The 42,435-nt window shown below is 35.6% G+C and carries 41 protein-coding genes and 1 pseudogene; 20 read left to right on the forward strand and 22 right to left on the reverse strand.

Annotated features, from left to right (window positions below; genetic code table 11):
- Positions 1-66 precede the first annotated feature (66 nt).
- On the reverse strand, positions 67-2,073 hold the full coding sequence (gene ftsH / locus RBU60_RS05045; RefSeq protein ID WP_308863605.1) for an ATP-dependent zinc metalloprotease FtsH: 2,007 nt from the start codon (positions 2,071-2,073) through the stop codon (positions 67-69).
- A gap of 20 nt (positions 2,074-2,093) precedes the next feature.
- Positions 2,094-2,465: a ribosome silencing factor gene (gene rsfS / locus RBU60_RS05050; RefSeq protein WP_308863606.1), complete on the reverse strand. Its 372-nt coding sequence runs from the start codon at positions 2,463-2,465 to the stop codon at positions 2,094-2,096.
- A 92-nt stretch (positions 2,466-2,557) separates the two neighbouring features.
- Here rsfS and RBU60_RS05055 point away from each other — a divergent pair, with 92 nt between their 5' ends.
- Complete coding sequence (locus tag RBU60_RS05055; protein ID WP_308863607.1) at positions 2,558-3,289, forward strand: biotin--[acetyl-CoA-carboxylase] ligase; 732 nt, start codon at positions 2,558-2,560, stop codon at positions 3,287-3,289.
- Here the strand turns inward: RBU60_RS05055 and RBU60_RS05060 are convergent.
- Positions 3,286-3,678, reverse strand: a complete 393-nt coding sequence (locus RBU60_RS05060) for an SRPBCC family protein (RefSeq protein WP_308863608.1) — start codon at positions 3,676-3,678, stop codon at positions 3,286-3,288. The genes RBU60_RS05055 and RBU60_RS05060 overlap by 4 nt on opposite strands.
- Positions 3,679-3,680: 2 nt before the next feature.
- A complete protein-coding gene (pyrE, locus tag RBU60_RS05065; RefSeq protein ID WP_308863609.1) occupies positions 3,681-4,328 on the reverse strand; it encodes an orotate phosphoribosyltransferase in 648 nt (215 codons plus the stop codon).
- Positions 4,329-4,335: 7 nt separating this feature from the next.
- On the opposite strand from pyrE, the gene RBU60_RS05070 reads away from it, so the two are divergent.
- Positions 4,336-4,959, forward strand: coding sequence for an NUDIX hydrolase (locus RBU60_RS05070; protein ID WP_308863610.1), 624 nt, complete (start codon positions 4,336-4,338; stop codon positions 4,957-4,959).
- On the opposite strand, the gene RBU60_RS05075 is transcribed toward RBU60_RS05070, so the two are convergent.
- Positions 4,927-6,678 carry a M14 family metallopeptidase gene (locus tag RBU60_RS05075; protein ID WP_308863612.1) on the reverse strand — a complete coding sequence of 584 codons (1,752 nt, stop codon included), beginning with the start codon at positions 6,676-6,678 and terminating at the stop codon, positions 4,927-4,929. The two genes, RBU60_RS05070 and RBU60_RS05075, sit on opposite strands and share 33 nt — an antisense overlap.
- A gap of 87 nt (positions 6,679-6,765) precedes the next feature.
- On the opposite strand from RBU60_RS05075, the gene RBU60_RS05080 reads away from it, so the two are divergent.
- On the forward strand, positions 6,766-7,578 hold the full coding sequence (locus RBU60_RS05080; protein ID WP_308863613.1) for a T9SS type A sorting domain-containing protein: 813 nt from the start codon (positions 6,766-6,768) through the stop codon (positions 7,576-7,578).
- Positions 7,579-7,655: 77 nt separating this feature from the next.
- On the opposite strand, the gene coaD is transcribed toward RBU60_RS05080, so the two are convergent.
- Positions 7,656-8,114, reverse strand: a complete 459-nt coding sequence (coaD, locus tag RBU60_RS05085) for a pantetheine-phosphate adenylyltransferase (protein ID WP_308863614.1) — start codon at positions 8,112-8,114, stop codon at positions 7,656-7,658.
- A gap of 218 nt (positions 8,115-8,332) precedes the next feature.
- Positions 8,333-9,316 carry a D-alanine--D-alanine ligase gene (locus RBU60_RS05090; protein ID WP_308863615.1) on the reverse strand — a complete coding sequence of 328 codons (984 nt, stop codon included), beginning with the start codon at positions 9,314-9,316 and terminating at the stop codon, positions 8,333-8,335.
- A gap of 184 nt (positions 9,317-9,500) precedes the next feature.
- Here RBU60_RS05090 and RBU60_RS05095 point away from each other — a divergent pair, with 184 nt between their 5' ends.
- From RBU60_RS05095 to yaaA, 3 genes are all read left to right on the forward strand, one after another.
- Positions 9,501-9,980, forward strand: coding sequence for a PASTA domain-containing protein (locus tag RBU60_RS05095; protein ID WP_407660192.1), 480 nt, complete (start codon positions 9,501-9,503; stop codon positions 9,978-9,980).
- An 11-nt stretch (positions 9,981-9,991) separates the two neighbouring features.
- The gene (locus tag RBU60_RS05100) at positions 9,992-11,038 is read left to right on the forward strand and encodes an RluA family pseudouridine synthase (protein WP_308863618.1); all 1,047 of its coding nucleotides are present in this window, start codon (positions 9,992-9,994) and stop codon (positions 11,036-11,038) included.
- 186 nt (positions 11,039-11,224) lie between these two features.
- The gene (yaaA, locus tag RBU60_RS05105) at positions 11,225-11,986 is read left to right on the forward strand and encodes a peroxide stress protein YaaA (RefSeq protein WP_308863619.1); all 762 of its coding nucleotides are present in this window, start codon (positions 11,225-11,227) and stop codon (positions 11,984-11,986) included.
- A 55-nt stretch (positions 11,987-12,041) separates the two neighbouring features.
- On the opposite strand, the gene RBU60_RS05110 is transcribed toward yaaA, so the two are convergent.
- From RBU60_RS05110 to RBU60_RS05120, 3 genes are all read right to left on the reverse strand, one after another.
- Positions 12,042-13,091, reverse strand: a complete 1,050-nt coding sequence (locus RBU60_RS05110; RefSeq protein ID WP_308863620.1) for an Omp28-related outer membrane protein — start codon at positions 13,089-13,091, stop codon at positions 12,042-12,044.
- A gap of 8 nt (positions 13,092-13,099) precedes the next feature.
- Entirely contained in the window at positions 13,100-13,822 is a 723-nt protein-coding gene (locus tag RBU60_RS05115; protein ID WP_308863621.1) for a T9SS type A sorting domain-containing protein, read from the reverse strand.
- 72 nt (positions 13,823-13,894) lie between these two features.
- Positions 13,895-15,370, reverse strand: a complete 1,476-nt coding sequence (locus tag RBU60_RS05120) for a peroxiredoxin family protein (protein WP_308863622.1) — start codon at positions 15,368-15,370, stop codon at positions 13,895-13,897.
- A gap of 147 nt (positions 15,371-15,517) precedes the next feature.
- On the opposite strand from RBU60_RS05120, the gene RBU60_RS05125 reads away from it, so the two are divergent.
- Together RBU60_RS05125 and RBU60_RS05130 are read left to right on the forward strand one after the other, a co-directional pair.
- A complete protein-coding gene (locus RBU60_RS05125) occupies positions 15,518-15,997 on the forward strand; it encodes a TlpA family protein disulfide reductase (RefSeq protein WP_308863623.1) in 480 nt (159 codons plus the stop codon).
- On the forward strand, positions 15,997-17,700 hold the full coding sequence (locus RBU60_RS05130) for a DUF6029 family protein (protein WP_308863624.1): 1,704 nt from the start codon (positions 15,997-15,999) through the stop codon (positions 17,698-17,700). Before RBU60_RS05125 ends, RBU60_RS05130 begins: the two co-directional genes overlap by 1 nt.
- A gap of 53 nt (positions 17,701-17,753) precedes the next feature.
- Here RBU60_RS05130 and RBU60_RS05135 read toward each other — a convergent pair whose 3' ends face one another.
- Entirely contained in the window at positions 17,754-18,356 is a 603-nt protein-coding gene (locus RBU60_RS05135) for a DUF6134 family protein (protein WP_308863625.1), read from the reverse strand.
- A 70-nt stretch (positions 18,357-18,426) separates the two neighbouring features.
- On the opposite strand from RBU60_RS05135, the gene RBU60_RS05140 reads away from it, so the two are divergent.
- Entirely contained in the window at positions 18,427-18,816 is a 390-nt protein-coding gene (locus RBU60_RS05140; RefSeq protein ID WP_308863626.1) for a group III truncated hemoglobin, read from the forward strand.
- A gap of 37 nt (positions 18,817-18,853) precedes the next feature.
- Here RBU60_RS05140 and RBU60_RS05145 read toward each other — a convergent pair whose 3' ends face one another.
- From RBU60_RS05145 to RBU60_RS05160, 4 genes are all read right to left on the reverse strand, one after another.
- Positions 18,854-19,060 (reverse strand): helix-turn-helix transcriptional regulator, encoded by a 207-nt coding sequence (locus RBU60_RS05145; RefSeq protein WP_308863627.1) that lies wholly within the window; start codon positions 19,058-19,060, stop codon positions 18,854-18,856.
- Positions 19,061-19,068: 8 nt separating this feature from the next.
- A complete protein-coding gene (locus RBU60_RS05150; RefSeq protein ID WP_308863628.1) occupies positions 19,069-19,524 on the reverse strand; it encodes a hypothetical protein in 456 nt (151 codons plus the stop codon).
- Between the two features lie 379 nt (positions 19,525-19,903).
- Positions 19,904-20,398: a DUF2231 domain-containing protein gene (locus RBU60_RS05155; protein WP_308863629.1), complete on the reverse strand. Its 495-nt coding sequence runs from the start codon at positions 20,396-20,398 to the stop codon at positions 19,904-19,906.
- A 5-nt stretch (positions 20,399-20,403) separates the two neighbouring features.
- Complete coding sequence (locus RBU60_RS05160; RefSeq protein WP_308863630.1) at positions 20,404-20,715, reverse strand: hypothetical protein; 312 nt, start codon at positions 20,713-20,715, stop codon at positions 20,404-20,406.
- 127 nt (positions 20,716-20,842) lie between these two features.
- On the opposite strand from RBU60_RS05160, the gene RBU60_RS05165 reads away from it, so the two are divergent.
- Entirely contained in the window at positions 20,843-21,373 is a 531-nt protein-coding gene (locus RBU60_RS05165) for an alpha-ketoglutarate decarboxylase (protein WP_308863632.1), read from the forward strand.
- Positions 21,374-21,390: 17 nt separating this feature from the next.
- On the forward strand, positions 21,391-22,191 hold the full coding sequence (locus RBU60_RS05170; protein WP_308863633.1) for a TIGR00266 family protein: 801 nt from the start codon (positions 21,391-21,393) through the stop codon (positions 22,189-22,191).
- A gap of 272 nt (positions 22,192-22,463) precedes the next feature.
- Here the strand turns inward: RBU60_RS05170 and RBU60_RS05175 are convergent, their stop codons facing one another.
- Positions 22,464-23,867, reverse strand: a complete 1,404-nt coding sequence (locus RBU60_RS05175; RefSeq protein WP_308863634.1) for a hypothetical protein — start codon at positions 23,865-23,867, stop codon at positions 22,464-22,466.
- Positions 23,868-24,052: 185 nt separating this feature from the next.
- Between RBU60_RS05175 and RBU60_RS05180 the strand changes: the two genes are divergently transcribed.
- Together RBU60_RS05180 and RBU60_RS05185 are read left to right on the forward strand one after the other, a co-directional pair.
- Positions 24,053-27,505 (forward strand): pyruvate carboxylase, encoded by a 3,453-nt coding sequence (locus RBU60_RS05180; RefSeq protein WP_308863635.1) that lies wholly within the window; start codon positions 24,053-24,055, stop codon positions 27,503-27,505.
- A 273-nt stretch (positions 27,506-27,778) separates the two neighbouring features.
- Positions 27,779-28,441: a uracil-DNA glycosylase family protein gene (locus RBU60_RS05185; protein WP_308863636.1), complete on the forward strand. Its 663-nt coding sequence runs from the start codon at positions 27,779-27,781 to the stop codon at positions 28,439-28,441.
- Positions 28,442-28,498: 57 nt separating this feature from the next.
- Here the strand turns inward: RBU60_RS05185 and RBU60_RS05190 are convergent, their stop codons facing one another.
- From RBU60_RS05190 to RBU60_RS05200, 3 genes are all read right to left on the reverse strand, one after another.
- Entirely contained in the window at positions 28,499-29,344 is an 846-nt protein-coding gene (locus RBU60_RS05190) for an OmpA/MotB family protein (RefSeq protein ID WP_308863637.1), read from the reverse strand.
- Between the two features lie 81 nt (positions 29,345-29,425).
- On the reverse strand, positions 29,426-30,421 hold the full coding sequence (locus RBU60_RS05195; protein ID WP_308863638.1) for a glycosyltransferase family 2 protein: 996 nt from the start codon (positions 30,419-30,421) through the stop codon (positions 29,426-29,428).
- Between the two features lie 9 nt (positions 30,422-30,430).
- Entirely contained in the window at positions 30,431-30,877 is a 447-nt protein-coding gene (locus tag RBU60_RS05200) for a type I restriction enzyme HsdR N-terminal domain-containing protein (protein WP_308863639.1), read from the reverse strand.
- Between the two features lie 237 nt (positions 30,878-31,114).
- On the opposite strand from RBU60_RS05200, the gene holA reads away from it, so the two are divergent.
- The 6 genes from holA to RBU60_RS05230 all read left to right on the forward strand — a co-directional run bounded on the left by holA (position 31,115) and on the right by RBU60_RS05230 (position 37,151).
- Positions 31,115-32,140: a DNA polymerase III subunit delta gene (gene holA / locus RBU60_RS05205; RefSeq protein ID WP_308863640.1), complete on the forward strand. Its 1,026-nt coding sequence runs from the start codon at positions 31,115-31,117 to the stop codon at positions 32,138-32,140.
- The gene (menA, locus tag RBU60_RS05210) at positions 32,141-33,040 is read left to right on the forward strand and encodes a 1,4-dihydroxy-2-naphthoate octaprenyltransferase (RefSeq protein ID WP_308863641.1); all 900 of its coding nucleotides are present in this window, start codon (positions 32,141-32,143) and stop codon (positions 33,038-33,040) included. It begins immediately after the preceding gene.
- A gap of 89 nt (positions 33,041-33,129) precedes the next feature.
- Entirely contained in the window at positions 33,130-33,810 is a 681-nt protein-coding gene (locus RBU60_RS05215) for a metal-dependent hydrolase (protein ID WP_308863642.1), read from the forward strand.
- Complete coding sequence (locus RBU60_RS05220) at positions 33,810-34,853, forward strand: o-succinylbenzoate synthase (protein WP_308863643.1); 1,044 nt, start codon at positions 33,810-33,812, stop codon at positions 34,851-34,853. Before RBU60_RS05215 ends, RBU60_RS05220 begins: the two co-directional genes overlap by 1 nt.
- Positions 34,853-35,995 (forward strand): CPBP family glutamic-type intramembrane protease, encoded by a 1,143-nt coding sequence (locus RBU60_RS05225; protein WP_308863644.1) that lies wholly within the window; start codon positions 34,853-34,855, stop codon positions 35,993-35,995. The genes RBU60_RS05220 and RBU60_RS05225 overlap by 1 nt, the downstream gene beginning before the upstream one ends.
- A gap of 55 nt (positions 35,996-36,050) precedes the next feature.
- Entirely contained in the window at positions 36,051-37,151 is a 1,101-nt protein-coding gene (locus tag RBU60_RS05230) for an AMP-binding protein (protein ID WP_308863645.1), read from the forward strand.
- A gap of 359 nt (positions 37,152-37,510) precedes the next feature.
- Here the strand turns inward: RBU60_RS05230 and fabV are convergent, their stop codons facing one another.
- The 3 genes from fabV to RBU60_RS05245 all read right to left on the reverse strand — a co-directional run bounded on the left by fabV (position 37,511) and on the right by RBU60_RS05245 (position 41,776).
- Entirely contained in the window at positions 37,511-38,698 is a 1,188-nt protein-coding gene (gene fabV, locus RBU60_RS05235; protein ID WP_308863646.1) for an enoyl-ACP reductase FabV, read from the reverse strand.
- Between the two features lie 171 nt (positions 38,699-38,869).
- Positions 38,870-40,714 (reverse strand): PLP-dependent aminotransferase family protein, encoded by a 1,845-nt coding sequence (locus tag RBU60_RS05240; protein ID WP_308863647.1) that lies wholly within the window; start codon positions 40,712-40,714, stop codon positions 38,870-38,872.
- 882 nt (positions 40,715-41,596) lie between these two features.
- Positions 41,597-41,776, reverse strand: a complete 180-nt coding sequence (locus RBU60_RS05245; RefSeq protein ID WP_308863648.1) for a hypothetical protein — start codon at positions 41,774-41,776, stop codon at positions 41,597-41,599.
- Positions 41,777-42,126: 350 nt separating this feature from the next.
- On the opposite strand from RBU60_RS05245, the pseudogene RBU60_RS14175 reads away from it, so the two are divergent.
- Positions 42,127-42,312: pseudogene (locus tag RBU60_RS14175) on the forward strand (IS1182 family transposase); the annotation flags it as partial.
- Between the last annotated feature and the right edge of the window lie 123 nt (positions 42,313-42,435).

Here is a 42,435-nt window from a genome sequence, read left to right on the forward strand (position 1 = left end):
AATTAATGATGCTATCAATCAAAGATAAAAAATATAGATTTAGTCACGTGACTAAATCTATATTTTTTAAGATTCGGGATTATTGTTTTCTTCAATGCTATCTTCCTTAGCGGAAAATACTTCAGGAGAAGGAGTTTCTTTCCCATCTTTCTTGTCATAGGGACGGTCTCCAAAGATACGTTGTAAATCGTCTTTAAAAATCACTTCCTTATCTAATAAGATTTCAGCCAACTGCGTAAGCTTATCTTTATGTAATGTCAATAAATCTATCGCTCTCTTATATTGTTCTTCAATAATGTTAGAGATTTCTTTGTCGATCAACTCAGAGGTCTTCTCACTATAAGGCTTGGTGAAGTTATATTCATTTTGTCCAGAAGAATCATAATAGGTAAGGTTACCTACATTTTCATTAAGACCATAGATTGTCACCATGGCTTTTGCTTGCTTAGTTACTTTTTCTAGATCACTTAATGCTCCTGTAGAAATCTTATTAAAAATCACTTTTTCTGCAGCTCTACCCCCCATAGTGGCACACATTTCGTCCAACATTTGCTCTGTACGAACAATAAGTCTTTCTTCAGGTAAATACCAAGCCGCTCCTAAAGATTGTCCTCTAGGTACGATAGTCACTTTTACTAGGGGAGCCGCATGCTCTAACATCCAACTTACCGTAGCGTGACCCGCTTCGTGAAAAGCAATAGCTTTCTTCTCGTCTGGCGTAATAATTTTATTCTTTTTCTCTAGTCCACCTACAATTCTATCTACAGCATCTAAGAAATCTTGTTTTCCTACGGCCTTATTTCCTTTTCTAGCTGCAATTAAAGCTGCTTCATTACAAACATTGGCAATATCTGCTCCAGAGAAACCGGGAGTTTGCTTAGCTAAGAATTCAGTATCTAATTCATCAGCTACTTTCTTAAGAGGTCTTAAGTGCACTTCAAAAATCTCTTTACGTTCTCTAATGTCTGGTAAATCAACATAAATTTGTCTGTCAAAACGCCCTGCTCTCATTAAGGCCTTATCCAAAACGTCAGCACGGTTGGTCGCCCCAATAACAATTACATTGGTATTGGTACCAAAACCATCCATTTCTGTCAGTAATTGGTTAAGTGTATTTTCTCTTTCATCGTTAGACCCACCTAAATTTGATTTCCCTCTTGCTCTACCAATGGCATCGATCTCATCAATAAAGATAATAGAAGGTGATTTTTCTTTCGCTTGCTTAAATAAATCTCTTACTCGAGAAGCTCCAACACCTACAAACATCTCTACGAAATCTGATCCTGAAAGCGAGTAGAAAGGCACTTTTGCTTCTCCTGCAACTGCTTTTGCTAATAAAGTTTTTCCTGTTCCTGGAGGACCAACTAATAAGGCTCCTTTAGGGATTTTTCCGCCTAGAGCGGTATATTTTTCGGGTGTTTTTAAGAAATCTACAATTTCTTGTACTTCTTCTTTTGCCCCTTGTAAACCGGCTACATCTTTAAATGAAGCTTTAACATCGGTGTTTTTATCAAAGAGTTTGGCTTTAGATTTTCCTATGTTGAAAATTTGTCCGCCAGGACCGCCGCCGCCGCCGCCGCTCATTTTTCGCATAATAAAAATCCAAACTCCAATAATTAGAATAAAAGGAAGTAGCGACCAAATAAGGTCTCCCCATACATCAGAGTGGGTCTCGTTTACTCTTATGGTATCTAGGTTGTACTCGTTTTTAATTTCGTCAAAATCATTTTCAAAATTTTGGAGATCTCCAAGTTCAAACGTATAATGTGGAGTTTCTCCACCAGGGAGAAGTTCCTTTTCCTTATTTTTCTTGTGTTTAGGTAGCTGCTCTGCTTTTTCAGTTAAGTAAACGTTGGCGGTTCTTTTATTAATCACCACTACTTTTTTCACTTCTCCTTCTTTAAGGAAAGATTCAAATTCGGCAATGTTAGTTTTGGCAGGTTCGTTAAAACCGCTTCCGCTGAAAAAATTGATTCCTAAAAAAATAAGTATAATTCCCGCATAAATCCAATAGGAATTGAATTTAGGCTTTTTACCGCCTTCGGGCTTTTTGTTTTCTTGTTGCTTAGCCATTATGTGTGGGTGCTAGTAATTTAGTAATTTGTTTCTATAGTGGTCGATTTGGCATCTCCCCAAAGTCCTTCGATATCGTAAAATTCTCTAATGTGTTTTTGAAAAACGTGAACTACAACATTAACATAGTCAATAAGGACCCATTCGGCATTTTCAGTACCCTCTACGTGCCAAGGCTTGTCTTTTAGAGACTTGCTTACTCCTTTTTGAACAGAGTTAACAATAGCGTTTACTTGGGTGTTGGAAGTACCATTACAAATTACAAAATAGTCACAAACCGTATTTTCAATCTCGCGAAGATCTAGTATTTGAATGTCATTACCCTTAACATCTTCCATACCTTTTATGATTTGAGTTAGGAGTAGGTCTGTGTTATTTTCAGTTTTTATCATTAAATTTATTTATTTTGTGCAAAGTTATTATTTTTTGCTCTTTTTTTGCATTGTTAACAAAAACTTATCGTTCTATTATCAACACTTTTTTTATGAAGAGTATCAAAGTCCGTACCACCCCATCTACTAATGTTTACTTACGAGAGTTATATCGCGCTAATCCCAGTATAAAAAACTGTTATGTAGTAGCCGAAAATCAAACTCAAGGTAGAGGGCAAATGGGGGCGAATTGGAACTCAGAAAAAGGCAAGAACCTAACCTTTAGCGTGCTCTTAGATGGTTTAAATCTTAAAATAGAAAACCAGTTTAAGCTAAGTGCCATAACTTCTTTGGCGGTCTTAAAAGTGCTAAAGAGGTTAGGGATTCCTAATTTAAAGGTAAAATGGCCTAACGACATATTGGCAGACAGTTTTAAGATTTGTGGGATACTCATCGAAAACATATTTAGCAATCAAAAAATTAACACTGTGATTATAGGAGTTGGGCTCAATGTGAACCAAGTAAATTTTGATTCTTTGTACCGGGCTTCTTCCTTAAAAGAGCTTACGGGCGTTCATTATGATTTAGACAACGTGCTTAGGCAATTGGTGCAACAGATAGAAAAAGATATGTATGAGTTTTTACCTTTTTCTCATGAAACGATTTTAGACAAGTACCACAAGCATTTGTTTAGAATCGAGAAAGCTTCTACCTTTCAATTTCCCGACGGAGAGCGAACTACGGGGATTATAAAAAAAGTCTCCAAACAAGGTTTGTTAGAAATCTTGTTTGAAGACGAGAAGCTAAGCTCTTTTGAAATCAAAGAAATTAGGCTGCTTTATTAAAGCTTGGCCATATTCTCACTCAGTGCATTGATAAAGTTTTTTAAAGGAATTTTAATCATCATCGCCATCATGCTATTAAATTCACCGTCAAAAACAAGTTGTACTTCGCTTTCCGCGGAAGCGATTTCAGCAATATTGGCGGTAAGCGTAAACGGAAGCTTTTCACTTTTAGCTCCCAAAACCACTTGCTCGAAAGGAGTAGTCTCCTTGATGAGAAGTTTAATTTCTGGCATTCCTTTTAATTGAAATAAAAAACTATCCTCGCCCTTTACCTCAAATTTCTGTATAGAATCTGGCATAATGCTTTCGTAATTCTTTACTTCGGTAAGAAAGTTGAATAATTCTTCCTGACTTTTATTTACCTTATTTTTTTCACTTTCTAAATGCATGTTTATAATTTTGGACTCCAGGTGGAAGGATTATTTCTCCAGTTTTGAAGTGTTTCTAGTTCTTTTTTGTTTAAATAATTGGTTTCGAAAGCTTGCTCTATAAGGGCAGAGTAGTCGCTTAGCGTATGCAATTGGATGTGTTCTTTTTCAAAATTTTCTTTTGCCACATCAAAGCCATAAGAGAAAATAGCCAGCATTCCTTTTACATTACAGTTGGCTTCTTTTAATGCTTTTACCGCATTAAGACTACTTTTCCCTGTGCTAATTAAATCTTCGATAACCACTACATTTTGTCCGCCTTCTAAGTGACCTTCAATTTGGTTTTGTCTTCCGTGCTTTTTAGCTTCCGGTCTAACGTACACAAATGGAACCCCTAAATATTCGGCAACTAGCATTCCAATTCCTATGGCTCCTGTTGCTACACCAGCGATTACATCGGCTTTGCCGTAAATTTTTTCTACCTGTTTAGCCATATGGTCTCTTACGAAGTTACGAATGGGCGGGTAGGATAATATAATTCGGTTATCACAATAAATAGGTGACTTCCATCCACTAGACCATGTAAATGGTTCTTGCGGGTTTAATTTAATTGCCTTAATTTGCAAGAGTAATTCGGCTGTTTTTTTTGCGGCTTCTTTATCTAAAATCATTCTGTAAATGTATAAAGTTTTTGTAAATGATATTCCATTAATTCTTTCAACAGAGAAAGATATAGGAAATCAATATACGTCTATCCCAATTAAAACGGCGAAGATAAAACGTATTATTAAAAAAGTAAGTAAAGGTGAACTTTTTTATGTAAATCTTTATCACGAAAATGAAGAACAGCTTCTTAAAACGCTAAAAAAGAAATTAAAGACCATTGTTGCAGGTGGCGGATTGGTGTACAACCAAAAAGGAGAAATTCTATTTATTAAGCGTAATGGAAGATGGGATTTGCCTAAAGGTAAAGCCGAAGACGGCGAAAGTATTGAGGAAACCTCCATACGCGAAGTAGAGGAGGAGACCCAAGTGGAAGGCTTAGAGATTATCAAATTGCTGCAAGTGACTTATCATATTTTAAAACGAAATGGAGAATATAAGTTAAAAGAAACCCATTGGTTTGAAATGAAAACTAGTTTTGAAGGGGAGCTAGTGCCTCAAAAAGAAGAAGGAATTAAAAAAGCGAAATGGAAAAACTTTGAAAAAAGTCAAAAAGCACTTCAGAAGTCTTATGAAAATATAAAGCTTCTTTTTCCTAAAGAATATTTAATTCAGCATCCTAAAAACCGGATAAAGTAAATGAGCTTTTTCGTAATGGGGACTTTTCTTATGAATCCAATCCAATTGCGCATACCAGCTATTTCTAAACGCTTTATCTTTAGTTTTTTTCGCTTCAAAAGCTTTCTTTACGGAAGGGTTTTCTTGTAAAAATCTTAAGGCCACCTCTTCAAATACATACGGAGAGAAGCCTTCTTTTTGCTGAAGAATAGAATCGAAAAAATTCCAATTAAAAAATGAATCTACTGCGGAAGGCTCTAAAGTCTCTAGTAAATACCGCATTCCAGCTTGGTGCGTAGGAACAATCAAATCTCCTTTTCTAAACTTTATGTTGTTAACTGAAGCTGTGACGCTCGTATTTTTGTGAAGGTAATGTCCTTCATAAGGATTGGACAGAGTTTCAAAATCTTTGATTCTATACGTCTCTACTTCTATGAGGCTGTCTTTTTCTAAGATTTGAAATTCAATCTGGTTGGCTAAAAGTCGGTCTTTAATAGGCCACCAGCCTTGCGGAATCACATAAGCTTTGGGAATAGAAATACTGTCTTGGGCCTGGAAGTAATCATAATAAGAGACCTCTTTATTAAAAGGCTTGTTCTTATTGTATTTAAGTCGGGGGAGTTGGGTTACTTCACTTTTAAGATTTTCGGCTTCATAGCCTTTAAAATCGATGGTAGTAAGCGTATCTTTATTCACCGTATAATTAATAGGATAGAAGTTGGAGTCTTCAACGTATTTTTGATTTTCTGTGCGGAGTTTTTTAATGCGGCCTTCGCTATTTTCTATGATATCTATACAGGTAATCATCAACTCATACGTGCTTTCTACTCGTTGGGAGTAGGGTTTCAGCATATGAGTTTCTATCATCAACCCCAGTGTGTTCCATAAAGTCGTATATCCTGTAGAGTATCTTGGGTTATCTAAAAACTGAGAAAAACCTTTTTCAGGAACTTCATTAAACACGTTGACATAAGGCGTAATGGGAAGTCCTTTTACAGCCAAGCTATCTTCCAGTTGAATCATAAAATCTTCTTTCAGGTATTTCCCTAAAGGACCTCCTAATTTATCGTGCTGGGTAAGCAAATGGGTAAGGGTGTATTGATAATCGGCGCCATTGCTTACATGATTGTCGATAAAAACATCTGGATTTATTTGATGAAATACTTCCGCGAAAGCGAACGCATTTTTAGAATCCATTTTAATAAAGTCACGATTAAGGTCGTAATTTCTAGCATTTCCTCTAAAACCGTATTCTTTGGGTCCGTTTTGATTGGTACGAGAAGTGCTGTTTCTAGTTAAGGAGCCTCCTACATTATAGATAGGTATCGTAGCGATGACTGTATTTTTTGGCGCTTTTAAAGAATCTTGAGCAAAATCTCGTAACATCATCATGGTGGCGTCTATCCCGTCACTCTCCCCAGGATGAATCCCATTGTTGATGAGTAAGACGGTTTTGTCTTTATGAATACTGTTCCAATCGAAATTACTTTCTGGGTTATATATGACTAGATGTAAAGGTTTGCCGCTATCGGTGGTTCCTACCTCTTTCATTTCGATACTGGTATAGGCATCGTCTAATTGAGTGTAGAAATCTATCACTTCTTGGTAAGTTCCCGTTTCTTGACCATTTGATTTTTCGAAGGTGGTAGATAAGTCATACTCTTTGCTTATTTTGTATTTTGATAGGTCACAGCTAGTTAAGATGACTATAGTAAGGGTTAAGATGCTTATATTTTTCATAAAGGATAAAATTTCAGGTAAAAGATGTTGAATTATGAAACTAAATTAGTAATTTAGGCGCTTACAAACTTATAAACCCAAATTAAAATGAAAAAAATTACTTTATTGGCAGCTGCTTTTGTAGCAAGCTTATCAATTCAAGCGCAAACAGTTATTACTCATTCAGTAGAGCAAACAGTAACGGAAAATAATACTGTTGCTTGTCCCACAGAGCCAACTGTTTACCAGCGTGTATTTGATTTTGAGAATGAATTTAACATTACAGATGGTTTTGAACTTACAGCTGTAGAGTTTGGAGTAGAAACTATTGATGCTTCACCAGTTACTTTAAACATTTATTTATCTGATGGAACTAATCCAACTACTTCAGATTTAACAAATATAGTTTCTGAAGAAGTTACTTTAACAGCAGCGGATGCTGGAACTGTTGTTTCTTATACTTTAGCTGCTCCTTTAACTGTTCCTGCAAGCTCAATTTTGGTTGTTGAATTAGCTGAAGCTGCGGATGGAACTGTATTTAGAATTGGATCAAACCAAGCAGGGCAAACTGCGCCATCTTGGATAATTAGTGATACTTGTGGAGCTGACACTGTTGAGGCATTAGGTTTTACAAATCATTATGTAATGAACCTTGTAACAGATGCTACCTTAGCTGTAGATAGCGCAATCGCTTCTCAAATTTCTATGTACCCTAACCCAGTAAACAATGTATTAAATATTAGTGTTCCTTCTTCTATTCAAATTGAAGGTGCAACGATGTATGATATCTTAGGAAAAGGTACTCAAGTAGAAGTTTCTGCTAACAATACAATTAATACTTCTTCTTTAGCTTCTGGTGTTTACTTATTAACCATCAACACTAACGAAGGAAACATTACTAAAAAAGTAGTGAAGCAATAAGCTTTAAAACTTTTAGATAAATTAAAAGCTCCCAATTGGGAGCTTTTTTTATGACTTCATTTAATCGATTAAATGAATTAAGACTTCACTCTTACCGAGTCTGGCACCAGCATGGTATAATCTCCATGGTTTCTAATCACATCTCTTACAATAGAAGAAGAGATGTAACTTTTACCACTAGAGGTTAAAAGAAATACAGTCTCTATTTGTTCTAATTTTCTATTGGTATGCGCAATTGCTTTTTCAAACTCAAAATCGGCAGGGTTTCTAAGTCCTCTCAAAATAAATGGAGCGTTTTCTTTAATACAAAAATCTACCGTTAGGCCTTCATAGGTTTTTACTACGATTTTAGGCTCATCTTTAAAAGCTTCTGTTATAAACCGCATTCTCTCTTCTAGAGAAAACATATATTTCTTGTCGGCATTAACACCTATGGCTAGGATCACTTCATCAAAAAGTTGAAGACTGCGTTCTATAATGTCATAATGTCCCAAGGTAATAGGATCAAATGATCCTGGAAAAACTGCTTTTTTCATTGAACTATTATTTTCTTGAAGTTACTAAATTATTAACTAATAGGGTCCCTTTATCTAATACCAAATTAACATGTAGTGTCACATTTTAACTCGTTCATTTTCCTCCGTCCGTTCCGGTCGAACGAGTTGCTCATAACTTTCATAGCTACAGCTATGCCAACTAATCGCAACGTCATAGAACAAAAAAGCAACTTCGTTTTCTCTACGACATTATAAAATTAAATTGGTATAAGAGCATTTTCTATCACGTTAGTGAACAAATCTTTCAAGGTGATCCCTGCTGCTTTGGCTTGTTGTGGTAAGATACTAGCTTCACTTAAACCAGGGCACGTATTTACTTCTAAGAAATGAGGTTCGTTATTGTGAAAAATAAATTCCGCTCTCGTTAAGCCTTTTAGCTTTAAAGTTTTAAAAATTTTAATGGCTTGACGTTTAACTTCTTCCGTTTGTTCTTTTGTAATATTTGCCGGTGTAATTTCTTGAGACTGTCCTAAATACTTTGCTTTATAATCGAAAAATTCATTTTCAGAAATGATTTCAGTAACAGGTAAAGCTAATACTTCTCCATTGTAATTAATCACTCCTACAGAAACCTCTGTGCCGTCTAAAAAGGATTCAATAATCACTTCTTCATCTTCTTTATAAGAAAATTCAATGGCCTCCAATAAATCCTCTTTCTTTTTTACTTTAGAAATCCCAAAGCTGCTTCCTGCTTTATTGGCTTTTACAAAACAAGGTAAGCCTACGGTTTCTATAATTTCATCCTCAAAAATTTCATCTCCTTTATTGACAAAGTAATTGGTGGCGGTTTTAATGCTATAGGCTTTTAAGATGCTAATGCAATCTCGTTTGTTGAAGGTTAACGCCGATGAATAATAATCGCAAGAAGTTTGTTTCATATGAACCGTCTCTAGATAAGCGGCAAATAAACCATCTTCTCCAGGAGTACCGTGAATAATATTAAACACACAGTCAAAGTTTATTTTTTCACCTTCTACAGTCGTTGAAAAATCTGATTTGTCTATTTGGTATTTCTTGCCGTCATTGGTAAGGACAAACCATTCGTTTTGTAGAATATGAACCTTAAAAGCCTGGTACTTTTCTTTGTCCATATGATCATAAACCAGTTGGCCACTCTTTATAGAAATTTCGGCTTCGTTGGAATATCCACCCATAGCGATGGCTATCGTTTTCTTTTTCATAAAATCACTATTTGATAATATAATAATATCGCTTGTTAAATCGCTACAAAAATAAGGGTGTTTTTATATCTTTGCTCCATAATTTGTCATAATAATGAGCTTCATAAAATTTTTATTCAGTAAAGCGTTTTTAATACAATTAGGTATAGCGCTCGTAGTTATTGTTTTGCTAGTATTTGGGACCATGAAATGGTTGGATTATTCGACAAACCATGACCAACGCATTGAGGTTCCTAACCTTTCTAAGCTTTCGTTGGATGTGGTTGATCAAAAACTCGAAGAAATGGATCTAAGAAGAGAAATCTTAGATTCTGCGAATTACAATCCAGATTATCCTAAATATTCTGTGATAGAGCAAGTACCTAAACCAGGGGATTTTGTAAAAGAGAATCGAAAGATTTACTTAAACCTAAATCCTTCAGGATATAACAAGATAGAGATCCCCAATCTTTTAGGAAGAACTCAGCGACAAGTAGAACCTACTTTAAGATCATTAGGGTTTGAGATTGGGGATATTACCCATAAACCCAATATTGCTAAAAATGCAGTATTAGAAATGAGACACAAAGGAAAGTCTGTAAAGCCGGGTGATAAATTGATGAAAACTTCTGTAATCGATTTGGTTTTAGGAGATGGAACTCGTAACTATAATAGCGAAAATTAATATTTATTTTAATGAGTGAGCAGGAAGAGAACAGCAATGATGGAAATGATGAGCTTTACGAACATTATCATTTTGTAGCCTCCAAGGGACAAGAACCTTTAAGAGTAGATAAATTTTTAATGAATTTTGTAGAGAATGCTACTCGAAATAAAATTCAGAAGGCAGCAAAAGATGGAAATGTTTTTGTCAATGGAGTTGCCGTAAAACAAAATTATAAGGTAAAAGCCGAAGACGAGGTTAAAGTAATGTTTGAGCATCCTCCATACGAGTCTTTGCTTACGCCAGAAAATATTCCTTTAGATATTGTCTATGAAGATGATACCCTTTTAGTGGTCAATAAACCCGCTGGAATGGTGGTGCATCCCGGTCATGGGAATTATTCTGGTACGCTGATTAATGCGTTAATCTATCACTTTGATAACTTACCCAATAATAGCAGTGATAGACCAGGATTGGTTCATCGAATAGATAAAGACACTAGCGGTTTGTTGGTGGTCGCAAAAACCGAGCAGGCGATGGCTCATCTTTCTAAGCAGTTTTTTAATAAAACCAGTGAAAGAGAATATGTTGCTTTAGTTTGGGGACATGTAAACGATGAAGAAGGTACCATAGAAGGAAATATAGGAAGACACCCCAAAAATAGATTGCAAAATACGGTCTATTATGGAGACGATGCCGACAACGGAAAACCTGCCGTGACTCATTATGAGGTAATTGAAAGATTTGGTTATGTTACGCTAGTTAAATGTAAGTTAGAAACCGGTAGAACCCACCAAATTAGAGTCCATATGAAACATATAGGACATACGCTTTTTAATGATGAGCGTTATGGCGGAGAACGAATTTTGAAAGGAACTTCGTTCACCAAGTACAAACAATTTGTAGATAATTGCTTTAAAGTATTGCCAAGACAAGCTTTACACGCCAAGACTTTAGGTTTTGAACATCCTGCTACCAAAGAGTGGATGAGTTTTAATTCTCCGGTGCCAGAAGATATCGAAGCCTGTATAGAACGCTGGAGAAACTATGCTAAAAATCAAAAAGAGGTGTTGGAGTAGGGCAATCTTTTTTTGGAAAAAAAAAGCCGGGCTATCCGCTATATCTTTTGTTTCGCTAAGCTTCACAAAAGGATGCCGCTGCTATCCCTATTGCAAATCAATTTTATAAATGCCTCTATATAAATTCCAAATTAGGAAGTCTATTCTATTACCTGCATAAGTCTTATCTTTAGCTTAAAAACACCTATGAAAATTCTTGTTTCTCCCGCTAAGTCTCTTAATCTAGAAAGCGATCTACCCACCAAAAGACATACACAACCTCAATTTTTAGAAGAAGCCATTCAAATTAATAAAAAGTTGGCAAGGCTTACCAAAAAAGAGATTGCAGAATTGATGAACATCAGTCAAAAGTTAACCGATTTAAATTATGATCGCTATCAAGAGTTTGAAGAAAAACATCTGGTTAAAAACGCTCGTCCTGCGATTTATACGTTTGACGGAGATGTATATGCAGGCTTAGATGCGTACAGTATTCCCGAAGCTAAAATAGATCGACTTCAAAATGATTTGCGTATACTTTCTGGTTTGTATGGAATGTTGAGGCCTTTAGATCTTATGCAGCCTTACCGATTAGAAATGGGAACCAAATTACCTATTCAGCAGCATAAGGATCTCTATGAATTCTGGAAAGAAAAACTAACCGAAGCCTTAAATAAAGAAATGGCTAAAGAGGAGTTACTCATCAATTTAGCGAGCAACGAATATTTTAAAGCAATTAATAAAAAAGAACTTAAAGGGAAGTTAGTGAGTCCTGTCTTTAAAGACTTTAAAAACGGAAAACTAAAGATTATTAGTTTCTATGCGAAAAAGGCTAGGGGGAGTATGGTAAGGTATATTATAGACAAAGATGTACATACGCTAGACGATCTTAGGGGCTTTAACTATGATGATTATCGTTTTAGTGAAAAGGAAACTGAGAAGGAGCTGGAACCTGTATTTATAAGATAAAAAAAAGGCTAAAACTTAATGTTTTAGCCTTTTTAGATTTTAATTCATCTGCCACTTAAATTTGTTCAAAATCTTGAGTAGTGTTTTTATCTGCTTTTCTAACGTTAATGGCATTACCATCCTCATCAATTACAAAGGCAACAAACTCTAATTCTTCTGCATTCTCCACATTGGCAGGAACGGATATTGAATAGCTTTTGGTGTATACATCATTTTCAAACTCAGCTTCAGGAATAAGGTCTCCCATTAAGCTAGTGAGCGTTTCTCTTAAAACGTGATTATGTTCAAAATCTGGTACAGGGTTTACTGCATCATAATAATTGGTATAATTTTGCTGAGGATAAATCAATCCATTTTCTAAGACATAAACGACTAATTTAAGCTGATTAAAATTCTTAGCTTTTTTAACACTTACGTCTATCGTAATGTTGCCACCAGAGATCTCATTATCTATAGCTAAACCTAATTTAGGATTTTCTCCTTGACTAAGGTTAAGTACTTGATCAACGTTTTCTGGTTCTGGGCTAGTCCACAAGGTTTTTCTGTTTAAAAATCCTTTTGGATATCCTGCAGCATCTAAGGTGCTCTCTAGTTCTGAAGCGTCATAATTAAAAGGATCATACGTACCACTATTAGGATTAGAGCTATCTCTATGTATCGCTACAGCAACCGCATTATCTGTATTAGAAAACACTTCTTCAATCGCATGGGCTACACGCGTGCAGTAACCACACCAAGTACCAGTATAATCTTCAATAAGAACTCTCTTCTTGAAGTTTATTTCAGAACCATCATGATAGGTTATGATTAAAGCTTCCGAGAAAAAATTATCATATTCTGCTTTAGCGACATATTCACCAGGAATAGAAGAGGTGTAAGCATTTCCTTCTATTAACTCATCGTTAATGTAGAAAGAGGTCTGCGCTGTTACATCTTCTCCTTGTTGAGTTGCTTTTAAAATAACCGTATTGTCTATAAGACTCGTCGTATTATTTGCTGTAATAAGAATAGGCTGCTCTGAAGGTAGAATATCATAACTCTCAGAACAACTGTAAATCAAAGTTATAGAGAGTAATAAAAATAAAATGGATTTGAAAATCTTCATAGAATGAATTACTTCTTAATAATTTTAGTGGATGCTTGTTTTCCGTTAAGCGTTTGGAATTTAACTAAATACACACCAGCAGTTAATTGTGATGCATTTAATTGATTTGCTCCTTGCTCAAAGCTTTGGTTGTCAACTCTCTTTCCGTTAAGGTCATAAACAGCAACGTTAATTCTTTCGTTCGTATTAAAAGAAATGTTGTCGGCAATGATTGAAGAGTTTAAGGTTACTCCTAAGCTTTCCATAGAGAAGTTTGAAGTACTTAAACTAGAATCATATAAGTACGTGAATGTAACCAAATCTCCTAATTCATTTCCGTTTTCATCTACTTCGTAGAATCTAAAGGTGTAATCAACGGGAGCTTCTGTATTGTCTCCTGGATAACTACTAAAAAAATGATCAAATTGTCCATTGTCACCACCAGGTTGTAAAATTAAAGGGCCATTAAGTGGGTAGGTGTTTCCTATTGCAATATTTGCATAACACGTTCCTCCTACACAAAACTGTAAATTACTTCCTGAAGCATTATTCATATTAACCACTTCGGCTAGAATACGAACGGCTTCATCCCCTTGGTTTGTGATAAAAATAGGTAACTCTATTCCTAATTCTGAGTAAGAGTAGGTTTCATTATTTACAATTGGAGTATCGTTTTCTTCCGTAATAATGATTTGAGCGTTACTGTAAGTAAATGCGCAAAGCGCAAGAATAAATAGGTTTAATTTTTTCATAGTATTTGGGTTTTTGAAAAACACAAGGGTCTAAACAGCAATACTGTGTAAACCCTTATGGTTAATTATAATTTATTTTAAGATAAGCTTCGTTGTTTTTTGCATGTCGTTAGATTCCACTTTAACAAAGTAAATTCCAGTTTCTAAAGAAGATAGGTTTACTTCCTCATTAGCCTTAAGATCATTTTTGGTAAAGACTTGCTTTCCTGTAAGATCAAATACATTCATAGTGTAATTATCTAACTGACTAACAAAAATACTTCCGTTAGAAGGGTTTGGATAAATAGAAATTTGAATGTCATCAAAATTCTCTGTCGCTAAGGTAGTTACATTAAAGGCCGATCCTCTTACAAATTCTGATGTAAAACTTGGTGCATCTTCATTATATACAGTTACGCCGTTAGAAACAATTTCAATACCGGCATTAGGGTTACTTCCCCAACCGTCTCCCCAGTTGTCTAAGAATACTACATCGTAACAATCAGTTGATGGAAGGTTTACTTCGTGAATTTTTGTGGTGTTTGCATTAGATCCACCTCCGTTAGGACTTCCAGAATATGGTCCATAACTTTCAACAACATTACCAGCACTATTTCTAATTTCCCACGAAATTTCTGTAGGATAATTATCAGTTCTTACTTTAACAGTGATGTTATTTGAAGCCTCCTCAGAAACAATAAAATCGTACGCTCTTGTAGTCATTTCTGTTGTAGTATTGTGAGGAGTTTGACCGTTAATTCCAGTTAATTCAGCAGTGTATGTAGCATTTAAATCTATACTTACATCTTCAAAAAAAGCAGAGTCGTGCTCAAATTGGTTTACATTTCCTGAAAAGCTTGAAGTAGCTATTACTGTACCGTTTTCTTTTAAAACTACAGTAGCATCGGTAATATTGTTATTTCCATAGTTTGTAATGCTGAAAGGAATATTTGCTGTAGTACTACAAACATAAACCTCATCGCTTATTAATTCTAACATACCGTGGTTTGGAACACCAGTTACATTGTTACCTCCACAAAAATTTCCAACTCTAGTTAATACTTCGCTTGGTGTAAGGTAAGCAGTTTGAGAGCTATTTACAGTTCCAACTTCATACACTGTTTGATCTGTAGAACAAATACCAAATAGAGTAGGGTAGTAGGCAATTTGATAACTACTTGCAATACTGGCGTCATCTATAATTGGATATGGAGTATTTGCTAACCAATCACCTTGCGATGAACCTGTTTGTCCCATTAAATCTGCCATCGTAGTTTGAGCGTCTCCTTCAATAAAAAGAACAACTATCTCGTCAGATCCGGGTGCAGCATAAGCATAATGTAATTTTTTTAAAGTTTCAGCTTGATGAAAACCCCAACAAGGACCACACCAAGTAGCAGAAACATCCATAACAATATTTTTACCTTCACTTAAGTAAGTAGATAAAGAATGAGAATTTCCATCAACATCTGTTGCCGTAAAATCTGGAGCAGTAGAGCCGTTAGCTATTTGAGCTTGCGCAAATAAGCCTGTGGCTAAAAAGGCTAAGCTAAGTAATAATTTTTTCATAAGTTTTAAGTTAAATTTTTAACATTTACAAATATATAGTATTTATTAATTAGATGAATAAAAAAAGACCTTGAACTTTGTGATTTTCTTTATAATATTGACTTATTATTATATATTTGCTCGCTATTAACAAAAATTTAATACCCCATGAAAAATGTATTTTTCCTTATTTGCTGTTTGGTTGCTACCGTTTCTCAAGCGCAATCTCAAATGCCAAATGTTCAACTAAAGAATTTAGATAATAATTATCAAAATGTATATAAAGATTATGCAGCCAAAGATAAAGTTTATGTGTTTTCATTTTGGGCTACGTGGTGTGCACCCTGCATTAGTGAGTTAGAAGCAATTAAAGAAAATTATGCAGCTTGGCAAGAAGAAGTAGATTTTGAAGTAGTAGCCATTTCTATTGATGATTCTCGAACTATGAGAAGAATTAAGCCCATGATAAACGGAAAAGGATGGGAATATGAAGTTTTATTGGATACCAACCAAGAACTTAAGAGAGCCCTTCAAATTAACAATATTCCTCATGTAATTGTAGTTAAGAATCAAAAAGTAGAGTATGTTCATAATGGATATGCAGAAGGTGGAGAAGAAGAATTATTCGAAAAGATAAAATCTCTTTAATGGTTAAGAAAATTATTTTTTTATTGGGCGGAGTGATAGCTTTATCTACTTCTGCCACGGCTCAAGATACTATTAATGAACCCAATAAAATACAAGGAAGATTCTTTGGTGGAGTAGAGTCCAATTCGCAATACTATGTAGATGATCCAAAATTGGGAGACTTTTTGTACGAAGACCGCTTTAGATCTAACAATTATATCAATGTAAATTATAACTACGGAAGGTTTACTGCAGGAATTCAAGTGGAAGCCTATGAGAAAAATGCGCTTTTAAATTATAATCCTAAATTTAAAGGAACAGATTTAGCTACTTTTTATCTAGATTATAAATCAGAAAAACTAGACATTACTGTTGGTCATTTCTACGAGCAATTTGGGAGTGGATTAATCTTGAGAACTTGGGAAGACAGAGCTTTAGGAATAAACAATGCGCTTCGCGGAGGACGCATTGAGTTTAGACCTAATAACAATATAAGTTTAAAAGCACTTTACGGAAGACAACGCAGTGGGTTTACCGTGTCTGACGGTCATATTTTTGGATTCGATTCTGAATTTTACCTAACCGATTACCTTAACTTCGAAAAATCAGACTTGTCTGTAGGAGCTTCTTACGTGGGGAGATATGAAAAAACCGATATCGTAGATCCGCAATTTTCTGAATTGACCAATGCCATGGCATTTCGTTTCAATTATTATAAAGGTTCTTTCTACGCCAGTGGAGAAGCCAACTATAAAACGGAAGATGCTGTGCTAAGTGCTCAAAATGATATTAATGGCGATTATGTAAAGCCAGGAAGCGCTTATTTACTCAACTTCGGTTATACTAAAAGTGGATTAGGAGTAGACCTTACCTTAAGACGTGTAGAGAATATGGGATTTTATTCAGAACGGATACCAGAAAACTTGGGTGATAACAATTCAAGCCTTAACTATAACGATAGAATTCTTAACTATTTACCCGGTTTAACCAAGCAACATCACTCTAACTTGGCAAATATTTATGTTTACCAAGCTCAAGCAAGCGTGAGTTACTTAGATGTAGATAAAATGAAAGCTGGGGAAACTGGCGGACAAATAGATGTCTTTTATAACTTCAAAAAGGGAACTACGCTTGGTGGAAAATACGGAACTAAAGTTGCCGCAAACGTTGCAACTTGGTATAATTTGCCAGGAGAATACAGATTTTTTCCGCAGGAATATGACACCGAATTTTTTGGGGTTGCTCAAAAATATTTCTCCGATTATAACCTAGAGGTGAAGAAGAAACTGACAGAGAACTGGAGATCTGCTTTTTATTATGTGCACCAATATTATGATAAAAGCTTAATTGAAGGTGGAGATGTGGTTAAGGCAGATGTTTTAGCGCTAGAAAATACATGGGCTTTTGGCGAAAAGCAATCGGTGAGATTAGAGTTAGAGCACCTTTGGGCTGATACCGATAGAAAAAATTGGGCAGGAGGAACTTTGGAATATAACCTGAATAGAAATCTTTCTTTTTATGTTTGGGATATTTATAATTACGGAACCGATAAAGAAGCAGAAAAAAATCACTACTACAATGTTGGTGGAGCCTATCGTTTTGGAGCTTGGAGAATAGCTGCAAACTATGGTCGCCAGCGCGGAGGTTTGGTTTGTGTAGGAGGCGTGTGTAGATTCGTGCCAGAAAATACAGGCTTCACTTTAAACGTTTCTACTTCGTTTTAAGAGAAAATATATGAGAATTATATATTCAAACCCAGCAAGACTCTTGCTGGGTTTTATTCTTCTATCAATTCAAGCCTAAACTTTATAATTCCGGCGTCGATAGTTCCGCTTTCTAACACTCCGTTTTTATAAACGTATTTGTTCACGTTGTTTTTGTCATTTGTTTTTTCATATGCACGTTCACCTACTTTTTTTAAAGAATGAAAAGTCCCATTCTCTTCAGAATAAACTTGGCGAATACCAATCGGCTCTTCTAACATCAGCATTACGGCAGAATAGGTGATATCGTCTTCTATTTTGCTTTTTAGCTTTTGGTCTTCATAATAATGATAGATTCCGTTCTCTAAAATCGTTTGGGTGTCGTTTCTCTTATCACCTTTAACTTCTATAAGCACTTTTGCTTTACTAAGTTTAGTTTTGTTAAAGGCCACGAAATAACTATAATCTACCTTTATTTTGGAAAAAAGGATTTTGGTGTTGATGTTTGTTTGGTTTTGATATATGGTCCTTTGGTCTTTTACCTTTTTAATGGCTTGTAATGTGCCTACTTTTTTGTTACGATAAAATAAGTTGTAGGTTAAACTTTGAGTTTGGCTAACAACAGAAAAGGAAAAGAATAGAAAAAGTAAGATTAGGAGGAGTATTTTGCGCGGCATATATTAATTTTGATAACTTTGAGTTGATAACTACTAATAGTAGGTAAAAAAAATAAAGAATAAAAATAAAATGGAAAATTTAAAAGCAATTGAAGGAAGGGAAGACGTAAGTCTCTTAGTGCATAAATTTTATGAAAAAGTAAGACTCAACGAAGAAATAAGTCATTTTTTTAATGAAACTATACAAGATTGGGATGAGCATTTAGAGAAACTAACCGATTTCTGGGAGAGTAATTTGTTTAGAGTGAATAAGTTTTCGGGAAGACCAGGTTATGCGCATATTAAAGTAGATCAAAAATTTAATCATAGCATTGAGGCGAAGCATTTTGGGGTATGGCTTAACCTTTGGTTTGAAACCATCGACACCTATTTTGAGGGAGAGCTAGCCGATAAAGCTAAATATTTTGCCAGAAACCTAGGGAGTAATTTTCACATGAAAATCTTTGCAGCTAGAGGTTAGATCAATTTAATTGCGATACTATCTGTTTAATTTGCTACTAGCTCCAATCTTTTTCTTCCAATTGAAATAATTTGTCCGTTTCAACTTCCAATACCGAGGCTATTTTTAGAGCCAGTACGGCAGAGGGAGAGTATTTTTCTAACTCAATCGCATTGATGGTTTGTCTAGTTACTTCTACTTTTTCCGCTAAGGCCGCTTGCGTTAAGCCTTTGATAGTTCGTTGAATTTTGATTGCATTTTTCATGAATTTCTTCACTTTACGGAAATTAATTCTCTTTGAAAGAAAAGAATGAACAGGATTAATGTGCTTAACATATTTAATACTAAAACATTAAAGAATGCTAAGTTATAAATAAAAAATATGGCTAGAATAAGAATGGCATAATTACAGTAGACCGCCTTTACCAAAGCTTTTAATCTTAGGTTAGAAATATATTCGTCTTCTATTTTTTCTTTAGAGAAAGCGAATAAAATTCCACTTATAATGACTACAATCGTTAATACATCATACCAAATGTTAGTTTCAATCCAACTAAAATAGGTAGTATCTTTTAAAAATTCACTAGAAACGATAGCAAACATCGGTACATCCAAAATAAAAGGAACCCAATCTAGAAGTACCGTTGTTAGCAATGCACAAAAACAAATGATAAAAATAAAACCGCTGAGTTTTTTTATCCGATAGGGAAATAAATACGTCAAATTCATCCCTTCAGAGGGTTTAACTCCCCGAGACTTGTCTCTAATTTTTAAAAGATATTTTCGAGTTCATATGTCGTGGGCTTGCGCCGAGGTTCTTGATTAAGAATAGGAGTTTAGTTTTCATAAAAGTGATGTAAATTTTACAGAATGTAAAATATTTTATACATTTTATATTAAATTATTAGGTAGAAAAGTGATATCCATTTATAACTGGAATATAAAAAAGGAGGGTTTATGAGAGGTGGTTGATTGACTAATAAATGCTGGTCTAGCTTAAAGAGAACTATTCTTATGTTAGGGAATTAGACAAAAAACTCTCTTTATAAACTGGGTCTATTTCCGCGAAAGCGAAATAAAATAAAATAATTGGCCTCCTAAGGAATAGCTATTCAAACTCTTGGCAATCTTCTGTAGGAACGTAGACTCCGGCTGCTTGTTGATAGACTAAGGTAGCGCCCAAGTGGCCTACATACATTAAAAACCCGTTTCCAATGAGGAGAAGAATAAGAGTAAGTCTTTTTATCCAAAGAACTAAGGAGCCAAGTTGAAGAGAAAAAAAATAGGAGATAAAATCTAAGATCGCGGCTGCGGTAAAGATCCAAGCGGTAGTATAAGCATAGTTTTCGTGATCTTTAAGAATGGTAGGGTCACAAAGTGTTCTAGCTACAACGCCATCGGCGAGATCGCCGGTATAGATCGCAACCCAAGAGCCCATTACGCCTAAAACCAATAAGATGCTTCCGCCTAAAGAAAAGGTTTCTTTCTTAGAGAAAAGAGCCATACTTTTAAAGAGTAGCGCTATAAAAAATAAAGCGATAGGAAAATGAACGGACAGAGGATGAAAAACCTCTGTCCGCCAAAAATCTGGTAAAGTTTCCATTAGGATTACTCCATAATTTTTACTGAAATAGGATCTAGCCTATTTCCAGTTTTTTCTACCGTAACTTCTACTTTTTGATTTTCTTTCAGCATAGAAAAGTCGACCATTTCACCGTTTTTGGTTAATTTGGTCGCATCGTTAAAATAAAGTTCGAGCGTTTTATTGTCATCTGTCGTGACATAGATTTCAGTCTTCTCGGCTTCCACCTCTTTTACTGTTCCTTGGTAAGTTCCAGACTCTACCACATCTGTTCCTTCGCCACAAGCTACCATAAATAGCACACTAAACGTAAATAAAATAGTTTTGAAAAATTTCATAATAATGAATTTTGATTTACTCAAAGATACATACTGAACATCAAATATCATAATCTAGAAAAAAATATTGGGATGAAATTTTTTTATATGTAAATTGGGGTGAAATTATACCGATTAGCTTTAACCTATGAATTGTGTAAAAAATCTATTTATTCTTGTCTTCTTTTTAGGATTCTCAAGTACAACTGTAGCTCAAACCCTGTCCCGTTCACAATCTGGAGGAAATGATTTTTGGAGAAAAGTTCGTTTTGGAGGAAGTATAGGCTTAAACTTTGGCAATGGTTATTTTGCTGGAAGTATTGCCCCAAGTGCTATTTACCCCATTAATGAATATTTTTCTGCAGGCGCCGGACTTAATTTTAGCTACATAAAGGATAACCGTTATAAAGCGACCGTTTATGGAGGAAGTGTCTTGGGAATTGTAACTCCTATTCCTCAAGTTCAACTCTCGGCAGAGTTTGAGCAGTTGCGTGTCAATAGAGAAATAGAATATTATGACGCTACCGTCAATGATGATTTTTGGCATCCCGCTTTATTTTTAGGTGCTGGGTATAATACGGGGCCGGTAACTATTGGGGTTCGCTATAACGTATTGTACAATGACGACAAGTCCATTTACGGAAGTGCTTTTATGCCTTTTGTACGTATATACTTTTAATTAAAACAACTCATCTTATGAATGCACACGAGATAGATTACCAGATTTTTGGAGAAGAAATGCAATATGTAGAAATAGAATTAGATCCACAAGAAGCGGTCGTAGCAGAAGCTGGATCCTTTATGATGATGGATCAAGGCATTGAGATGGAAACCATTTTTGGAGATGGCTCTGCTAAAGATCAGGGTTTTTTAGGAAAACTAATGGGAGCAGGGAAACGAGTTCTTACGGGAGAAAGTTTATTTATGACTCTTTTTTATAACAACATTCCTGGCAAGAAAAAAGTCAGTTTTGCTTCGCCTTACCCAGGTAAAATTATCCCGATAGATTTGGATCGTTTTAATGGAAAATTTATTTGTCAGAAGGATGCATTTTTATGTGCGGCAAAAGGAGTTTCCGTAGGAATTGAATTTTCTAAACGTTTTGGGAGAGGTTTCTTTGGCGGGGAAGGCTTTATCATGCAAAAACTAGAAGGTGACGGAATGGCTTTTGTCCATGCCGGTGGAACCACCGCAGTAAAAGAATTAATGGTAGGAGAAAAACTGCGCGTAGATACGGGTTGTATTATTGGGTTTGATGCTAGTATAGATTATGACATCGAAATGGTTCGCGGAATTAAAAATGCGCTCTTTGGGGGAGAGGGAATGGTGTTCGCGACCTTAACCGGGCCTGGAACAGTTTATATACAATCGCTACCTTTTAGCAGGTTGGCTAGCAGAGTTTTTGCCGCTGCCCCACAAGGAGGCGGAAAAGATAAAGGCGAAGGAAGCATTTTGGGCGGCTTGGGGAATCTTTTGGACGGAGATAATCGTTTTTAAAACCATCAATTGCAATTTGATAAGTGTTTCATCATAAGCCTTAAAAATAAATCCTGAACTCGCTATTTCTTCAGAAACATCGAATTCAGGTTAAAATTATATGGTGCAGTTTAGCTATAACTCTTCTAGAAAGCTTATTTCAGGATAACTATGATCGTTTTGCACTTATTTTAATCCGGCGGAAAGTATTCTCTTTTTAATAAAAAAACGAACGTTTTTCGTATAAAAGTGACGTCTAAAAATTATTTTTGTCTTACGTCTTACATTTAATTCTAAGGCCTAGCATCTAAACCCTCTATTTTAATAAAAATATAATCTTCTTTTTTATCGGTGTAGATATAATGGTATTCGTCATTTAGAAAAGCCAAACTTTCATTTCTAACTTCTTTATCGTCGCTTAATTCTTCGATATACTTTTCGGCGTCCACTTCTCTATACTTGGTTTCTAAAGATGCTTCTTTCAAAAGCTCTAAATCTTTACTGATTACAAATGAAATGGAAGTAGATTCTTTCTTTTTAGTATAAAGCGCATCTATATCTAAAGAAGAAATATTAGGTCCCATCATCATTTGCATCTGTTGGTGCTGCTGTATATGCAATTGATGCATCATCATATGATGATGAAACCACCACATATTATGATAAGAATAATTTTGAATATTTACATAATCCATACGTACCGCAAGATTACCTTCTTCAGTTTCATTTACGGTAAGGGTGGGTTTGTTTTTGGCTCTTCTAGATTGCTTAATAAAATCTTCTCTTTTTTCTAAATCATTTTGGGCAAAAGCCATTTCTTGCTGTAGAGAAAGACGCTTTTCTTTTTCCCCAGATTCGATATCAAAAACATTCATTTCAATATCTTCTTTGCCAGAATTGATTACAAAAAGCTTATCGTCTTTCACGTAAGAATTAGACTTTTTTAATTTCTCTAAAGCGGTAGCCTTGTAGTTTTTAAGTTCAAATATATCTTCTGCATTGGGATTTATCTGTAAGGTTTCTATCTCGTCATCTTCTTTTTGATCATAGACGAGAAGCAGTTTTTCATCTTCAAAATAAGCTTGTGCCTTAGCGATAGATCCATTCTTTACAAACTCACGGGTATTGATTACATCTACATTTTTTCTAAAAATATGCTTTACTTTGTCTTCTAACTCTTTAGGAGTTTCGATTTTTTTGGTAGAAGAAGAAGTAGCATTTTCAATATATGTAAAAGTTAGATCCTTTCCTTTTTTATCTACTTCAAAGAAGATGCTTTTATTTTTTTGTTTAAAAACGTAGGCTGGTTTCTCTACATCTTTAGTTTGTTTGCGGTTGAGGTGTTTTCCCGTACTTAAATCAATATCATCTATAGATAGATTTCCGTCTTCAAAGTTAATCAGTGTTAACGTATTGCCGTTCGTGTGAAAAGAAATTAATTCGGGTTCCTCCTCAAAAGATAAGGTGCCTAATTCTGTAATATTTTTTTGCTCATCTATATAAAAGGGAATTACATCTTGCTTTTTAGTATTTTTATTTTTCACAAAAAGCATGTGCACACTAGCCAATTTATTGATATCAAAAGACATGGTGCGGCTAAACTTTTGGTGTTCTTTTAAGGAGTATTTAAATCCGTCAGCAGCAAAAGCGCTTATACTTATTAGAAAGACTAGGGAAAGTAGTATTTTTTTAATCATAAGAATTTGTAGGTTTTAATAGTAAAAACATCTAATTAGAGGTTAATAATAACAAAAAATTCACTTAACATTAAGGACTTGCTTAAAAATTTCAAGGTTTTATAAAAAAAAGTTGGGTGTCCTATTATTATTATAGATATTTAAAGAATTCACGCATTGTTTTACTTTATACTCAAAAAAAACCAATGAAAATAAATAAAGTTTTAGTCGCTAACCGAGGCGAAATCGCCATTCGTATATTTAGATCTTGTACAGAAATTGGCCTGCGAACCGTAGGTATTTACACGTTCGAAGATCGCTATTCCTTACACCGTTATAAGGCAGATGAAGCCTATCAAATAGGAGAAGATTCTGAGCCTTTAAAACCGTATTTGGATATAGCTAAGATTATTGCCGTCGCCAAAGAAAATGGGATTGATGCCATTCATCCTGGATACGGGTTCCTATCTGAAAACGCTGACTTTGCTGAGGCTTGCGAAGATAACGGGATCATTTTTATAGGGCCTAAAGTTTCTATCTTAAAAGCTTTGGGCGATAAGATTATGGCCAAAAAAGTGGCGATAGAGAATGATATTCCTATTATTAAAAGCAATCAAAAAGAGTTAGCCACAGTTGATATCGCTTCCGCGGAAGCAAAAGAAATAGGATATCCTATCATGTTAAAAGCCGCTTCTGGAGGAGGAGGTAGAGGAATGCGCGTGATTAGAACCGAAGAAGAATTGCGCAAAGCCTATCCCGAATCTAAACGAGAAGCCGCCAATGCCTTTGGAGACGATACTGTATTTATAGAAAAATTTGTAGAAAACCCTAAGCATATTGAAATTCAATTGCTAGGAGATAACCACGGAAATCTAGTGCACTTATTTGAGCGAGACTGCTCGGTGCAGCGTCGTTATCAAAAAGTGATTGAAATAGCGCCATCTTTCGGATTAAAAGAAGAAACCAAGCAAAAGCTATATGATTATGCCTTAAAAATAGGTAAGGCCGTAGACTATAACAATGCGGGAACGGTAGAGTTTTTGGTAGACGATGATGGCAGTATTTACTTTATAGAAGTCAATCCAAGAATACAGGTAGAACATACCGTAACCGAGGTGGTGACGGGAATCGACATTGTAAAAGCTCAGTTATTTATTGCGGGTGGATACCACCTAGAAGATGAACAAATAAAAATAGCTTCCCAAGACAAAGTAGAGGTAAAAGGCTTTGCAGTACAATGTAGAATCACGACCGAAGATCCTAAAAATGATTTTAAACCCGATTACGGAACCATAACTACCTATAGAAGTGCCAACGGATTTGGAATTCGTCTAGATGCAGGGAGTGTGTATCAAGGGGTGAGCGTTTCTCCGTTTTTTGATTCCATGTTGGTGAAATTAACCGCCAGCAGTAGAACTTTAGATGGTGCTTGTAGAAAAATGCGTAGAGCTTTAGCCGAATTTAGAGTGCGTGGTGTAAAAACCAACATGGCATTTTTAGATAATATTCTCAACGACGCTACTTTTAGAAAAGGAGAAGTGACCGTGAACTACATTCAAAATACACCTGAACTTTTCAAATTTAAAGAACCTAGAAATAGAGCCACTAAAATGGTGAATTTCTTGGGGAATGTGATTGTCAATGGGAACCCAGATGTAAAAATCATAGATCCTACCAAAAAGTTAGTAATTCCGGAAGTACCAAAATTTGATGAACAACGAGCGTATCCTAAAGGAACTAAAGATTTGTTAACTGAAATGGGACCAGAGAAATTTTCTCAATGGCTTAAAGCCGAAAAGAAAATCCATTTTACTGATACGACTATGCGTGATGCGCACCAAAGTTTATTGGCCACGCGTATGCGAACCACCGATATGTTAAGTGTGGCGGAAGGTTTTGCCAAGAACCATCCCGAAGTGTTTAGTATGGAAGTTTGGGGAGGCGCTACCTTTGATGTGTGTATGCGTTTTCTTAAGGAAAATCCTTGGGAACGCTTGCGATTATTGCGAGAAGCGATGCCTAACGTCTTGTTTCAAATGTTGATTAGAGGTTCTAACGGAGTAGGTTATACCGCTTACCCCGATAATCTTATTGAAAAATTTGTAGAAGAAGCTTGGGAAAATGGAGTCGATATTTTTAGAATTTTCGATTCCCTCAACTGGATGGAATCGATTGCGCCTTGTATAGAATATGTACGGACTAAAACCAACGGAATTGCTGAAGGAGCCATGTGTTATACGGGAGATATTCTAGATCCTAAACGCAGCAAATACAACTTAGATTATTACTTGCGTTTGGCAAAAGATATTGAAAATGCAGGAGCACATATTTTAGCGATTAAAGATATGGCAGGTTTGTTAAAACCTTACGCTGCCGCGGAATTGGTCTCAGCATTAAAAGCAGAGATCAACATTCCTATTCATTTACATACGCATGATACCTCATCGGTACAATCTGCTACCTATATCAAAGCGATTGAAGCTGGGGTAGATGTGGTAGATGTTGCTTTGGGTGGTTTATCTGGATTAACCTCTCAGCCTAACTTTAATGCGATGGCAGAAGCTATGCGTCACCAAGAGCGCGAAAATAAGATGGATATGCAAAGCTTAAATGCCTATTCTAATTATTGGACGAGTATGCGAGAATATTATTATCCGTTTGAATCTGGTTTAAAATCTGGAACGGGAGAAGTGTATAAACATGAAATTCCTGGCGGACAATATTCCAACTTAGTGCCACAGGCAGAATCTCTTGGTTTAAAAGATCGTTTTAACGAGATTACGCGCATGTACGGCGATGTGAACCAATTGTTTGGAGACATTGTTAAAGTAACGCCTAGTAGTAAAGTAGTAGGGGATATGGCTCAATATTTAGTGAGTAATAACTTAACGATTAAAGATGTACTCGAAAAAGGGGAGAGCATCAGCTTTCCAGAATCGGTTAAAAGTTTCTTTAGAGGAGATTTGGGGCAACCAGTTGGTGGATTTCCAAAAGACATTCAAAAAATAATTTTACGAGATGAATCTCCTTATACCAATCGGCCTAATGCTCATTTAGAGCCAGTAGATTTTGAGAAAGAGTTTAAAGAATTTCAAGAGAAGTTCACCAATGGGATGGATCGCGAGTGGGAAATCACCGATTTCTTATCCTATAAACTCTATCCAAAAGTATTTGAAGACTTGTACGATCATTATGTGAAGTATGGGAAAGTCATGCATATTCCTACCAAGAATTTCTTTTACGGAATGCAACCCGGAGAAGAGATTATTGTAGAACTCGACAAAGGAAAAACATTGTTGATTACTTTAGTTTCTGTGGGCGAAGCTAATGATGACGGTGAAGTGACCGTTTTCTTTAAAATTAACGGACAAACGAGAAATGTAGAAATAAAAGATACTTCCATTAAAGTGGAAAAAGTAAGCCATGTCAGAGCCGAAAAAGACAACGACAAACATATCGCAGCGCCTTTACAAGGTTCCCTTTCTGAAATCATGGTGGAAGAAGGACAGCAAGTGAAGAAAAACGAGCCTTTGTTTGTGATTGAAGCCATGAAAATGGGAACAACGATTACGGCTAATACCGATGGGAAGATTAAAAAAATCTACTTAAAAGAAGGTACGATGGTCTTTAGTGAAGACCTTATTGTAGAATTGAAATAATACTAATGTCACGTCGAGCGGAGTCGAGACGCTTTTGTTTAACCTTTCGACTTCCCGCCAGAATGAATTCTTTCGGGCTGGCGCTCAAGTTGGCAAAAGCTTATTTTAGGAATGAAAGCGAATATCTAGTAATTGATTTTCAAAACCACCATGAAAAGATCTTTGATTGATTTTATGGTGGTTTTAATGATTGTATTTATAACTTCTAGTCTCTAGTTTATTAGCGCAGCGTCTAGCATCTAATAACGAAGTGGTCTAATATCTAACAAACCTATGTTCAAACACCAGCATCCTTACCCGCCTTTTATTCCTAAAAATACAACCAAGCTCATCGTTGGGACTTTGCCGCCGCCAAGATTCACGACCGGCGACTTTAAACCGGATGATGTAAATTTCTGCTACGGAAGTAGAGATGGTCAATTGTGGAAAATTATATCGAAAATCTTTAAGCTTGATTTGACTTATAACAATTCCGCGGAAGCGATACAAGAACGAAAAGAAGTCTTAATCAAGAACCATATAGGCGTCTGCGATATGGTAGAATATGCCTATCGAGAGAAAATAGACGCTTCAGATATTGGGATGCAAAAGCCTAGGTTGCGTGATATGATTGGGATTTTAAAAGAGCATCCAAAAGTAGATACGTTATTGTTTACCGGAGGAAATAGCAAGAATGGCCCCGAATATTTTTTTAGAAGGCATATTAAAGGTTTTAGAGATATTCAACTAAAGAAAGTGAGCTTGGAAGTGCCAAGAATCCATCAGTTTTTGCTGGAGGGGCGATTAATCAAAACGGTTTCTTTAACGGCGCCCTCTGGAGCTGCCAATCGCGCTGTGGGAAGTATGGGGCTTTATAAGCAAATGAAACTCAAGAATCCAGAATTAGATACCATAGATTTTAGGGTGTTACAATACGAACCTTTCTTTAGGGAATAAAAAAAGTCCTCGATGATCATCGAGGACTTTTTTATACATATTTTAAACTTTAAAAGCTTACTTCGCTTTTTTCATTCCTTCTTCAATCATTCCATAAAACTGGTCTAACTTAGGAAGAACAATAATTTTTGTTCTACGATTAGCTGCTTTTCCAGCAGAGGTTTCGTTACTATCTACGGGAACATATTGACTTCTACCCGCTGCGGTCATTCTTGCAGGATCTACATCAAAGTCATGTTGTAAGATACGAACAATAGAAGTAGCTCTCTTAGTACTTAAATCCCAGTTGTCTTCCATACAAGAATTTTTAATTGGCACAGAATCTGTATGTCCTTCTACCATAAATTCGAAATCTTTCTTGTCTTTCACTACTTTCGCAACTTTACCTAGCACTTCTTTTGCTCGGTTAGAAACTTGGTAGCTTCCGCTACGGAATAATAATTTATCTGAAATAGATACGAAAACGACTCCTTTCTCTACATTAATCTCAATATCATCATCATTAATATTACTTAAAGCACCTTTTAAACTGGTAACTAGAGCTAAAGTAACCGAGTCTTTTTTATTGATGGCATCCCGCATAGTTTTAATCTGCAAGTCCTTTTCTTTCATACTCTCTAAAGAACGCTCCAAGTTTTCTGCACCTTTTTTAGATAAAGTAGATAAATCCCCTTGAGCATTTAAAAGCGCAGAATTGGTGTTTTTAAGTAAGTTGATTTGATCTTTTAGACTATTTACACGATATTCCTTATCTTCTAGACAAGTATTAAGTTTAATCGTAGCTGTATTTAATAAATCTTGAGTGTCTTGTTGCTTGGTTTCCATCGCTTTGTATTTCTTAGAAGAAACACAAGAAGAAAATAAAAAAACAGCAGATGCTGTCAATAAAAATATACGTTTCATAACTTTATAGTTTATACTATTTGAAGATTCAAAGCTATTAAAATTGCAGTACGCCTTATAACAGATTAACATTTTTATAACTTATGAGAGCTCATGGAACTTTTTTTGTCCTTTTATAAAGTACTTCCAAACGATTGAGAACAAGAAATCACCGCTTTCAGAAGGTTTTATAAATTTTCTTTTTTTCTGAATACGGAGAAAATTTTTGTAGAAACTCCCATGTGCTTTTAGGATGGCTAAGAAGTGTTTCGGCTTTCCTTGAACTAAAAATTGAATTCCGGCAACCGCATCTAATAGCATTCTAATAAATATAAGCAAGTAGGCTTTGAATCCAGGAACATTCTTTAATATGTTGTAAAGCGAGTTTCTAAAATTATAGAAGGTTTTCTTGGGATTCATTACGTTGAGCGTGGCTCCGCCTAAATGATAAATGCTAGAAGCTGAGGTATACCAACATTGGTAACCTCTATTTTTAATGCGCCAACACAAATCAATTTCTTCTTGATGCGCAAAATAATCTTCATCTAGAGCTTCTACTTCCTCAAAAATACTTCTTCTAATCGCTAAGCAAGCACCACTGGCCCAAAAAATCTCTTTGTCATCATCAAATTGACCTTTGTCTTCTTCTAACGTATCAAATATTCTTCCTCTGCAATAAGGATAAGCTAGTTGGTCTATAAATCCACCTGCAGCTCCGGCATATTCAAAATGCGTTTTCTTTTTATAATCCAGAATTTTGGGTTGGATCACGGCAATTTTTGGAGAAGAAGCAAACATCTCTTGTATAGGGACAAGCCAATTTGCGGTTACTTCTACATCGCTGTTTAGTAAGATGAAAACATCTTCTTTTACTTCCGCTAAGGCATCATTATAGCCTTTTGCATAACCACCATTTTCTTTATTCTGAATTATTTTTACCTGCGGATAATATTCTTCCACAAAAGAAACAGAATCATCTGTAGAGGCATTATCGGCTACATAAACCGTCGCTTGCGCAGAATGCTTCACCACCGAAGGTAAAAACTGCTCTAAAAGCGATTTTCCGTTCCAATTTAAAATTACTACTGCTGTGGTCATAAATTCATCTTAACTAGAGAAATCTGGAATGTCTTGCAAAAATTCATACCGCTCCTCTTCATAATTCAATTGGCAAAAGTAATGATTCAATCCGTTAGTGACCATTAAATAGCGTGCTTTTAAAGCCATATTGTAGCGCGCAATTTGATCGAAGGTGTCTTGGGTAATCTTTACGGAAGGTGCTTTACATTCTACAATGAGCTGTAAACTACCATCTTTATAAAAGCCTACCACATCGTAGCGTTTAATCAATCCGTTAAGCCGAAGCTGTTTTTCTACATTAATAAGCTGTAGCGGATATTTTTTTTCGTGATGCAAAAAATGAACGCTGTGTTGCCTTACCCATTCTTCTGGCGTAAGAATGATAAACTTTTTACGGATAACATCAAAAATAGACACTTTATTTTCGTTATTTTTGAAGCGAAATTGATAAGACGGAAAATTGAGCTTGTTCATAAGCTCCAAAGAAAACAAATTTCTAGCTTTTCCGCTTTAGCGAAGTACATTTTTTTGTAAATCCGTTTAAGGTCCAGTTTGATTTAATAAAAGTGACGATGTTACATCGAGCGCCAGCCCGAAAAGAATTCATTCTGGCGGGGAGTCGAGATGCATCTTATCTTTTTCTTTCTAACTTGAAAAAGACAAAAATCAATTTTAAGAGTTAAAACGAAAATACATTACAATTTTTTATCTATGGAATTAAAATCTCTTTTACAGGATATAAAGCAGCGAAAATTAAAGCCTATTTATTTTTTGATGGGAGAGGAGCCGTATTATATCGACAAAATATCAGAATTTTTAGGAGACAACATCTTAACGGAAGATGAGAAAGCCTTTAACCAAACCACGCTTTACGGAAAAGATGTCAGTTTAGATGAGGTATTGAGTACCGCAAAACGTTTCCCCATGATGGCCGAATATCAAGTGGTGATGGTGAAGGAAGCTCAAGATCTGTCTCGAGAAATTTTAGCGCAAGTGGATAAGAAAAAAAATCAGTTAGAGGCTTATGCCGAAAATCCGCAAGCGACCAGCATATTAATCTTTTGCTATAAATATAAAAAACTAGACAAGCGTAAGAAGGTATATAAAGCCATCGCAAAAAGCGGAGTTATTTTTGAAAGTAAAAAACTCTATGACAACCAAATTCCTACTTGGATTAGGGATGAGGTAAAACGACGAGGCTATTCGATTTCACCAAAAGCAACTCACTTGCTCACAGAATTTCTAGGGAGTGATTTGGGGAAAATTACCAACGAAATTGATAAACTGGAACTTATCTTAAACGGAAGGAAAGAAATTACGCCAGAGATTATTGAAGAGAATATAGGAATTAGTAAAGATTTTAATAATTTTGAACTGCAAAAAGCATTTGGAACCAAAGACTTTACTAAAGCTTACCGCATTATTGATTACTTTTCTCAGAATCAGAAAAATCATCCTATCGTTCTTACGATTCCCATATTATATAATTTTTTCTCTAAAGTATTGTTGTATCACGGCTTAAAAGATAAGTCTAAAGCAAACGTAGCATCCAATCTCAAGGTGAGTCCTTATTTTGTAAGCGATTATATTGTTGCTGCCAATAACTATCCCATGCGACAAGTAAGTGGAATTATCGCCACTTTAAGAGAAATTGATATGAAAGGAAAAGGGGTTGATGCCGCCTCAGCCACGCCCACCGATTTGTACAAAGAACTTCTTTTTAAAATACGCTCTTAGATGACAAAATTAAAAACCTGGGTGTCTGCAGCACGCTTAAGAACCTTACCGCTTTCTATTGCAGGAATATTGGTAGGAACCGCTTTAGCTCGATTAGAAGGTCATTTTTCTCTAAGCATATTCATTTTGGCCTTGTTAACCACGTTGGGCTTACAAGTACTTTCTAATTTTGCCAATGATTATGGAGACGGCGTAAAAGGCACCGATAATGAAGATAGAATTGGTCCTATGCGAGCCATCCAAAGTGGAATCATTTCTCATCAAGAAATGAAAATAGGAATGATTGTCGTGAGTGCTTTTAGTTTGATTATGGCTTTGTTCTTAATTTATACGGCTTTTGGGAGTGATAAATTTTTCCATTCCCTCTTCTTCTTTCTATTGGGGTTAGCTTCTATTGCGGCTGCCATTAAATATACCGTAGGAAAATCTGCTTACGGGTATCGAGGTTTGGGAGATGTTTTTGTCTTTATCTTTTTTGGGCTGGTGAGTGTTTTAGGTTCTCATTTTTTATACGTGCATTCTTTTGATGGCTTTAATTTATTACCCGCCTTGAGTATAGGTTTATTAAGCACCGCGGTATTGAACCTAAATAATATGCGGGATCAAGAAAGCGACACCAAAGCACAAAAAAATACCTTGGTGGTTTTTCTGGGAGCTGCAAGAGCAAAAAAATACCATTATGCCTTGATTGTTATTGCCTTTTTAGGTTTGGTGTTATTTATTCTTCATTCGAGAATCTACCTGTTGGCTTGGTCTTTATTGGGGTTCATTCCTTTATTTATGCATATAAAAACAGTAACTCAAAATACAAGTCCGGTGTTGTTAGACCCAGAGTTAAAAAAAGTAGCGCTAAGCACCTTTGCTATCGCTTTGCTTTTTCTAGTCTTGAGTTTAGTCTAAAATAAAAAGAACCTTTAAAAATGTTATATAAATGTGAAGCGTTTAGCGGTTCGCATCTATTTGCTTAAATTCAGGGCAAAATTAGGATTATGAAAATCACCTTTTACGGACAAAACAGTCTAGGCTTAGAAATAAACGGAAAGCATATCATTGTAGACCCTTTTATTAGCGGCAACGATTTAGCAAAAGACAAAGTAGATATTCAGCGATTAAAGGCAGATTATATTTTAGTCACGCATGCGCATCAAGATCATACCTTAGATGTAGAAGCGATTGCCAAAAATACAGGCGCTACAATCGTTAGTAATTTTGAAATCGCCAATCACTACGAAGCGAAAGGTTTTGAGGTACATCCTATGAATCACGGTGGTTCTTGGGAGTTTGATTTTGGGAAAGTAAAATATGTCAATGCGATTCATACCAGTTCTTTCCCAGATGGGAGCTATGGTGGACAGCCAGGAGGGTTTGTGATAGAAGCAAACGAAAAATGTGTGTATATTGCAGGCGACACCGCTTTAACGATGGATATGAAACTTATTCCTTTGTGTCATCAAGTAGATTTAGCGGTTTTTCCTATTGGCGATAATTTTACCATGGGCGTAGATGATGCCGTAATTGCAAGTGATTTTATAGAATGTGATAAAATTTTAGGTTGCCATTACGATACGTTTGGTTTTATAGAAATAGATCATCAAGTGGCAAAAGAAAAGTTTGAAATGAAAAAGAAAGAACTCCTCCTTTTAGAGATAGGAGAAAGCATAGAAATTTAATGAAAGCAAGCTATCAAAAACATAATTTAAACTTTAAACGCCCCAGTGGAACTTCTCGGGGCGTTCTTACGACTAAAGAAACCTGGTATTTAGTTTTAGAAAACAAGGGGCAGAAAGGAATTGGTGAATGCGGAATCCTTCGTGGATTAAGTATCGACGATCGTCCCGATTATGAGGAAAAGCTCCAATGGCTTTGTGAGCATATTGAGGAAGATCCCCATGTTCTCTTTACGGAATTAAAAGAGTTCCCTTCCATCATTTTTGGTTTAGAGATGGCTTTGAAATCTCTAGAGAGTGAGCATCCTCATATTCTTTTTCCTTCTCCCTTTGCGGAAGGGAAAAAAGGAATTCCCATCAACGGACTCATTTGGATGGGGGAGAAGTCTTTCATGAAATCCCAAATTGAAGAAAAAATAAAGCAAGGCTTCACCTGCATTAAACTTAAAATAGGCGCTATAGATTTTGAAGCCGAAATGCAACTTCTTCAGTACATAAGAAAAGAGTTTTCTGCCAGCGATATTGAATTGCGCGTAGATGCCAATGGCGCTTTTCAGCCTGAGGAGGCTTTAGGGAAATTACAACGCCTAAGCGAACTTAATTTGCACAGTATCGAGCAACCCATCCGTCAAGGACAAAGACAAGAAATGGCGGCTTTATGTGATGAAACTCCGTTACCTATCGCCTTAGATGAAGAGTTGATCGGAGTTTTTAAGACTTCCGATAAGGAAAAACTACTTCAAGAGATTCAGCCGCAATATATTATTTTAAAGCCGAGCTTAATAGGTGGTTTTCAAGGGATGGATGAATGGATTTCGTTAGCAAATCAAGAGAAAACGGGTTGGTGGATCACCAGCGCTTTAGAAAGCAATGTAGGTCTTAATGCCATTGCGCAATATACGTTTTTGCAAGACAATCCTATGCCACAAGGTTTGGGAACAGGAAGTCTTTTTACCAATAATATCGAGAGTCCGCTTCAAGTCATGGGCGAGAATTTATTTTATAATCCCAAGCAATCTTGGGAAACTAACAAGCTCTTTTTCTAATGTTTATAGAACAAGCATATCGTGGAAAGCACGATTTTTGGTTATATTTAGTAGGTTCTTTAATTGTGGCGATTGCTGCAGTGATAGGACAAATTCCGTTGACGTTAGCTATTTTTTTAGAAAATGGACTTGACTCTGTTGGAATGTCTCAACCCGAGTTGATGCAAAGCCTAGATCCTAATCTTTTAATCTTCTTGCTGTTATTATCTTTTGCGATTGGTTTAGTAGGGCTAAAACTGGCTGTAAAATATTTACATCAGATTAGTCTTATGACGATTACCACAACGCGGAAAAAGGTGGATTGGGGAAGAATAATCTTAGGCTTCGGATTGATAGCCGTATTTTCTTCGATTTCTATTTGGATTGATTATCAAAGTAATCCAGAAAATTATGTATGGAATTATAAATCCATGCCTTTTCTCATTCTTTGTCTCATTGCCATCGTAATGGTTCCCATACAAACCAGTTTAGAGGAATACCTTTTTAGAGGTTACCTTATGCAGGGCTTTGGTATGGGCACCAGGCATAAGTATTTTTCTGTTGGATTAATCGTTACTTTACTTATAGCGCTGGTACTTTTTGGAGCTAACTTCATGTATGATATAGATTTATTGATGAATGCCGTGATTTCGTTTGCGGCTCTTGTGACCTTAGTATTCATTCACATGCTTTTAGAAAAGAAAAATGTCTATGGTAAAGCGGCTTATTTAAAATTCAATACCTCTTTTCAATTTAAATTTACTCCTTTAATCATTACTTCCTTGATTTTTGGTTTGTTGCATTTGGCCAATCCAGAAGTGGAGAAATTGGGATATTCTATTCTCTTTTTCTATATAGGAACCGGATTATTTCTAGGAATCATCACGTTAATGGATGAAGGTATGGAGCTTGCCTTAGGTTTTCACGCGGGGAATAACCTTATCGGAATTATTTTGGTTACCGCAAATTGGACTGCGTTTCAGTCGGAGTCATTATTGAAAGATGTGGCAGAACCCACCATAGGTTTTGATGTTTTCTTACCTTTATTAATCGTTTACCCCATTTTTTACATCATTATGGCAAAAGTATATAAATGGAAAAATTGGAAAGAAAAGCTTTTTGGTGCGATTAAGCCTCCTGTAGAAACTAGAATACCAAATTAAAGAGAGCCTATTCCGCTGAAAACCCTAACTTTACAATGAAAAACAATCTTTGGTTATGGTAGAAAATACAATTGATTTTACACAGATACATCAAGATTTTCAATGGAGAGGAGATTCACTAGACACAACTAATCTAAAGGAATTAGCAACTTTATATAGGGAAGAAGGCGAACCTCATGAAGAAGAAATAGGAAAGTTCTTTTTAGCTTGGCTAGATGATAAGGATTATGTGGAGGTGCATACTTCTGGCTCTACGGGAACGCCTAAAATTATTCAAATCCGTAAAGAATGGATGTTTAATAGCGCCAAAGCGACCGGTAAATTTTTTGAACTACCCGAGAATACTACCGCCTTATTATGTTTACCAGCTACCTATATCGCAGGAAAATTGATGTTGGTGCGTGCTATGGTTTTAGGTTGGCATATAGACAGTGTGCCACCAAAATCTAATCCGTTAGATCAAGTTTTTAAACGTTATGATTTTTGTGCGATGACGCCTTTTCAATTAGACAATTCATTGGCAAGACTGCACCTGGTTTCTAAACTGATTGTGGGAGGCGGAGCTATTTCACTTCCGCTGAAAGAACTCGTACAAGACCTTTCTACCAAAGTGTATGAAACTTATGGCATGACCGAAACAGTGACTCATATTGCAGCGCGGCGTGTCAACTCCGTAAAAAGTAAAAAAGAAGAAATTCCGTTTAAAGTATTGCCTAACGTGAGTGTAAGTGTAGACGAACGCAATTGTTTGGTGATAAAAGCTCCCGGTGTGGCAGATGAGCCTATAATCACCAATGATGTGATTGAATTAGAGACCTATAAAAAATTCTATTGGCGCGGAAGAATAGACCATGTAATCAATACGGGCGGCATTAAAATCTTCCCAGAGCAGGTAGAGCGAAAATTAGAAAATACGATTCTGCATCGGTTTTTTATCACCTCTTTACCCGATGATGCCTTGGGAGAAAAGATCATCTTATTTGTAGAAGCCCCTTTCTCTGAAGAAAGTTTAAAAGACCTCACCGAGCAAATCCAAGAGCTTGATGAGTTAACGAAATTTGAAAGACCTAAAAAAATCTACTTTGTAGAAAAATTTGAAGAAACCCACACGGGAAAAATCCATAGAATCCATACTTTAAAAGCGAGGTTGGATTAGGCTTGTATGTTGTTGATTTTACTTGATATGGGAAGTTGCCATTAGTATAAAAAATGCTTTATCGATAAAGCGTCAAAACAGGAAACGTATCAGTCTGTTTAACATAGAAATAATGTGGCGCTATGCCACGTAAAGTACGCCAAGACGAAAACGTATAGATCTCCAAAGTTTGCTTTATGCTTTTTTAGATTAGCTTACGAAGTTCTTTATTTTCTGTCCTATTTTTAAATTGATCTTACAGGTGCATAGTAAGATCAATTTAAAAATAGATTCTAAACGCTAAGAAGCTTTTATGCAGCGGTACTTTTAATATTTTTATTCACTCAGTTCATTCTTCCGAAGTATCAGAAATAAAAAAATTATTGCAAGCTAGGGATATTCACCATTTCATTAGACTCCCTATTGTAGTCAATTTCATGATAATTGAAACCAAAAAGATTAAAAAATTCCGTTTTGTAACCTTCTAAATCTCCAATAGACGAAAGTGTTGAGGTGGATGCTTGTTCCCATAATTCTGAAACTTTCTCTTGAATATCAGCTCGCATTTCCCAATCATCAATTCGTATTCTACCTTCAGAATCTGTGGGTACCTGTTCTAAGAAAAGTCTTTCGGTATACAACCTATGAATCTGTTCTATGCAGCCTTCTTGAAGTCCATTCTCTTTCATGACTTTATACAATAACGAAATATACAAAGGAATAACAGGAATCGCAGAACTCGACTGCGTGACAAGTGCTTTATTAACTGAAACATAGGCCTTGCCGTTGATGTCTTTTAGCGAATCAGAAATGCTAAAAGCCATTTTTTCCAAATGATCTTTTGCTTTGCCAATCGTTCCTTTTCGATAAACAGCCTCGGTGAGTTTAGGGCCAATATAAGAGTAGGCAACCGTTTTAAAATTTGAAGACAGTAGATTTTCTTTTTTCAATGCATTAATCCACATTTCCCAATCTTCGCCTCCCATGACGGCAACGGTATTTTCAATCTCCTCTTCTATACAAGGCTCTATACTAATGGTTTTTACTTCTCCTGTATGAAAGTCTACCGTTTTATTAGTGTAGGAACTTCCTATTGGTTTTAAAGTTGACTTATGTTTAACTCCGGTTGTGGGGTGGGTTCTAACTGGGGAAGCAAGACTATAAACCACCAAATCAATTTGACCTAAATCTTCTTTGATTAACTTTAGTGTCTTTTCCTTTATTTCATTTGAAAAAGCATCGCCATTTATACTTTTGGCATAAAGTCCTTCTTTATGAGCTTCTTTTTCAAAAGCTGCTGTATTGTACCATCCAGAAGATGCCGTTCTTCCTTCTGAAGGAGGCTTTTCAAAAAACACCCCTATGGTAGATGAATTTGATCCAAAAGCACTAGCTATTCTAGATGCTAAACCAAATCCTGTGGAGGCTCCAATGACCAATACCTTTTTTGCTGTTTCGTTTATTCCTTTTGATTTTATATAATCAATTTGATTTAATACACTTTTCTCACAACCTTCTGGATGAGATGTTATGCAAATAAACCCCCTAGTTTTTGGTTCTATTATCATTTATTATTGTCTTTTTTTAATTGTGGGCAAGGTGTTATATCCATCCAAAAATACATTTTTAATTGTAATACCAATAAGTTGGGAGGCTTTTCACCTCCCAAATAAATTAGTGTCCTCTAACCAGGCCTGTCTTTATCGTCAAACAGACGGTCCTAGATCCTCAATAAGAGATTAAATATTTTCTACAAATTTTGAAAATACTTTTTTATGACGTTCCAAATCCAAATTACCGGAAACGGATACTCGAACAATATAATCTTTATCGTCTTCTTTAGTCGTTCCTTGTGTAGAGGTTGCTGGAACCGTCCAATAGCATCCGTTTAACTGTCCGTAGCTTACGCAGAACTTACTTTCATTAGGAATTTCTGTAATCATTGAATTGATGAGCTTCAGATTCAAGGCTCTTTTATAAGTTTCTTTTTCTTCCGCAGTATTTCCTTTTGTGGGAAGGTCTAAAGAAAATACAGAAGGGGTAAATCCTTGTTCAGCAAACTCTTCAGAAACAAAATTGATTTTTGCACCGGGCAAGCTATCGTGAATAAAAGTTACAAACTCACGTGTGTTGGTGTACGCATCCTTGATTCTTTGATTCATAGAAGGCAATTGCTTGGCTAAAATCTCATATTGTAGCTCTGTCGCTTCATTATCGCAAAGACTTAGATGCTTTTCTACTTTCTCTATCAATCCTTCCGTTTTTGTATTCCCTACACAATAACCAGCAGTACATTTTCCACCGCTAGGAAATTTAGATCCGCTTACATAAGAAATAGTTCTTACGGTAGAGAGTATTTCGCCCTCTCCTAAAAAGTGGTAATTGGGACAAAAGGTTTGATCTAAAATAAAAACGGGGTCAATCGCAATTTCTCCTGTGGCAGTTTTGCGTTCTGCACTTAGCACCTCTTTTAATTTTTCAAGGTTGGGAACTTCAACTCTAGGGTTTGTAGGAATTTCGGCGATGATGTAAGCAACCGCATTTTCTTTGGCAACCTTATTTAAAACGGTATCAATACTCTGAACCATATCGTTATCACCATCTACAGGTAAATCTACCACTTCAACCGTATCAAGACTATCAGCAACGCGTCTGGCTTGGTCGTTCGTGCCTCCATAACAGTTTGGAGGAACAATAAACTTGATGTCTTTTCCTTTATGATTTTCTAAGGCATCGTGAACAAGTCCCATCATAATCGCATACTGCATCGACAATCCGCAGGAAGCGACAAGTCCCTTTGTCGTGGAGCCAGTGATTTCTTTAATGGAAGCTAATACGCTCTTTTTATCGCGCTCCCGATTGGTTTGTGGGGGGTTAAAAGAAGAATTTTCTACTAATAACTTCAAGGCAACGTGGGCATTGGCAGGCGTCATAGCAATCGTCTCTCTTCTTCTTACATGCTGAACTGCTGAAATGTAGCTTTCATTCTCTTTCCCATTTACGAGTAAAACACTTCCAAGTTTAGAATGAAAACTAATGAAAAAATCAATGTTTGAAGTAAGATGAATACTAGAAAATTGATCTTCTTGTGAAATAAAAATAGTGCTGCCGTCAAATGCGGAAATGTCTTCTACATTATCCACTTTCTTTAAATCAAACTGATATCCATACACACGTTGCACTACGTCTGCATCAAAACCTTCTGGAATTTTATCTGAATAAAAGATTTGAGTTTTTTTATCTTCTAATGCGTTTTTTCTTAAAATTGCCAGAATAGGAATCGTCTTGGATTGAAAACTGATTACATTTTCTGAATTGAGGTCGTTTAAATGAGCAATTCCCCATTCTAGAATACAGGATAGGGGATGACCTAAGCGAATATAGTCGTAGGCCGTGGGTAATTCTTGGAGTGCCGAGGTTTTAGAAGTATTGCTGTGGTATAAATTCTCAAACTGTTCTAAGAATTGCGTTTTAGCCAACTCTTCATTATAAATATCTAGTCGATGTGTGGTTAAATTCAACCAATCCTTTGGCATATTTCCAATGACATCTTTTATATAATTTAGCATTTTATGGTCTTTCATAATGTTTCCTTTAGATAGGCCGATAATATACATGAAATCCACTTTCTTTAAAACCTTACAAGACGTTTTATTGGAATGGTTATGTAGTTTACAAGGAAACGGCTAAGAGAGGTAATAGCTCTTTTTTAGGAAGCTTAAAATATTTTGATAAGGAAAAAGGAAGAAGAGTGTTAATTTTTGCGTTGGTTCTTTGTTGCAAACCTTATTTATTTCAGATGAAAATTCTTCCATATTCATGAAAATTTGACTTAATAGTCTGAGTATCAATAAAAAAAATTACTTTTTTTCTTTAATGCCTACATGAAAATAATAGATAACCACTTTTAGGAATCAGCAAAATCAAAAAACAGAAAAAATAAAAAGAGGTCTTGAATAGTTCTTTTTAAGCCCAATTCATCTTATTGTAATTGGAGTGTTTTTCTTGAATTAATTAACCCAACTTAACTTACTTTTATTTAGGCCCAATTTTAAAAAGAGAATATGATGATTAAAAAATTACTTATTTTGAGTTTTTTGACGGTCTGCTTAAGTGGTAGCGTAGCAGCACAAACATATCCTACATCTTCCTGGGTTGATTTTACGGATACCTCTTGGTATAATGTAAGCTTCCCCAAAATTAGGACAAATAGAAGTTATAATTAATTTTAAATTTCAACCTTTTATGCGTTTTTTCAAATCGGTTTTCCCTTTTTTTTAGCTCCGCTTGTCAGTTAACGTTTATCAGCAAAGTTTATAAATCAGAATTTGAAGTTTAAAATTATTTTTGAACTAAGAAAAGATTTTAAAGTCAGATTAATTATAGTCAATTAAAAGTCGGAAGTAAATTCCATTCCAAACATTCTTGTTCGTTTAATTCTTAGCATTTATTTCCTATAAAGAGAATTAAATGGAGTAAAGTATTATACCGCCAATTATAGCTAAAGCAAGAGCTGCGTAAGTTACTTTTTTCCATTTTGATGGGATAGTTTCACTTTTATAAACTCCGTAAAGTCCAAGTGGAGGAAAAAGAATCAATAAATAGCCTACTATATATCTGTTGTACCATTTTTGTTTGGTTTCCATTTTTTTGTATTTTAGTGTTAATTGCTGTTTAAAGTTAATTTTTTTTAAGAATTTCTTTCTAAAATCTTTAATCTATCCGTTTCTTCGTTCGCCTAAATTTACACTTAATATATCTATTCCAAATATTTTCTATTTTATATGAATTCGTTAGATAATATTTTTCGGGAGCAATTGAGGGTAACGGCAAGTATAAGCGTAGTGCGGGTTTTCGAAGATGAATTATTCTTATTTACCTGAGCTTTATTGCGAGACGAATGTTCTGTTTTTAGCAATGAATCCCGCATTACGCTTATACAATGTGCCTGTTGCACAAGTATTGTTAAAGGTACATTTTTTTCGTATCTTACTGTATGCAAGGAAAGAAGAATTATCAAGAAAAATTATTCAGCAGTTTTCAACTAAGTGAGCGCGTCCCGTCGACCAATTTTTACCGACAGTTAAAAGAGGTGCTCCATTTAGATTTTTTGTACAAAGCGACAGAAAGTTACTATGGTAGCAGCGGTCAATCCAGTATTGACCCCGTGGTATTTTTTAAGTTTTGGAGTGTCTACCTTTGATGTGACGATTTTTTAGAGTCCATAAATATTTATAGATTTAAATTATGGCAAAAAAACATGATAACGAGTTTAAGTTAATGATAGTAGAGCTATTGAAAGCTG

This window comes from Mesonia profundi (assembly GCF_031085155.1).
Classification (GTDB): domain Bacteria; phylum Bacteroidota; class Bacteroidia; order Flavobacteriales; family Flavobacteriaceae; genus Mesonia; species Mesonia profundi.

Bases quoted from the DNA above. Each gene is read 5' to 3' on its own strand.
- RBU60_RS05125 (WP_308863623.1), top strand. From the start codon at position 15,518: ATGAAAAATGTATTTTTCCTTATTTGCTGTTTGGTTGCTACCGTTTCT.
- RBU60_RS05220 (WP_308863643.1), top strand. From the start codon at position 33,810: ATGAAAGCAAGCTATCAAAAACATAATTTAAACTTTAAACGCCCCAGT.
- RBU60_RS05060 (WP_308863608.1), bottom strand. From the start codon at position 3,678: ATGCATTTAGAAAGTGAAAAAAATAAGGTAAATAAAAGTCAGGAAGAA.
- RBU60_RS05215 (WP_308863642.1), top strand. From the start codon at position 33,130: ATGAAAATCACCTTTTACGGACAAAACAGTCTAGGCTTAGAAATAAAC.
- RBU60_RS05120 (WP_308863622.1), bottom strand. From the start codon at position 15,370: ATGAAAAAATTATTACTTAGCTTAGCCTTTTTAGCCACAGGCTTATTT.
- RBU60_RS05195 (WP_308863638.1), bottom strand. From the start codon at position 30,421: ATGACCACAGCAGTAGTAATTTTAAATTGGAACGGAAAATCGCTTTTA.
- RBU60_RS05075 (WP_308863612.1), bottom strand. From the start codon at position 6,678: ATGAAAAATATAAGCATCTTAACCCTTACTATAGTCATCTTAACTAGC.
- RBU60_RS05165 (WP_308863632.1), top strand. From the start codon at position 20,843: ATGAATTGTGTAAAAAATCTATTTATTCTTGTCTTCTTTTTAGGATTC.
- yaaA (WP_308863619.1), top strand. From the start codon at position 11,225: ATGAAAATTCTTGTTTCTCCCGCTAAGTCTCTTAATCTAGAAAGCGAT.
- RBU60_RS05155 (WP_308863629.1), bottom strand. From the start codon at position 20,398: ATGGAAACTTTACCAGATTTTTGGCGGACAGAGGTTTTTCATCCTCTG.
- RBU60_RS05185 (WP_308863636.1), top strand. From the start codon at position 27,779: ATGTTCAAACACCAGCATCCTTACCCGCCTTTTATTCCTAAAAATACA.
- fabV (WP_308863646.1), bottom strand. From the start codon at position 38,698: ATGATAATAGAACCAAAAACTAGGGGGTTTATTTGCATAACATCTCAT.
- ftsH (WP_308863605.1), bottom strand. From the start codon at position 2,073: ATGGCTAAGCAACAAGAAAACAAAAAGCCCGAAGGCGGTAAAAAGCCT.
- coaD (WP_308863614.1), bottom strand. From the start codon at position 8,114: ATGAAAAAAGCAGTTTTTCCAGGATCATTTGATCCTATTACCTTGGGA.
- RBU60_RS05240 (WP_308863647.1), bottom strand. From the start codon at position 40,714: ATGAAAGACCATAAAATGCTAAATTATATAAAAGATGTCATTGGAAAT.
- RBU60_RS05140 (WP_308863626.1), top strand. From the start codon at position 18,427: ATGGAAAATTTAAAAGCAATTGAAGGAAGGGAAGACGTAAGTCTCTTA.
- RBU60_RS05095 (WP_407660192.1), top strand. From the start codon at position 9,501: ATGAAATGGTTGGATTATTCGACAAACCATGACCAACGCATTGAGGTT.
- RBU60_RS05130 (WP_308863624.1), top strand. From the start codon at position 15,997: ATGGTTAAGAAAATTATTTTTTTATTGGGCGGAGTGATAGCTTTATCT.
- RBU60_RS05145 (WP_308863627.1), bottom strand. From the start codon at position 19,060: ATGAAAAATGCAATCAAAATTCAACGAACTATCAAAGGCTTAACGCAA.
- holA (WP_308863640.1), top strand. From the start codon at position 31,115: ATGGAATTAAAATCTCTTTTACAGGATATAAAGCAGCGAAAATTAAAG.
- RBU60_RS05110 (WP_308863620.1), bottom strand. From the start codon at position 13,091: ATGAAGATTTTCAAATCCATTTTATTTTTATTACTCTCTATAACTTTG.
- RBU60_RS05200 (WP_308863639.1), bottom strand. From the start codon at position 30,877: ATGAACAAGCTCAATTTTCCGTCTTATCAATTTCGCTTCAAAAATAAC.
- RBU60_RS05070 (WP_308863610.1), top strand. From the start codon at position 4,336: ATGTATAAAGTTTTTGTAAATGATATTCCATTAATTCTTTCAACAGAG.
- RBU60_RS05230 (WP_308863645.1), top strand. From the start codon at position 36,051: ATGGTAGAAAATACAATTGATTTTACACAGATACATCAAGATTTTCAA.
- RBU60_RS05135 (WP_308863625.1), bottom strand. From the start codon at position 18,356: ATGCCGCGCAAAATACTCCTCCTAATCTTACTTTTTCTATTCTTTTCC.
- RBU60_RS05150 (WP_308863628.1), bottom strand. From the start codon at position 19,524: ATGAATTTGACGTATTTATTTCCCTATCGGATAAAAAAACTCAGCGGT.
- RBU60_RS05160 (WP_308863630.1), bottom strand. From the start codon at position 20,715: ATGAAATTTTTCAAAACTATTTTATTTACGTTTAGTGTGCTATTTATG.
- menA (WP_308863641.1), top strand. From the start codon at position 32,141: ATGACAAAATTAAAAACCTGGGTGTCTGCAGCACGCTTAAGAACCTTA.
- RBU60_RS05180 (WP_308863635.1), top strand. From the start codon at position 24,053: ATGAAAATAAATAAAGTTTTAGTCGCTAACCGAGGCGAAATCGCCATT.
- RBU60_RS05115 (WP_308863621.1), bottom strand. From the start codon at position 13,822: ATGAAAAAATTAAACCTATTTATTCTTGCGCTTTGCGCATTTACTTAC.
- RBU60_RS05225 (WP_308863644.1), top strand. From the start codon at position 34,853: ATGTTTATAGAACAAGCATATCGTGGAAAGCACGATTTTTGGTTATAT.
- pyrE (WP_308863609.1), bottom strand. From the start codon at position 4,328: ATGATTTTAGATAAAGAAGCCGCAAAAAAAACAGCCGAATTACTCTTG.
- RBU60_RS05080 (WP_308863613.1), top strand. From the start codon at position 6,766: ATGAAAAAAATTACTTTATTGGCAGCTGCTTTTGTAGCAAGCTTATCA.
- rsfS (WP_308863606.1), bottom strand. From the start codon at position 2,465: ATGATAAAAACTGAAAATAACACAGACCTACTCCTAACTCAAATCATA.
- RBU60_RS05245 (WP_308863648.1), bottom strand. From the start codon at position 41,776: ATGGAAACCAAACAAAAATGGTACAACAGATATATAGTAGGCTATTTA.
- RBU60_RS05170 (WP_308863633.1), top strand. From the start codon at position 21,391: ATGAATGCACACGAGATAGATTACCAGATTTTTGGAGAAGAAATGCAA.
- RBU60_RS05090 (WP_308863615.1), bottom strand. From the start codon at position 9,316: ATGAAAAAGAAAACGATAGCCATCGCTATGGGTGGATATTCCAACGAA.
- RBU60_RS05100 (WP_308863618.1), top strand. From the start codon at position 9,992: ATGAGTGAGCAGGAAGAGAACAGCAATGATGGAAATGATGAGCTTTAC.
- RBU60_RS05190 (WP_308863637.1), bottom strand. From the start codon at position 29,344: ATGAAACGTATATTTTTATTGACAGCATCTGCTGTTTTTTTATTTTCT.
- RBU60_RS05175 (WP_308863634.1), bottom strand. From the start codon at position 23,867: ATGATTAAAAAAATACTACTTTCCCTAGTCTTTCTAATAAGTATAAGC.
- RBU60_RS05055 (WP_308863607.1), top strand. From the start codon at position 2,558: ATGAAGAGTATCAAAGTCCGTACCACCCCATCTACTAATGTTTACTTA.